The 56,659-nt window shown below is 58.4% G+C and carries 55 protein-coding genes and 1 pseudogene (1 of these 56 cut by a window edge); 47 read left to right on the top strand and 9 right to left on the bottom strand.

All coding sequences use genetic code 11. The features are described from left to right. The 8 genes from ACQ4MY_RS17795 to ACQ4MY_RS17760 form a co-directional block, all read left to right on the top strand. Window positions 1–947, top strand: partial view of an MFS transporter gene (locus ACQ4MY_RS17795; RefSeq protein ID WP_008078773.1) — the 3' portion only. 352 nt of this gene lie to the left of the window's left edge; the window shows 947 of its 1,299 coding nt (coding positions 353–1,299); its start codon lies beyond the left edge, outside the window; the stop codon is at window positions 945–947. A 240-nt stretch (window positions 948–1,187) separates the two neighbouring features. Further along, on the top strand, window positions 1,188–2,189 hold the full coding sequence (locus ACQ4MY_RS17790; protein WP_008078772.1) for a phosphate ABC transporter substrate-binding protein PstS: 1,002 nt from the start codon (window positions 1,188–1,190) through the stop codon (window positions 2,187–2,189). 537 nt (window positions 2,190–2,726) lie between these two features. Then, entirely contained in the window at window positions 2,727–4,760 is a 2,034-nt protein-coding gene (locus ACQ4MY_RS17785; RefSeq protein ID WP_177323298.1) for an ABC transporter permease subunit, read from the top strand. A 16-nt stretch (window positions 4,761–4,776) separates the two neighbouring features. Then, complete coding sequence (gene pstA / locus ACQ4MY_RS17780; protein ID WP_008078768.1) at window positions 4,777–6,447, top strand: phosphate ABC transporter permease PstA; 1,671 nt, start codon at window positions 4,777–4,779, stop codon at window positions 6,445–6,447. Between the two features lie 184 nt (window positions 6,448–6,631). Beyond that, the gene (gene pstB, locus ACQ4MY_RS17775) at window positions 6,632–7,465 is read left to right on the top strand and encodes a phosphate ABC transporter ATP-binding protein PstB (RefSeq protein ID WP_064116474.1); all 834 of its coding nucleotides are present in this window, start codon (window positions 6,632–6,634) and stop codon (window positions 7,463–7,465) included. Between the two features lie 125 nt (window positions 7,466–7,590). Next, entirely contained in the window at window positions 7,591–8,352 is a 762-nt protein-coding gene (phoU, locus tag ACQ4MY_RS17770) for a phosphate signaling complex protein PhoU (protein ID WP_007954334.1), read from the top strand. A 177-nt stretch (window positions 8,353–8,529) separates the two neighbouring features. Continuing rightward, window positions 8,530–9,483: a response regulator gene (locus ACQ4MY_RS17765; RefSeq protein WP_440095991.1), complete on the top strand. Its 954-nt coding sequence runs from the start codon at window positions 8,530–8,532 to the stop codon at window positions 9,481–9,483. 186 nt (window positions 9,484–9,669) lie between these two features. Continuing rightward, a complete protein-coding gene (locus ACQ4MY_RS17760; RefSeq protein WP_440095990.1) occupies window positions 9,670–10,566 on the top strand; it encodes a peptidoglycan DD-metalloendopeptidase family protein in 897 nt (298 codons plus the stop codon). 110 nt (window positions 10,567–10,676) lie between these two features. Here the strand turns inward: ACQ4MY_RS17760 and ACQ4MY_RS17755 are convergent, their stop codons facing one another. The 3 genes from ACQ4MY_RS17755 to phoB all read right to left on the bottom strand — a co-directional run bounded on the left by ACQ4MY_RS17755 (window position 10,677) and on the right by phoB (window position 14,244). Further along, window positions 10,677–12,017 carry a hemolysin family protein gene (locus tag ACQ4MY_RS17755; RefSeq protein ID WP_008078763.1) on the bottom strand — a complete coding sequence of 447 codons (1,341 nt, stop codon included), beginning with the start codon at window positions 12,015–12,017 and terminating at the stop codon, window positions 10,677–10,679. A gap of 110 nt (window positions 12,018–12,127) precedes the next feature. Beyond that, window positions 12,128–13,414, bottom strand: a complete 1,287-nt coding sequence (gene phoR, locus ACQ4MY_RS17750) for a phosphate regulon sensor histidine kinase PhoR (protein WP_238552685.1) — start codon at window positions 13,412–13,414, stop codon at window positions 12,128–12,130. Window positions 13,415–13,554: 140 nt separating this feature from the next. Beyond that, window positions 13,555–14,244, bottom strand: coding sequence for a phosphate regulon transcriptional regulator PhoB (gene phoB / locus ACQ4MY_RS17745; protein ID WP_007896474.1), 690 nt, complete (start codon window positions 14,242–14,244; stop codon window positions 13,555–13,557). Window positions 14,245–14,395: 151 nt separating this feature from the next. Here phoB and ACQ4MY_RS17740 point away from each other — a divergent pair, with 151 nt between their 5' ends. Continuing rightward, complete coding sequence (locus tag ACQ4MY_RS17740) at window positions 14,396–14,779, top strand: COG4315 family predicted lipoprotein (protein ID WP_008078761.1); 384 nt, start codon at window positions 14,396–14,398, stop codon at window positions 14,777–14,779. A gap of 83 nt (window positions 14,780–14,862) precedes the next feature. On the opposite strand, the gene ubiA is transcribed toward ACQ4MY_RS17740, so the two are convergent. Both ubiA and ACQ4MY_RS17730 read right to left on the bottom strand, forming a co-directional pair. Beyond that, on the bottom strand, window positions 14,863–15,753 hold the full coding sequence (gene ubiA, locus ACQ4MY_RS17735) for a 4-hydroxybenzoate octaprenyltransferase (RefSeq protein WP_440095989.1): 891 nt from the start codon (window positions 15,751–15,753) through the stop codon (window positions 14,863–14,865). Continuing rightward, entirely contained in the window at window positions 15,753–16,313 is a 561-nt protein-coding gene (locus ACQ4MY_RS17730; RefSeq protein WP_440095988.1) for a chorismate--pyruvate lyase family protein, read from the bottom strand. Before ACQ4MY_RS17730 ends, ubiA begins: the two co-directional genes overlap by 1 nt. A gap of 201 nt (window positions 16,314–16,514) precedes the next feature. On the opposite strand from ACQ4MY_RS17730, the gene ACQ4MY_RS17725 reads away from it, so the two are divergent. The 3 genes from ACQ4MY_RS17725 (at window position 16,515) to ACQ4MY_RS17715 (ending at window position 18,318) form a co-directional block, all read left to right on the top strand. Then, the gene (locus ACQ4MY_RS17725) at window positions 16,515–16,682 is read left to right on the top strand and encodes a rubredoxin (protein ID WP_007954349.1); all 168 of its coding nucleotides are present in this window, start codon (window positions 16,515–16,517) and stop codon (window positions 16,680–16,682) included. Window positions 16,683–16,703: 21 nt separating this feature from the next. Beyond that, complete coding sequence (locus ACQ4MY_RS17720; RefSeq protein ID WP_440095987.1) at window positions 16,704–17,852, top strand: NAD(P)/FAD-dependent oxidoreductase; 1,149 nt, start codon at window positions 16,704–16,706, stop codon at window positions 17,850–17,852. A 190-nt stretch (window positions 17,853–18,042) separates the two neighbouring features. Beyond that, on the top strand, window positions 18,043–18,318 hold the full coding sequence (locus ACQ4MY_RS17715; protein ID WP_003213368.1) for an HU family DNA-binding protein: 276 nt from the start codon (window positions 18,043–18,045) through the stop codon (window positions 18,316–18,318). 102 nt (window positions 18,319–18,420) lie between these two features. Here the strand turns inward: ACQ4MY_RS17715 and ACQ4MY_RS17710 are convergent, their stop codons facing one another. From ACQ4MY_RS17710 to ACQ4MY_RS17700, 3 genes are read right to left on the bottom strand one after another with little or no spacing between them, the layout of a single operon-like run. Next, a complete protein-coding gene (locus ACQ4MY_RS17710; RefSeq protein WP_008078757.1) occupies window positions 18,421–19,365 on the bottom strand; it encodes a phosphatidate cytidylyltransferase in 945 nt (314 codons plus the stop codon). After that, window positions 19,362–19,961: a lysophospholipid acyltransferase family protein gene (locus ACQ4MY_RS17705; RefSeq protein ID WP_008078756.1), complete on the bottom strand. Its 600-nt coding sequence runs from the start codon at window positions 19,959–19,961 to the stop codon at window positions 19,362–19,364. Before ACQ4MY_RS17705 ends, ACQ4MY_RS17710 begins: the two co-directional genes overlap by 4 nt. Then, window positions 19,948–20,580, bottom strand: coding sequence for a CDP-alcohol phosphatidyltransferase family protein (locus tag ACQ4MY_RS17700; RefSeq protein ID WP_440095986.1), 633 nt, complete (start codon window positions 20,578–20,580; stop codon window positions 19,948–19,950). The genes ACQ4MY_RS17705 and ACQ4MY_RS17700 overlap by 14 nt, the downstream gene beginning before the upstream one ends. Before the next feature lie 672 nt (window positions 20,581–21,252). Here ACQ4MY_RS17700 and tssA point away from each other — a divergent pair. From tssA to ACQ4MY_RS17530, 34 genes and pseudogenes are all read left to right on the top strand, one after another. Then, window positions 21,253–22,815 (top strand): type VI secretion system protein TssA, encoded by a 1,563-nt coding sequence (tssA, locus tag ACQ4MY_RS17695; protein WP_008078749.1) that lies wholly within the window; start codon window positions 21,253–21,255, stop codon window positions 22,813–22,815. A 32-nt stretch (window positions 22,816–22,847) separates the two neighbouring features. Beyond that, on the top strand, window positions 22,848–23,351 hold the full coding sequence (tssB, locus tag ACQ4MY_RS17690) for a type VI secretion system contractile sheath small subunit (RefSeq protein ID WP_003229587.1): 504 nt from the start codon (window positions 22,848–22,850) through the stop codon (window positions 23,349–23,351). A 25-nt stretch (window positions 23,352–23,376) separates the two neighbouring features. Further along, window positions 23,377–24,852, top strand: a complete 1,476-nt coding sequence (gene tssC, locus ACQ4MY_RS17685; protein ID WP_440095985.1) for a type VI secretion system contractile sheath large subunit — start codon at window positions 23,377–23,379, stop codon at window positions 24,850–24,852. Window positions 24,853–24,861: 9 nt separating this feature from the next. Beyond that, window positions 24,862–25,269, top strand: a complete 408-nt coding sequence (gene tssE, locus ACQ4MY_RS17680; protein WP_008078744.1) for a type VI secretion system baseplate subunit TssE — start codon at window positions 24,862–24,864, stop codon at window positions 25,267–25,269. A gap of 11 nt (window positions 25,270–25,280) precedes the next feature. Further along, a complete protein-coding gene (locus ACQ4MY_RS17675; RefSeq protein WP_008078743.1) occupies window positions 25,281–25,679 on the top strand; it encodes a hypothetical protein in 399 nt (132 codons plus the stop codon). Then, window positions 25,670–26,056: a hypothetical protein gene (locus ACQ4MY_RS17670; protein ID WP_440095983.1), complete on the top strand. Its 387-nt coding sequence runs from the start codon at window positions 25,670–25,672 to the stop codon at window positions 26,054–26,056. Before ACQ4MY_RS17675 ends, ACQ4MY_RS17670 begins: the two co-directional genes overlap by 10 nt. Further along, the gene (locus tag ACQ4MY_RS17665) at window positions 26,053–26,451 is read left to right on the top strand and encodes a hypothetical protein (RefSeq protein WP_440095982.1); all 399 of its coding nucleotides are present in this window, start codon (window positions 26,053–26,055) and stop codon (window positions 26,449–26,451) included. Before ACQ4MY_RS17670 ends, ACQ4MY_RS17665 begins: the two co-directional genes overlap by 4 nt. Window positions 26,452–26,494: 43 nt before the next feature. Next, window positions 26,495–26,563, top strand: a pseudogene (locus ACQ4MY_RS17660) (PAAR domain-containing protein); the annotation flags it as partial. Between the two features lie 118 nt (window positions 26,564–26,681). Then, a complete protein-coding gene (locus tag ACQ4MY_RS17655) occupies window positions 26,682–27,116 on the top strand; it encodes a hypothetical protein (RefSeq protein WP_008078740.1) in 435 nt (144 codons plus the stop codon). Window positions 27,117–27,159: 43 nt separating this feature from the next. Further along, complete coding sequence (locus ACQ4MY_RS17650) at window positions 27,160–27,585, top strand: hypothetical protein (RefSeq protein ID WP_440095981.1); 426 nt, start codon at window positions 27,160–27,162, stop codon at window positions 27,583–27,585. A gap of 75 nt (window positions 27,586–27,660) precedes the next feature. After that, window positions 27,661–28,236: a hypothetical protein gene (locus tag ACQ4MY_RS17645; RefSeq protein WP_440095980.1), complete on the top strand. Its 576-nt coding sequence runs from the start codon at window positions 27,661–27,663 to the stop codon at window positions 28,234–28,236. Continuing rightward, window positions 28,227–28,577, top strand: a complete 351-nt coding sequence (locus ACQ4MY_RS17640; protein ID WP_440095979.1) for a hypothetical protein — start codon at window positions 28,227–28,229, stop codon at window positions 28,575–28,577. The genes ACQ4MY_RS17645 and ACQ4MY_RS17640 overlap by 10 nt, the downstream gene beginning before the upstream one ends. Further along, entirely contained in the window at window positions 28,574–28,957 is a 384-nt protein-coding gene (locus tag ACQ4MY_RS17635; protein WP_008078734.1) for a hypothetical protein, read from the top strand. The genes ACQ4MY_RS17640 and ACQ4MY_RS17635 overlap by 4 nt, the downstream gene beginning before the upstream one ends. Further along, the gene (locus ACQ4MY_RS17630; RefSeq protein WP_440095978.1) at window positions 28,954–29,349 is read left to right on the top strand and encodes a hypothetical protein; all 396 of its coding nucleotides are present in this window, start codon (window positions 28,954–28,956) and stop codon (window positions 29,347–29,349) included. Before ACQ4MY_RS17635 ends, ACQ4MY_RS17630 begins: the two co-directional genes overlap by 4 nt. Then, on the top strand, window positions 29,346–29,567 hold the full coding sequence (locus ACQ4MY_RS17625) for a hypothetical protein (RefSeq protein WP_440095977.1): 222 nt from the start codon (window positions 29,346–29,348) through the stop codon (window positions 29,565–29,567). The genes ACQ4MY_RS17630 and ACQ4MY_RS17625 overlap by 4 nt, the downstream gene beginning before the upstream one ends. After that, window positions 29,564–30,007, top strand: coding sequence for a hypothetical protein (locus ACQ4MY_RS17620; RefSeq protein ID WP_008078728.1), 444 nt, complete (start codon window positions 29,564–29,566; stop codon window positions 30,005–30,007). The genes ACQ4MY_RS17625 and ACQ4MY_RS17620 overlap by 4 nt, the downstream gene beginning before the upstream one ends. A gap of 27 nt (window positions 30,008–30,034) precedes the next feature. Continuing rightward, window positions 30,035–31,822 (top strand): type VI secretion system baseplate subunit TssF, encoded by a 1,788-nt coding sequence (tssF, locus tag ACQ4MY_RS17615; protein WP_158836355.1) that lies wholly within the window; start codon window positions 30,035–30,037, stop codon window positions 31,820–31,822. After that, entirely contained in the window at window positions 31,786–32,793 is a 1,008-nt protein-coding gene (tssG, locus tag ACQ4MY_RS17610) for a type VI secretion system baseplate subunit TssG (protein ID WP_158836357.1), read from the top strand. The genes tssF and tssG overlap by 37 nt, the downstream gene beginning before the upstream one ends. An 11-nt stretch (window positions 32,794–32,804) precedes the next feature. Beyond that, on the top strand, window positions 32,805–35,462 hold the full coding sequence (gene tssH / locus ACQ4MY_RS17605) for a type VI secretion system ATPase TssH (protein ID WP_440095976.1): 2,658 nt from the start codon (window positions 32,805–32,807) through the stop codon (window positions 35,460–35,462). Between the two features lie 10 nt (window positions 35,463–35,472). Then, window positions 35,473–36,993, top strand: coding sequence for a sigma-54 interaction domain-containing protein (locus ACQ4MY_RS17600; RefSeq protein ID WP_440095975.1), 1,521 nt, complete (start codon window positions 35,473–35,475; stop codon window positions 36,991–36,993). Window positions 36,994–37,341: 348 nt separating this feature from the next. Beyond that, window positions 37,342–37,482: a hypothetical protein gene (locus ACQ4MY_RS17595; RefSeq protein WP_008078714.1), complete on the top strand. Its 141-nt coding sequence runs from the start codon at window positions 37,342–37,344 to the stop codon at window positions 37,480–37,482. An 18-nt stretch (window positions 37,483–37,500) separates the two neighbouring features. Next, on the top strand, window positions 37,501–38,697 hold the full coding sequence (gene tagH, locus ACQ4MY_RS17590) for a type VI secretion system-associated FHA domain protein TagH (protein ID WP_008078713.1): 1,197 nt from the start codon (window positions 37,501–37,503) through the stop codon (window positions 38,695–38,697). A gap of 5 nt (window positions 38,698–38,702) precedes the next feature. After that, complete coding sequence (gene tssJ / locus ACQ4MY_RS17585) at window positions 38,703–39,203, top strand: type VI secretion system lipoprotein TssJ (RefSeq protein ID WP_008078712.1); 501 nt, start codon at window positions 38,703–38,705, stop codon at window positions 39,201–39,203. Between the two features lie 2 nt (window positions 39,204–39,205). Further along, entirely contained in the window at window positions 39,206–40,537 is a 1,332-nt protein-coding gene (gene tssK, locus ACQ4MY_RS17580) for a type VI secretion system baseplate subunit TssK (RefSeq protein ID WP_008078710.1), read from the top strand. Window positions 40,538–40,542: 5 nt separating this feature from the next. Next, window positions 40,543–41,418, top strand: a complete 876-nt coding sequence (icmH, locus tag ACQ4MY_RS17575; protein ID WP_440095973.1) for a type IVB secretion system protein IcmH/DotU — start codon at window positions 40,543–40,545, stop codon at window positions 41,416–41,418. Window positions 41,419–41,431: 13 nt separating this feature from the next. Continuing rightward, entirely contained in the window at window positions 41,432–44,971 is a 3,540-nt protein-coding gene (tssM, locus tag ACQ4MY_RS17570; protein ID WP_008078707.1) for a type VI secretion system membrane subunit TssM, read from the top strand. Next, entirely contained in the window at window positions 44,971–45,699 is a 729-nt protein-coding gene (locus ACQ4MY_RS17565) for a PP2C family protein-serine/threonine phosphatase (RefSeq protein WP_440095971.1), read from the top strand. The genes tssM and ACQ4MY_RS17565 overlap by 1 nt, the downstream gene beginning before the upstream one ends. Next, on the top strand, window positions 45,696–46,697 hold the full coding sequence (locus ACQ4MY_RS17560; protein ID WP_440095969.1) for a serine/threonine-protein kinase: 1,002 nt from the start codon (window positions 45,696–45,698) through the stop codon (window positions 46,695–46,697). Before ACQ4MY_RS17565 ends, ACQ4MY_RS17560 begins: the two co-directional genes overlap by 4 nt. A gap of 28 nt (window positions 46,698–46,725) precedes the next feature. Further along, the gene (locus ACQ4MY_RS17555; RefSeq protein ID WP_440095968.1) at window positions 46,726–48,780 is read left to right on the top strand and encodes a type VI secretion system Vgr family protein; all 2,055 of its coding nucleotides are present in this window, start codon (window positions 46,726–46,728) and stop codon (window positions 48,778–48,780) included. Between the two features lie 51 nt (window positions 48,781–48,831). Then, the gene (locus ACQ4MY_RS17550) at window positions 48,832–51,615 is read left to right on the top strand and encodes a glycoside hydrolase family 19 protein (protein WP_440095967.1); all 2,784 of its coding nucleotides are present in this window, start codon (window positions 48,832–48,834) and stop codon (window positions 51,613–51,615) included. Then, a complete protein-coding gene (locus ACQ4MY_RS17545) occupies window positions 51,615–52,538 on the top strand; it encodes a tetratricopeptide repeat protein (protein ID WP_440095966.1) in 924 nt (307 codons plus the stop codon). The genes ACQ4MY_RS17550 and ACQ4MY_RS17545 overlap by 1 nt, the downstream gene beginning before the upstream one ends. A 485-nt stretch (window positions 52,539–53,023) precedes the next feature. Beyond that, on the top strand, window positions 53,024–53,881 hold the full coding sequence (locus ACQ4MY_RS17540) for a tetratricopeptide repeat protein (protein WP_440095965.1): 858 nt from the start codon (window positions 53,024–53,026) through the stop codon (window positions 53,879–53,881). Window positions 53,882–53,935: 54 nt separating this feature from the next. Beyond that, entirely contained in the window at window positions 53,936–54,358 is a 423-nt protein-coding gene (locus tag ACQ4MY_RS17535) for a hypothetical protein (RefSeq protein WP_440095964.1), read from the top strand. Between the two features lie 30 nt (window positions 54,359–54,388). Continuing rightward, a complete protein-coding gene (locus ACQ4MY_RS17530) occupies window positions 54,389–55,483 on the top strand; it encodes a tetratricopeptide repeat protein (RefSeq protein ID WP_440095963.1) in 1,095 nt (364 codons plus the stop codon). 79 nt (window positions 55,484–55,562) lie between these two features. Here the strand turns inward: ACQ4MY_RS17530 and ACQ4MY_RS17525 are convergent, their stop codons facing one another. Next, the gene (locus ACQ4MY_RS17525; protein WP_440095962.1) at window positions 55,563–55,949 is read right to left on the bottom strand and encodes a DUF6124 family protein; all 387 of its coding nucleotides are present in this window, start codon (window positions 55,947–55,949) and stop codon (window positions 55,563–55,565) included. Between the two features lie 315 nt (window positions 55,950–56,264). On the opposite strand from ACQ4MY_RS17525, the gene ACQ4MY_RS17520 reads away from it, so the two are divergent. Beyond that, window positions 56,265–56,659 (top strand): hypothetical protein (locus ACQ4MY_RS17520; RefSeq protein ID WP_440095961.1); only part of this gene is annotated, 395 nt, incomplete at its 3' end.

The raw sequence follows: 56,659 nt of genomic DNA, 5'->3' as shown, positions 1-56,659 counted from the left end.
CTTACGCACAGATCGGCATGTGGGCGCCGATCCTGCTGCTGGTGATGCGCGTGATTCAGGGCGCGGCGATTGGCGGGGAAGTGCCGGGCGCGTGGGTCTTCGTTTCCGAACACGTGCCGCAAAAACACATGGGTTACGCCTGCGGCACACTCACCAGCGGCCTGACCGCCGGCATCCTGCTCGGCTCGCTGGTCGCAACCGCGATCAACAGCATTTATACGCCTGCCGAAGTGTCCGATTACGCATGGCGGATCCCTTTCCTGCTCGGCGGCGTATTTGGTCTGTTCTCGGTCTATCTGCGTCGCTGGCTGCATGAGACGCCGGTGTTCGCCGAGCTGCAACAGCGTAAAGCCCTGGCTGAAGAAGTGCCGCTGCGGGCGGTGCTGCGTGATCATCGCGGCGCGATTGCGATTTCGATGCTGCTGACCTGGTTGCTCTCTGCTGGCATCGTTGTGGTGATCCTGATGACCCCGACCGTGCTGCAAACGGTCTATCACTTCACGCCGACGCAATCGCTGCAATCGAACAGTCTGGCGATCGTGTTCCTGAGCATCGGCTGCATCATTTCCGGTGCGCTGGCGGACCGCTTCGGTGCCGGTCGGGTGTTTGTGTTCGGTTGCCTGGGCTTGCTGATCAGCTCGTGGACCTTCTATCACAGCCTCGCCGCGCACCCGAACTGGCTGTTCCCGCTGTACGCGCTGACCGGTTTCCTGGTCGGCACCATCGGTGCGGTGCCGTATGTGATGGTCAAAGCGTTTCCGCCGGTGGTGCGCTTCAGCGGGTTGTCGTTCTCGTACAACGTGGCTTACGCGATCTTTGGTGGGTTGACGCCGATGGTGGTGAGTCTGTTGCTGAAAGAAAGCGCGATGGGGCCGGCCTACTATGTGGCGGTGCTGTGCGCGATGGGGATGCTGGTGGGGGCGTGGCTCTGGAAGAAGGGGCGCTGATCCAGACTTTGCACTGATCGTTCCCACGCTCCGCGTGGGAATGCATCCCGTGACGCTCCGCGTCACCTCTCAAATGCGGACGCAGAGCGTCCATGGCGGCGTTCCCACGCAGAGCGTGGGAACGATCTGTCGCGACATGCTGGCCTTTCATCCAATTGTCATATTTCAGCCATAGAGTGTTCACACGGCCTGCTGATACTTGGCCCCGACTTAACACACCCTATCTGCTAGGAGTAAGGCATGAAACTGAAGCGTTTGATGGCGGCAATGACTTTTGTCGCTGCTGGCGTTGCGACTGCCAACGCGTTCGCCGCTGTTGACCCTGCTATCCCGAGCTACACCAAGACCACTGGTGTGTCGGGCAACCTGTCCAGCGTCGGCTCCGATACCCTGGCCAACCTCATGACCCTCTGGGCTGAGAACTACAAAAAAGAATACCCGAACGTAAACATCCAGATTCAGGCCGCTGGCTCCGCCACTGCGCCACCTGCGCTGACTGAAGGCACCTCCAACCTGGGCCCGATGAGCCGCAAGATGAAGGACACCGAACTGGCTGCCTTCGAGCAGAAGTACGGTTACAAGCCAACCGCTATCCCGGTTGCCGTGGATGCCCTGGCCGTGTTCGTGCACAAGGACAACCCGATCCAGCACCTGACCATGGAACAGGTTGACGCAATCTTCTCGTCGACCCGTCTGTGCGGCGCCAAAGCCGACGTGAAAACCTGGGGCGACCTGGGCGTGACCGGCGACCTGGCCAACAAGCCAGTGCAACTGTTCGGTCGTAACTCGGTATCGGGCACCTACGGCTACTTCAAAGAAGAAGCCCTGTGCAAAGGCGACTACAAACCAAACGTTAACGAACAACCAGGTTCGGCGTCGGTTGTGCAGTCGATCAGCTCCTCGCTGAACGGCATCGGTTACTCGGGCATCGGCTACAAAACCGCTAGCGTGAAAACCGTTGCGCTGGCCAAGAAGGGCGGCACTGACTTCATCGAAGACACCGAAGAAAACGCCCTGAACGGCAAGTACCCGCTGTCGCGTTTCCTCTACGTGTACGTCAACAAAGCCCCGAACAAGCCTCTGGCTCCGCTGGAAGCTGAGTTCGTGAAACTGGTGCTGTCGAAACAGGGCCAGGAAGTTGTGGTGAAAGACGGCTACATCCCGTTGCCAGCCAAGGTTGCTGCAAAAGCACTGGCTGACCTCGGTCTGCAAGAAGGCGGCGCTGAAGTCGCAAAGAAGTAACCCCGTAGATCCGGGCTAACCCCCGGATCTGCCGGAACCCCTGTAGGAGCTGTCGAGTGAAACGAGGCTGCGATCTTTTGATCTGGCCTTTGACTGCAAGATCAAAAGATCGCAGCCTCGGTTCCCTCGTCAGCGCCTACACAGGTTTCAAACGGTTCCGTACAGGTCCCACGGACACCGCGAACCTTCGAATTCTTTGATCCTCCTCCAGTACCCGCTGGCGGTGGATTTGGTGCGTCACTGCATTGTCATCTTTCTGTCATACAGGATCGCTAGGGTGTGCGCATGAATGATCTGGCCAATTCCCCAATGACTACGACTTCCCCTCCCAAGCGCATTGATTTCAATACGCCTGAGCTGCAACGCAAGCGCCGCATTCGCGCGCTCAAGGATCGCTTCACCCGCTGGTACGTCCTCGTTGGCGGTCTCGCGGTGCTGGCGGCCATCACCCTGATCTTCTTCTTTCTCGCCTACGTAGTTGCGCCGCTGTTCCAGGGTGCCGACCTGACCGCGAAAGACTCGATCACCCCAGCCTGGATGCAGGACGCTGGCAAGCCGCTGATGATTTCGCTCGAAGAGCAGAATCAGGTGGCTATGCGCGTGTCGGACAAAGGCCAGGCGCTGTTCTTCGATATCGACAGTGGCGCTGAACTGAAGCGCGTCGATCTGCCGGTGCCGGCCGGTGCCACCGTGACCTCCATTGGTGAAGACCAGCCGGGCCAACCGCTGGTGGCCGTGGGCCTGTCCAACGGTCAGGCACTGGTGTTCCGTCACACCTACAAAGTCAGCTACCCCGATGGCAAGAAAACCATCACCCCGGCGATTGAATACCCGTACGGCGAGACGCCGATCGCGCTGAACGAAGCCGGCGGTGCGCTTGAGCATGTCAGCCTGAATGCCACCGACACCACCCTGATATTGGTCGGCTCGACCGGTTCGCAACTCAACGTCCTGTCGCTGTCCAGCGAAGAAAACATGATGACCGGCGAAGTCACCAACGAGCAGAAGCGTATCGATCTGCCGCAGATGACCGAGCCGGTGAAAAACATCTTCGTCGACCCGCGCCAGCAATGGCTGTACGTGGTCAACGGTCGTGCCCAGGCCGATGTGTTCAGCCTGCGCGACAAGAGCCTCAACGGTCGCTACAAACTGCTGGAAAACGCTGACGCCGAAGTCACCGCAACCACGCAACTGGTCGGTGGCATCTCGCTGATCGTCGGTGATTCCAAGGGCGGTCTGGCCCAGTGGTTCATGGCCCGCGACACCGACGGCGAGCTGCGCCTGAAGCAGATCCGCACCTTCCAGATGGGCACCACGCCGATCGTTGAAATCACCGCTGAAGAACGTCGCAAAGGCTTCCTCGCGCTGGATGCCAGCGGCAAGCTCGGCGTGTTCCACAGCACCGCGCACCGCACGCTGCTGGTTGATCAAGTGGTCGATGGCCAAGGTGTATTCGGTCTGTCGCCGCGCGCCAACCGCGTGATCGTCGAAGCCGGCGGCAAGCTGCAACCGCTGCTGCTCGACAACCCGCACCCGGAAGTCTCGTGGAGCGCGCTGTGGAGCAAGGTCTGGTACGAGAACTACGACGAGCCTAAATACGTCTGGCAATCGACCGCGGCCAACACCGATTTCGAACCGAAACTGAGCCTGTCGCCACTGACTTTCGGCACCCTGAAAGCCGCGTTCTACGCGATGCTGCTGGCGGCCCCGCTGGCGGTTGCTGCTGCAATCTACACCGCGTACTTCATGGCCCCGGGCATGCGCCGCAAGGTCAAACCGGTGATCGAGCTGATGGAAGCGATGCCGACGGTGATCCTCGGTTTCTTCGCCGGCCTGTTTCTCGCGCCGTATGTAGAAGGGCACTTGCCGGGCATCTTCAGCCTGCTGATGTTGTTGCCGATCGGCATTCTGGTCGCCGGTTTCACCTTCAGTCGCTTGCCTGAATCGATCCGCCTGAAAGTCCCGGACGGTTGGGAAAGTGCGTTGCTGATTCCAGTGATCCTGTTTGTGGGCTGGCTGTCGCTGTACATGAGTCCATTCATGGAGAACTGGTTCTTCGGCGGTGACATGCGCATGTGGATCTCCCACGACCTCGGCATCACCTACGACCAGCGCAACGCTCTGGTGGTCGGTCTGGCCATGGGTTTTGCGGTGATCCCGAACATCTACTCGATTGCTGAAGACGCCGTGTTCAGCGTGCCGCGCGGCCTGACTCTCGGCTCGCTGGCCCTCGGTGCCACGCCGTGGCAGACCATGACCCGCGTGGTGATCCTGACCGCCAGCCCGGGGATTTTCTCGGCGCTGATGATCGGCATGGGCCGTGCGGTCGGCGAAACCATGATCGTACTGATGGCCACCGGCAACACCCCGGTCATGGAAATGAACCTGTTCGAAGGCCTGCGCACCCTGGCCGCCAACGTCGCGGTGGAAATGCCCGAGTCGGAAGTCGGCGGCAGCCACTACCGCGTGCTGTTCCTCTCGGCGCTGGTGCTGCTGTTGTTCACCTTCGTCATGAACACCCTGGCAGAACTGATTCGTCAGCGTCTGCGCAAGAAATACTCGTCGCTTTAAGCAAAGGTAGAAGTCTGTGAAACAGAACTCCCTGAAAGGATGGTTCAAGAGCGGCGCCCCCGGCGTCTGGATCAGCGGTGGCGCGGTGTCCATCGCGGTCATCATGACCATTGGCCTGTTGGCAGTGATTGCCGTGCGCGGTCTGGGTCACTTCTGGCCGGCGGATTTGATCCACGCCAACTACGACGTTCCGGGCCAGGCCAATCACCTGGTCGTCGGTGAAGTGGTACAGAAAGAAGAAGTGCCGCGTGCACGTCTGAAGAGCGCCGGTTTGCCGGTGCCTGACGTTGGCCCGGAATTCATGACCCGCGAGCTGATCAAGGTCGGCAACCGTGATTTGAACGGCAACGACTTCACCTGGATCGTCGGCGAGTGGCTGACCAACCAGACCACGCCGCCGGAGTTGATGGCGATCGAACGTCGCGAGTGGGGCAATTTCTACGGCTACCTGGTCAACGTCAAACAGGACGGCAAGGTCATCGCCGAGGGCGAAGCTGCCTGGCCTGAGCTGCAAGCGCGGATCAACCGTGTGAACGGTCTGGCGGCACAGCTGAAGTCGCTGGAAAAAACCGACATCGGTGCGATCAACGCAGGGCTGGAACGCATCCGTCTGCACAGTCGCAAACTGGAACTGGAAGGCAAGCTCGACGCCACCGCGCAAGCGGACATGGAATCCGAGCGCGCCGAGCTGAACGCGCGTTATCAGGACATCGAAGCACGTCTGGCCGATCTGCATGCGCAGTTCAACCGTGATGCGCTGACCGCTCGCGATGCTAACGGCAAAGAGATCGAAATCGGTCTGGGCAAAGTGGTTCACGCCTACCAGCCGAACGCTATGAGCACCTTCACCAAGGTTGGTTTCTACTTCAGCAAGATCTGGGAATTCCTTTCGGATGACCCGCGTGAAGCGAACACCGAAGGCGGGATTTTCCCGGCGATCTTCGGCACCGTGATGATGACGTTGATCATGGCGATGATCGTCACCCCGTTCGGCGTGCTGGCAGCGGTGTACCTGCGTGAATACGCCAAACAGAACACCCTGACGCGGATCATCCGTATCGCGGTGAACAACCTCGCCGGCGTTCCGGCGATCGTTTACGGCGTGTTCGGTCTGGGCTTCTTCGTTTACGTGCTCGGTGGTTCGGTCGACCGTTTGTTCTTCCCGGAAGCACTGCCGGCACCGACCTTCGGTACACCGGGTTTGCTCTGGGCCTCGTTGACCCTGGCGCTGCTGGCGGTGCCGGTGGTGATCGTGGCGACGGAAGAAGGTCTGGCGCGTATTCCGCGTACCGTGCGTGAAGGCTCGTTGGCCCTCGGCGCGACCAAGGCTGAGACCTTGTGGAAGATCGTGATCCCGATGGCCAGCCCGGCGATGATGACCGGCATGATCCTCGCCGTGGCTCGCGCCGCCGGTGAAGTGGCGCCGCTGATGCTGGTGGGTGTGGTGAAACTGGCGCCGTCGCTGCCGGTGGACGGCAACTACCCGTACCTGCACCTCGATCAGAAGATTATGCACCTGGGCTTCCACATTTATGACGTCGGCTTCCAGAGCCCGAACGTCGAAGCAGCCCGTCCGCTGGTGTACGCCACGGCGCTGTTGCTGGTGCTGGTGATCGCCACGTTGAACCTGTCGGCGGTGTATATCCGCAACCACCTGCGCGAAAAATACAAAGCTTTGGACAGTTAACACAAATCCTGTGGGAGCTGGCTTGCCAGCGATGCAGGCGACTCGGTCAGCCAGTAACACCGCGGTGATGCCATCGCTGGCAAGCCAGCTCCCACAAGGATTGGCGCAAGCCACAGATTTTCTGTAACCCATTGGCAAGGCCAGTGGTTCAACGAACCGAATTTGTTAGCACAGGGAGCCTCCCATGCAGCACGAAGCACATACCCACGGCATCAACATGTCCGCCCTGGGTCGCGACAAGCAGAGCCTGAACCTCGAACAGGAAACCGTGGCCATCGAAGTACCCGGCCTGAGCCTGTACTACGGTGAGAAACAAGCCCTGTTCGACGTCAGCATGAACATTCCGAAACAGCGCGTGACCGCGTTCATCGGCCCGTCCGGCTGCGGTAAATCGACGCTGCTGCGCACTTTCAACCGCATGAATGATCTGGTTGACGGCTGCCGCGTAGAAGGCGCGATCAACCTGTACGGCAACAACATCTATCGTAAGGGCGAAGACGTTGCCGAACTGCGTCGCCGCGTCGGCATGGTGTTCCAGAAGCCCAACCCGTTCCCGAAAACCATCTACGAAAACGTCGTGTACGGCCTGCGCATTCAGGGCATCAACAAGAAGCGCATCCTCGACGAAGCGGTCGAGTGGGCATTGAAAGGCGCGGCACTGTGGGACGAAGTCAAAGACCGTCTGCACGAATCGGCACTCGGTCTTTCCGGTGGTCAGCAACAACGTCTGGTGATCGCCCGTACCATCGCGGTTGAGCCGGAAGTGCTGCTGCTCGACGAACCGTGCTCGGCCCTCGACCCGATCTCGACGCTGAAAGTCGAAGAGCTGATCTACGAGCTGAAATCCAAGTTCACCATCGTCATCGTTACGCACAACATGCAGCAGGCTGCGCGGGTTTCGGACTACACGGCGTTCATGTACATGGGCAAACTGGTGGAATTCGGCGACACCGATACGCTGTTCACCAATCCGGCGAAGAAGCAGACCGAAGACTACATCACCGGTCGTTATGGCTGATTGAAGCGGCTGCGAGCGGCAAGCTTCAAGCGGCAAGTTAGAAGCGAAGCGGCATGGATCACCACATAACAGCTTGCAGCTTGTAGCTTGCAGCTCTTGGTTAAACGCTTTTTCGGAGCGAATGCATGATTTCCAAAGAAGGCCTCACTCATCACATCTCTGCGCAGTTCAACGCTGAGCTTGAGGAAGTGCGCAGCCACCTCCTGGCCATGGGCGGGCTGGTCGAGAAGCAGGTCAACGACGCGGTGACCGCGCTGATCGAGGCCGACTCCGGTCTGGCTCAGCAGGTGCGCGAGATCGATGACCAGATCAACCAGATGGAACGCAACATCGACGAAGAATGCCTGCGCATTCTCGCCCGTCGTCAGCCGGCGGCGTCCGACTTGCGTCTGATCATCAGCATCTCCAAGTCGGTGATCGACCTTGAGCGCATCGGTGATGAAGCGACCAAGATTGCCCGTCGCGCGATTCAGTTGTGCGAAGAAGGCGAAGCGCCGCGCGGTTACGTCGAGGTTCGTCACATTGGCGACCAGGTACGCAATATGGTCCGTGATGCGCTGGACGCATTTGCCCGTTTCGACGCCGATCTGGCGTTGTCGGTGGCGCAGTACGACAAGATCATCGACCGCGAATACAAAACCGCCCTGCGTGAGCTGGCGACCTACATGATGGAAGATCCGCGCTCTATCTCGCGGGTCTTGAGCATCATCTGGGTGCTGCGTTCGCTGGAACGCATCGGTGACCACGCACGCAACATCTCCGAATTGGTCATCTACCTGGTGCGCGGCACTGACGTGCGCCACATGGGCCTCAAGCGCATGAAGGAAGAAGTTGAGGGCACAAGCGGCGAAACCGCTAATGTTCCGGGCGATGCTGACGATAAGTAAGATTGCCTGAGAAAAGCGCCCGGCCCTTTGGCCGGGCGTTTTTGTTTCTGCTTTTCACAAGGCAGATCGAATTAAAAAGCAGCACCCGCGAACGAAAAGTCCCGGCGTGACTGAAGAGTTTTGGCAATGTGCCATCAGCCAGCGTTATGCTTGCCGGGATTTTAATAGGGGTGTTGGATGAGCAAGATCAGTGTGTTGGTCGTGGACGATGCTTCGTTCATTCGTGACCTGGTGAAAAAGTGCCTGCGTAATTACTTCCCGGGGATCCGCACCGAGGACGCCGTCAACGGTAAAAAGGCTCAGGCCATGCTGGCCAAAGAGGCGTTCGACCTGGTCCTGTGCGACTGGGAAATGCCGGAAATGTCCGGTCTTGAACTGCTGACCTGGTGCCGCGAGCAAGACAATCTCAAGACCATGCCGTTCGTCATGGTCACCAGCCGTGGCGACAAGGAAAACGTCGTGCAGGCGATTCAGGCCGGCGTTTCCGGCTACGTCAGCAAGCCGTTCACCAACGAGCAACTGCTGACCAAGGTCAAACAGGCGCTGAACAAGGTCGGCAAGCTCGACACCCTGATGAACAGCGCGCCGACCAAGATGAACTCGGCGTTCGGCAACGATTCGCTGAGCGCGTTGACCGGTGGCAAGCCTGCTGTGGTCGGCGGCGCACCGGCAGCCGCGGCGGTCAACCCGTTTGCCAAACCGGCTGCCGCTGCGCCAGCAGCTGCAGCGCCGTCGCGTGGTTTGCTCAACAGCCCACCGGTGCAGGCCCCCGCAGCGTCGAAAGCGCCGGCCGGTGGTCGTGGTCAGGGTCAACTGCGTCTGCCGAGCGGCACCCAGCAATGCGTGATCAAGGCGTTGAGCATCAAGGAAGCGCTGCTGGTGATCAAACGCACCGACACCCTGCCGCAGATCCTCGACAGCGCCGTGCTCGACCTGGAGCAGGGCGACAACGCTGAAATCGCCCGCCTCAACGGTTACCTGCACGCCATCGTCGCGCATGAGCAGAAAGCCGACAGCGACTGGCTGCAACTGACCTTCCGTTTTGTCGACCAGGATGCGCAGAAGCTCGACTACATCTCCCGCCTGATCGCTCGCGGCACGGCGCAGAAGCACTTCGTTCCCGGCGCGTAATCGAGGCGCCAGAAAAGATCGCAGCCTGCGGCAGCTCCTACATGGGAATGCATTTCCCTGTAGGTGCTGCCGCAGGCTGCGATCTTTTGCTGTGTGCGCTGGGCAAATTGAAACATCTGTCGACTAGCCTGGTCTGTCACAACTGCTAGGCTCACTCCCAGGCCTTACTTCGACAGACTCTTGCCCATGCTCGCGCGCCTGCTGTTTCTCTGTGGTCTCTTCATGGCCTCCACCTCGGCTGTGGCCATGACCATTTACAAATCCACCGATGCCAACGGCGTGGTCTCCTACAGTGACCGGCCGAGCAAAGGCGCGCAGGTGTTCGTCTTTCAGGACCGGATGGTCGAGCGCCTGGAGCGTCAGGTATACCTCGACATCAAAAAGCAGAAAGGCGCCGACGTGGTCTTCGTGCGCAACGATCTGTACGCGCCGGTCGAGGTGGCGCTGGCGTTTGCCGGGATGAGCAACGTGCGTGGTGCACCGGCGCAAACCATCCGCCGGGTGCTGCCGGCGCGCAGCAACACGCGGTTGGCGTTGCTGACGGCGGTGTCCGGCAAGCAGCCGCTGGTGTACACGCCGCAATTTCACTATTCCCTCGGTGACCCTGCCGGCACCGCGCAGGGCTATCGTTATCCGCTGCCATGGCGCGGTGGGCCGTTCCGCCTGAGCCAGGGCGCCAACGGCCAATACAGCCACTACGGGCCGAAGAACAAATACGCGATGGACATCGCCATGCCGGTCGGCACGCCGATCATTGCCGCGCGGGCAGGGGTGGTGGTGAAAACCGAAAACTCGCAGAGCGGGCGCGGCAACGATGCGTCCGGCAATTTTGTGCGGGTGCTGCACGACGACGGCACGATGGGCGTGTACCTGCACCTCAAGCAAGGTTCGGTGAGCGTGCGCGAAGGGCAGAGGGTGACGGTGGGCAGTCCGTTGGCGCTGTCGGGCAACACCGGCAACAGCAGCGGCCCACACCTGCACTTTGTGGTGCAGCGCAACAGCGGGGCGGGGCTGGTGTCGATTCCCTACCAGTTCAACCAGCCGCTGGGGGCATTGCCCAACTTTGCGTTGGGCAAACAGTAAAAAGCAAAAGATCGCAGCCTTCGGCAGCTCCTACATGGAAATGCGATCCCTGTAGGAGCTGCCGAAGGCTGCGATCTTTTAAGCAGGCAATGCGGTCACCCGCATTGCACTCAATCGAGCATCAACACCTTCGCCAGCACAATCTTCGGCCCTTTCATCTTCTTGATGATGATCCGCAGGCCTTCGACTTCCAGCACTTCTTCCTCTTCCGGCACCCGTTTCAGGGTTTCGTAGACCAGCCCGGCGAGGGTTTCCGCTTCGATGTGGTCGAGGTCGATGCCCAGCAGGCGTTCCACCTTGAACAGCGGCGTGTCGCCACGCACCAGCAACTTGCCCGGCTGATACGCGAGGATCCCGCGCTCAGCCTTGCGGTGTTCGTCCTGAATGTCGCCGACCAGTACTTCCAGCACGTCTTCCATGGTCAGGTAGCCGATGATGTTGCCATCAGCTTCCTCGACCACGGCGAAGTGCGAGCCGCCCTTGCGGAACTGCTCCAGCAACTGCGACAGCGGCATATGCCGCGACACGCGTTCCAGCGGACGGGTCAGTTCGGCCAGGTTGAACGACTCGGGAATATGGTCCAGCGCCGCCAGTTCCAGCAGTAGATCCTTGATGTGCAGCAGGCCGACGAACTCTTGGCGCTCACTGTCGTACACCGGATAACGGCTGAACTTGTGGCGACGGAACATCGCGAGGATTTCTTTCAGCGGCGCGTTGAATTCCAGCGTGATCAGGTCTTCGCGGGAGTTGGCCCAGTCGACCACTTCCAGCTCGCCCATTTCCACCGCCGACGCCAGAACACGCATGCCTTGATCGCTCGGGTCCTGGCCACGGCTGGAGTGCAGGATCAATTTCAGTTCTTCGCGGCTGTAATGGTGTTCATGGTGCGGGCCTGGCTCACCTTGACCGGCGATGCGCAGAATCGCGTTGGCGCTGGCGTTGAGCAGGTAGATCGCCGGGTACATCGCCCAGTAGAACAGGTACAGCGGCACCGCCGTCCACAGCGACAGCAGCTCGGGTTTGCGGATCGCCCACGATTTCGGGGCCAGCTCGCCGACGACGATGTGCAGGTACGAAATGATGAAGAACGCGGTGAAGAACGACACGCCTTTGACGATTTCCGGCGACTGCACGCCGACCGCGCTCAGCAGCGGCTCGAGAATGTGCGCAAAGGCCGGCTCACCGACCCAACCCAGGCCAAGGGAGGCGAGGGTAATACCGAGCTGACACGCCGAGAGGTACGCATCGAGCTGACTGTGTACGGTGCGCAGGATATGCCCGCGCCAGCCGTTTTTGTCGGCGATGGCCTCGACCCGGGTCGAGCGCAGTTTGACCATGGCGAATTCCGCCGCAACGAAAAAACCGTTGAGCAAAACCAGGATCAGAGCAAAAAGGATCATGCCGAAATCGGCGAATATTGTTGCGAGGGACAAGCCAGGGGAAGGGTCCATGATGGAGTTTTGCGGGTTCCGTGTGATTCAAGAGAGGTAAAAGTCGCGCCTGAAAGGCAGGCACAAGTCAGCCAATGTAGCGGCTGACCTGGCGATTGCCTAGTGCGACATTACTCAGCGGCGCTGATCGCCCGTGCGCTGGCCACTTGCGCCGGGGCGAAATGGCAGGTGAAGGTGCTGCCATGACCGGGCACGCTGCTGATCTCCATGCGTGCGCGGTGGCGCAGCAATACGTGTTTGACGATGGCCAGACCCAGCCCGGTGCCGCCGGTGTTGGAGTTGCGGCTGGAGTCGACGCGGTAGAAACGTTCGGTCAGGCGCGGCAGGTGTTTGCTGTCGATGCCGATCCCGGAATCCTGCACGCTGAGGTGCGCGCCCTGATCGTCGCCCCACCAGCGAATGCGGATGTTGCCCTCGGCCGGGGTGTACTTCACGGCGTTGAACACCAGATTGGAGAACGCACTGCGCAACTCCGCTTCGCTGCCCTTGAGCAGCAGGCCGGCGTCGGCTTCGAGGCTGATGCGCTGATTCTTTGAACCGGACAACTGCTGCGCATCACCCTTGATCGATTGCAGCAGGGCGTCGACCTGCACCGGCTGGTTGTCCGACGGGTAATCAGTGGCTTCCAGTTTCGCCAGCAGCAACAAATCGTTGAGCAGCGTCTGCATGCGTCCGCCCTGTTGCTGCATCTGCTGCAGGGCGCGGCTCCAGCGCGGGTTCACTTCCTCGACGTTGTCGAGCAGGGTTTCCAGATAGCCGCAGATCACCGTCAGCGGCGTGCGCAATTCGTGGGAGACGTTGGCGATGAAGTCTTTGCGCATCTGTTCCAGCTGATGGATGCGCGTGACGTCGCGCACCAGCATCAGGTGTTCGTTGTTGCCGTAGCGGGTCAGGTACAGCTGAATGCGTACGCGATCATTGGTCGGCGAAGGGATTTCCAGCGGCTCGGCGTAGCTGTCCTGCTCGAAGTATTCCTTGAAGCGCGGATGCCGCACCAGGTTGGTCACCGGCTGGCCACTGTCCTGCGGGGTCTTCAGACCGAGCAGGGTTTCGGCGGCGCGGTTCCACCATTCCAGGTTGCCGTCGCTGTCGAGCATGATCACCGCGTCTTTCAGCGCGGCAGTGGACTCCTGCACCCGGTCGATCACCGCTTGCAGACGCCCGCGCACGCGTTGGTCGCGGCGTTGCAGGTGATAGATGCTGTCGAACACTTCGCCCCACAGACCATAGCCATCGGGCGGTGCTTCGTCCGGTTGATGCTGGCGCAGCCACTCGTGCAGCCGCAGCAATTGCTTGAGCGTCCAGCCCAGATAAATGCCCAGACCTGCCGCCAGGCTCCAGCCGTAATAGCCGGTGATCAGGCCGATCACCAGGCAGGCGGTGACCAGCAACAGCATGTGGCGAATCAGGGTGCCATGCCAGTTTTGATTCACGGGGGCGTCCTTAGCCGCAGCTTCAAGTTTCAAGCCACAAGCTTCAAGCTAAAGCGGATCGGCTTCAACTTGCCGCTTGTAGCTAGACGCTTGCAGCTGCTTTTTTATGCTTTTGTGGAAAACCGGTAGCCGGTGCCGCGCACGGTTTGTACCAGATTTTCGTAGGCGTCGCCGAGGGCCTTGCGCAGGCGGCGGATATGCACGTCGACGGTGCGTTCTTCAACGTAGACGTTGCCGCCCCAGACCTGATCCAGCAACTGGCCACGGGTGTAGGCGCGTTCCTGGTGGGTCATGAAGAATTGCAGCAGACGGTATTCGGTCGGGCCCATCTCGGCCGGTTTGCCGTCGATGGTCACGCGGTGGCTGATCGGGTCGAGCAGCAGGCCACCGACTTCGATTGGCGCTTCGCCATCGGTCGGGCCGGCGCGACGCAGCACGGCTTTCAGGCGTGCAACCAGTTCGCGCGGGGAAAAAGGTTTGGTGATGTAGTCGTCGGCGCCGACTTCCAGGCCCTGAATCTTGTTGTCCTCTTCGCCCTTGGCGGTGAGCATGATGATCGGGATGTCCCCGGTCAGCTCGTCACGCTTGAGGCGGCGGGCCAGCTCGATACCGGAGGTGCCGGGCAGCATCCAGTCGAGCAGGATCAGGTCCGGCTTGCGGTCAACGATGATGGCGTGCGCCTGCTGCGAGTTCTCTGCCTCGAGGCAGTCATAGCCGGCCATTTCCAACGCAACGGCGATCATTTCGCGAATGGGCGCTTCGTCGTCGACGATCAGAATGCTCCTGCCAACCATGCCTTAATCCTCATGTCATTTAACTGTCTTGCGCCGCATTAGATAACGGAATTATTGCAGTCGTGTGACAGTATTTTAGTCGCCCGGCGTTTCGCGTGATCCTGAACTAAGCTCTAAGTCCGAATCCTGACAACCACAAAAGAAGGTTTCCATGACTCAAATGACTGTTTCTTTCAAAGCCCTGCTGATGGCTGCTGCCCTGACGCTGCCTGGATTTGCGATGGCTGCAGATCCTGCGATGGAGAAGGACGGCATGTACACCGACCACAAAGGCATGACCCTGTACACCTTCGCCAAGGACTCGGGCGGCAAGTCGATGTGCAACGACAAGTGCGCAACCAACTGGCCGCCGTTGATGGCGACGGCGGGTGACAAGTCGATGGGTGACTGGACTGTCATCAAACGCGACGACGGCAAGATGCAGTGGGCCTACCAAGGCATGCCGCTGTACACCTTCGTGATGGACAAGAAGGCCGGTGACATGACCGGTGACGGCAAAATGGACGGCGCCTGGAAAGTCGCCAAAGCCAAGTAACGCAAAAGATCGCAGCCTTCGGCAGCTCCTACATTGGAATGTGTACGCCCTGTAGGAGCTGCCGCAGGCTGCGATCTTTTCAGTCAGCGCAGTGCGTAATCCAGCACGATCCCGACAAATATCGCCAACCCGGCCCAGTGGTTGTGCAAAAAGGCTTTGAAGCAGCGCATGCGGTCACGATCGCGGGTGTACCAGAACTCCCATGCATAACACCCGGCAGCCACCAGCAAGCCGAGATGGAACCAGACGCCCAGCTCGAACTTCGATCCCGCCAGCAACAGGCAGCCCAGCGACAACGCCTGCAAACTGAGGATGATCACCCGATCCGCTTCACCAAACAGAATCGCCGTCGACTTCACGCCGATCTTCAAATCGTCATCGCGGTCGGTCATCGCGTAATAGGTGTCGTAACCCACCGTCCACAACAGGTTGGCGATCCACAGCAACCACGCCGCCGTCGGCAGTTCGCCGGTTTCGGCGGTGAACGCCATCGGCATGCCCCACGAGAACGCCGCGCCCAGCACTACTTGCGGGTAATAGGTGTAGCGCTTCATGAACGGATAGGTGAAGGCCAGCGCCAGACCGCCCAGCGACAACCAAATGGTCGGCGCGTTGGTGCATAGCACCAGCAAAAAACTCACGCCCATCAACAGCGCGAAAAACACCAGCGCTTCTTTCGAACTGATCCTGCCCGCAGCCAATGGCCGTTGCGCGGTGCGTTTGACGTGGCCGTCGACCTTGCGATCGGCCCAGTCGTTGATCACGCAGCCGCCGGCGCGGGTCAGCACCACGCCGAGGACGAAAATCACCACGTTGGCCAGCGACGGCGAACCTTTACCGGCAATCCATAGCGCCCACAGCGTTGGCCACAGCAGCAGGTAAATACCGATCGGCTTGTCCATCCGGGTCAGCTGAATGAAATCCCAGGCGCGCGGGTTCAAACGGTTCAGGGACTTGAGCAGGCTCTGATACATCAGCAATTCTCCGGATGGGCGCGGGCGGTGCGCCACAGGCTCGGCAGGAAGATTTCCGCGACCAGCACGCTCAGCGCGCCACGGTCGAAACGCGAACGACGGCCCCACAGTGCAGGCGCTTTCGCGGCGATCGGCAGCCATTCTTCAGGGTAGTGACAGACTTCGAGGGCGCGGCGCTGGAAGGCCTGATCACTGAACAGCAATTCGCCCAGCGAGCGACTGCCGAGTTCGTCCATGTGCAAACCGTCGCCCTGCAACGCGGCGCGCGAGGCGACGCTGCGGGCAAACACCCAAGCCTCGCCGTGGCCACGCAAATACACCTCGCGCACCCAGCCTTCGCTGCCTTCGGCCAGATCCAGCGCCGTACATTCATCGGCGCGCAGGGTGTCCCAGCCTTCGAACAATGGCGTCACGCTGAAGCCATCGTTGGACAAACGTGTGAGTCGGCGGGTCAGCGAGCCTTCGTCGAACAGCCAGTCGAGGGTCAACGAATCGGGGAGGGGCGTCAGTCGGCTTTGAGTCAGCCAGAGCGGGGCCGGGGCGGGATTAGTCTGTTGCACAATGAGTCATTATTGGCCGCAAATGAGGCGGCGAGCTTACCATGGCAGGCTGCGATATTGAGCGATCCGGGGCGCCGTTGCGCCGAACAGGCTTGCATCTGCCCGGCTCCATCAGTACAAAACGCCCTGAGCCGGATGGCAGCGCACTACCCATCGACCGTCCGCGCCGGCAATAAGCCTGAACCCTGAGGAAGTACCTGAATGAAAAAGTGGCAATGTGTGGTCTGCGGCCTGATCTACAACGAAGCCGACGGCTGGCCGGATGACGGCATTGCGCCGGGCACCCTGTGGCAGGACGTGCCGGAAGACTGGCTGTGCCCGGACTGCGGCGTCGGCAAGATGGACTTCGAAATGATCGAAATCAACTAAGTAAATCCAAAGGAGTAAGGCATGAGCGCACCTGTCGTCATCATCGGCACCGGCCTGGCGGGCTATAACCTGGCCCGCGAGTTTCGCAAACTCGACAGCGAAACCCCGCTGCTGTTGATCACTGCCGATGACGGTCGCTCTTACTCCAAGCCGATGCTCTCCACCGGCTTCGGCAAGAACAAGGACGCCGACGGCCTGAGCATGGCTGAACCCGGCGCCATGGCCGAGCAGTTGAAGGCCGAAGTGCGTACCCACACGCGCATCAGCGGCATCGACGCCGGCCACAAGCGCCTGTGGATTGGCGAAGAAGCCGTGCCCTATCGCGACCTGATTCTTGCCTGGGGCGCGGAAACCGTGCGCGTACCGATCGAGGGCGACGGCAGCGATCTGGTGTTCCCGATCAACGATCTCGAAGACTACGCACGCTTCCGCACTGCCGCGGCCGGCAAGCGCCGGGTGTTGCTGCTCGGTGCCGGTTTGATTGGCTGCGAGTTTGCCAACGACCTGATCCTCGGCGGCTACGAAGTGCAATTGGTCGCACCCTGCGAGCAGGTCATGCCGACCTTGCTGCACCCGGCTGCGGCGGCAGCGGTACAGGCCGGACTGGAAAGCCTCGGGGCGAAATTCCACCTCGGTCCGGTGCTGACCCGTCTGCAGAAAGTCGCCGATGGTCTCGAAGCACACCTCTCCGATGGCCAGGTCATTGCCTGCGATGTGGTGGTCTCGGCGATCGGCCTGCGTCCGCGCATCGATCTGGCGGCCGCGGCTGGTGTACAGGTCAATCGCGGCGTCGTGGTTGATCGTCATTTGAAGACTTCCCACGCCAATATCTACGCCCTGGGCGATTGCGCCGAGGTCGATGGGCTGAATCTGCTGTACGTGATGCCCCTCATGAGCTGTGCGCGAGCACTGGCACAAACCCTGGCAGGCAACCCGACTGCGGTGAACTACGGCCCGATGCCGATCACCGTGAAAACCCCGGTGTGCCCACTGGTGGTTTCGCCGCCGCCACGCGGTAGCGAAGGCGTCTGGAGCGTTGAAGGGCAGGGCGCCGACATCAAGGCGCTGTGCCACGGCGCCGACGGCCAGTTGCTCGGTTACGCACTGACCGGGGCGGCGGTGATGGAAAAACTTGCCCTGAACAAACAGCTTCCGGCCTTGCTGGCGTAAATACCGGTCGTTCTGTCGGAATCACCCCGCTTTTGCCCCCACAAAGGTCGTAGTGAGACTGGCGCAGGCCTTGTCCGCGTGCCATTCTCACTCCCGTCTGCCGCAGAGTAGAGCCTGCGGCGCCTTGGGCGCTGTTCCAACGAGAACAGCACGGACATAACAACAAAAAACCGTCAAAGGGGCTTCACTAATGCGTAAACCAGAACTCGCCGCTGCAATCGCTGAAAAAGCAGATCTGACCAAAGAGCAGGCCAACCGCGTGCTCAACGCCGTTCTCGAAGAAATCACCGGCGCTCTGCACCGCAAGGACAGCGTGACGCTGGTAGGCTTCGGCACCTTCCTGCAACGCCACCGCGGCGCCCGTACCGGCAAAAACCCGCAAACCGGCGAGCCGGTGAAAATCAAGGCCAGCAACACCGTTGCGTTCAAGCCAGGCAAATCGTTGAAAGACAGCGTCAATCCATAAGGGCGGCGATCGCCCCCGAGTAGCGGGGCGCGCGGCATAAAAAAATGGGCATACCGATTGCGGTCGGATGCCCATTTTTTATGCCTGATGATCTTGCTCGGGTCAGGCCGAGAAGAAGTACCGGGTCAGGTGGAAGAAGATCGGTGCGGCGAAGCAGATCGAGTCCATCCGATCCAGCATGCCGCCGTGGCCCTTGATCATCGTGCCCCAGTCTTTCGCGCTCAGGCTGCGCTTGATGGCCGACATCACCAGGCCGCCGAGGAAGCCCATCACCACGATCACCAGCGACATCAGCAATGACTGCCAGAAGTTGAACGGCGTCATCCAGAACATGCAGCCGCCGATCAGCGTAGCGCTCAAGCCGCCGCCGACCAGACCCTCGACGGTTTTCGACGGGCTCACCAGCGGTGCGACTTTGTGTTTGCCGAACAGCTTGCCGAACACGTACTGCAGCACGTCGCTCATCTGCACCACAAACACCAGATAGAACAGCAGCAAGGCGTTCTGGCCCTGGAACCCTCGCAGGTCCAGCAGCAACAGCGCCGGGGCGTGGCTGATGCAGTAGAGGCAGATCATCACGCCCCACTGAATCTTCGCCGTACGCTCAAGGAAACTCTCGGTGTCCTGGCTCAGCACGGCAATCGCCGGCAGCAACAGGAAGGCATACACCGGCACCAGCAGGGTGAACATCGAGTACCAGTGCATACCGATCAGCAGGTATTGCAGCGGGATCAGGATGAAGAACGCCGAAAACAGCGCGTTGTGGTCACCGCGTGCGGTGGGCGCCAGGGTAATGAACTCACGCAGCGCGAACAGCGAGATAAACGCAAACAGCACTACCGTTGCGTTAGGTCCCAGCAGCCACGAGACGAAGAAGATGATGACCATCCCCCACCAGGCATTCACCCGTTGGTTGAGGTTCTCGATGGTCGCTATCGAACTCTCGCTTTTTGCCCGTCGGGCCAGCACGTAACCGATCGACGAAGCGATCGCCAGCAACCCGGCGATGGCGGCGAAGAACCAGAGGAATTTGGTTTCCAGACTCATTTAGACAACCTCACGATGGCGTCACGCGCCCGTTCCAGAAACACTTGTTTTTCTTCTCCGGCAATTCTTGGCAGCGGGTCGCCGATGCGGATCGTACAAATGATCGGCAGCGGTACGTGTTTGCCTTTAGGCATCGAGCGGTGCAGGTTTTCCAGGTAGATCGGCACCAGATCGACGTCAGGGAATGACTCGGCCAAACGAAACAGGCCGGATTTGAATTCAGCGGGCAGCGCTTGGGTAGAGCGGGTGCCCTCGGGGAAAATAATGATCGAATGGCCCGCGCGGACCACGTCGAAAATCGGTTCCAGCACGTTGACGCCCGGGGCCGGGTTACGCTCGATCAACACGGCGTTCAGGCCTTTTTGCGAGATGTACCGGAGAAAGCGGTTCTTGCCCCAGTAATCGGCGGCGGCCACCGGTTTTACGTCGATTCGCGCCTCCGGTGGCAGTGCGGCAATGATCGCCAGGGTGTCCATATGGCTGGTGTGGTTGGCGAAGTAGATGCGCTGGCGCGACAGATCCGGTGGACTCTCCCAGCGCGCGGTCACGCCGATCAAGAAGCGCAGCAGCGAAATCAGCGCATTACTGATCCACATGGTGATTCCCCTTCAATTGCCTGGCGATGGCCAGCGTGCGCGTAACGCACGTGGCGACGGAACCGATGGCGATAATGATCAGCGCGATCAGCAGGATGTAATGCGTGGCATAAAGGCTGGCTTCGACGGCGTTCAACAGCAAACTCAGGGTCATCACTGCCATTCGATGCTGTTTGGCCATCGGCCCGATGAAACTCTGCGCCAGCCCCAGCGAACCGCCGAACACCCGGACATAAGCGGTCAGCGCAGCGGCCAGCGCGGCAAACCAGCCGAGATCGGACTGGCCGATGGCGTAACCGAGCCCGACGATCAGCAGGCTGTCCGCGAGCCGATCCGGGAACTCGTTGTAGAGACTGCCGATGGCGGATTGTTTGCCACCTTCAATGGCCACCATGCCGTCGAACAGATTGCACAACAGGCGCAATTGAATCGCCACCGCGCAACAGATCGCACCCGCCGCGCCATTGTCGATGTTGAGCGCTATGGCGCCGAACAAGGCAAAAACGATGCTGACCACGGAGATCTGGTTGGGGGAGATGTCGCTGTTGACCAATCGTTGAGTGATGTACTGCGCCCAGCCCGCCGACCGCGTCTTGATGGGCCTTCTGTTGTCGTCCATGTGCAATGTCCATATCAATGATGAGTGCCATCAGTTGATGATGGCGGGTGACAATATAATGACTTTCCCTGACGGCGACGCTATTGGCGTGGAAACAAATTGAAGTAAGAACATTCCCCGACAGCTGTCAGAGAAAACTTTCAAAGAAGTTTTGCGGATAATCGCAACAGTTCGCCGTTTATTACCGGGTGGAAACAAAAGTTTAGCGAAAAACAAAAATGCTATCAAATTGATGGCACTTTTGCTTTTGCCTGTTGTCACCGGCAACGGGTTGATAGATGACCAGCATTTCTAGGAAAATTCCTACTTCTATTTCCTGCAAGTGCAGGCATGCTTTCACACATGTTTTGGTACGGATGTTCGAAGTGCCCCGACCTCCCTCATCGGGCCGCTCTAGCTCAATGGTTACGGCCGAGCGTAGCGATCAGGGCAAATATAAATCGATATCAGGGATTCCCCTGTCACATATAGGGCGATCTCCTACAAGCAGCAATGAACACTTCGTCTTGTTGTTTAACCAGATGCTTGCTAGTGGCCATCATAGTGATTACGATGCGCGCACTTGATAGAGCACACACTCAATTGGATGAGTCGCGTCACTGCTCTTCGATACTGTCCCGCGCCGCTGAAACTCCAATAGGCGCACGACTGTAATCCAATTAAAGGCCATGGATGTCCTACTCAAGCAAACTTTCCGCCCATTACCTCGAACTCGCCAAAGTCTCTGTTTCCAAAGAGAATTTTGCGGGCGAAGACGTACGCTTTTCGAGCGAATTCGAGGCCCTGGAAAGTGAGCTGGCCAAAGCCTCGTCGATGCACGAAAGCGGGCAGATCGACTGGCTGAAAATCCGCGAAAACAGCGAAAATCTGCTGCGTACCCAATCCAAGGATCTGCGTGTCGGCGCCTGGCTGACGTGGTCGCTGTACCAGCGCGAATCCTTCCCCGGGCTGCTGGCCGGTCTCGGTCTGCTGCACCATCTGTCGGAAAACAACTGGGCCGACGTTCATCCGCTCAAAGCCCGCACCCGTGCCGCCGCCATTGGCTGGCTGGTGCCGCGTCTCGAGCAGGTCATCACCGAAAACATTGCGATCAAAGAGCAGTTGCCGATGTTCCGGCAGCTCTCCGAGCACCTGTCCGGCCTCGAAGCCGCGTGTGCCGAGCACTTGGGCGATGATTCGCCGCTGCTGCTGCCGATCTCCCGTCGCCTGAAAACCATGATCCAGCGCGCGGCCGACAACCAGCCGGCCCCCGGTGTGGTGGGCGCGGCGGTGGCGCAGGTCAAGCAGGCCGCCAGCCAGTTGCTCGCGCCCGGCGCACCGATCGACAACGAGCGCGAGGCGCACAAAGCCCTGCGCGCCCAGCAGGACAGCGCCCGGCCACTGTGCGCCTGGTGGCTCAAACAGAAGGCCACCGACCTGCGCGCCCTGCGCCTGAACCGCACGCTGCTGTGGATGACCATCGACGCCGTGCCTGAGCGCAACGCCGAGCAAATCACCGTGTTGCGCGGCCTGCCGCTGGAAAAGCTCAAGCTCTACCAGGACCGTTTCGATCAGGGCAAATACGCCGACCTGCTGGTGGAACTGGAGGCGAGCCTGGCGAAGGCGCCGTTCTGGTTCGATGGCCAGAGGATGGTCTGGGAATGTCTCCAGAACCTCAACGCCGAGCTGGCCATGCGCGAAGTGGAAATCCACTTCGCGCTTTTGATTCAGCGCCTGCCCGGCATTGTCGAGTTGCGCTTCCATGACGGCGCGCCGTTTGCCGATCCGTCCACCCGGGCGTGGATCGCCGCCAACGTCATGCCGCACCTGCAAAGCGCCAGTGCGCCGCGCAAGGTCGAAAGCGAAAACGTCGAAACCCAGCCGGCCTGGGAAAAGGCCCTCGAAGAAGTTCTGCCGCTGCTGCGCAAGGAAGGCCTGAAGCCGGCCGTGCAGACGCTCAAGCAAGGCTTGCAGTCGGCCCATGGCGGCCGCGAACGCTTCTTCTGGCAGTTCGCCCTCGCGCGCCTGTGCTTCATGGCCAAGAAATACGAACTGGCCAAGAACCAGCTGGAAACCCTCGATCAGACATTACTGGACTCAGGCCTGCACGCCTGGGAGCCCGATCTTGCATTGGAAGTGCTGCACCTGCTGCACAGTTGCTGCGAGTTGTTGCCGCAGAACCATGCCGTACGTGAACGCAAGGAAGAGATTTATCGCAGGCTGTGCCACCTCGATCTCGAAGTGGTACTCGAATAGGCCCCAGGGCCACAACCGCAAGGAGAAAAGCCATGGCCAAAGAAGGCTCGGTAGCCCCCAAGGAACGCATCAACGTCACCTTCAAACCCGCCACCGGCGGTGCTCAGGAAGAGATTGAACTGCCGCTGAAGCTGCTGGCAATCGGTGACTACACCCACCGCAAGGACGATCGCAAAATCGAAGATCGCAAGCCGATCAGCATCGACAAGATGACCTTCGACGAAGTGTTGGCCAAGCAAGAATTGGGTCTGACGCTGAGCGTGCCGAACCGTCTGCAGGAAGATGGCGAGGCCGACGAGCTGGCTGTGCAACTGCGCGTCAATTCGATGAAGGACTTCAACCCGGCCAGCCTGGTCGAGCAAGTGCCTGAGCTGAAAAAACTGATGGAACTGCGCGATGCGCTGGTGGCCCTCAAAGGCCCGCTGGGTAACGCACCTGCGTTCCGTAAAGCGATCGAAGGCGTGCTCGCCGACGACGAATCCCGCGGTCGCGTACTCGGTGAGCTGGGCCTGAACGCCGCAGCCCCGGACGCCTGAGACTCCAGCCAAGGAAGCCAACACAATGAGCACTAGCGCAGCACAAGAGAAGAGCGCCGAAAACGGCGAGTACAGCATTCTCGACAGCATCATCGCCGAAACCCGTCTGACCCCGGACGACGAAGCCTACGACATCGCCAAGCGCGGTGTGTCGGCGTTCATCGAAGAACTGCTCAAGCCGCAGAACAACGGTGAGCCGGTCAAGAAAGCCATGGTTGACCGCATGATCGCCGAGATCGATGCCAAGCTCAGCCGCCAGATGGACGAGATCCTGCACCACCCGGATTTCCAGGCCCTGGAATCCTCGTGGCGTGGTCTGCAGTTGCTGGTCGACCGCACCAACTTCCGCGAAAACATCAAAATCGAAATCCTCAACGTCTCGAAAGAAGACCTGCTGGACGATTTCGAAGATTCGCCGGAAGTCATGCAGTCGGGCCTGTACAAGCACATCTACACCGCTGAATACGGCCAGTTCGGTGGTCAGCCTGTGGGCGCGATCATCGCCAACTACTACATGTCGCCGAGCTCGCCAGACGTCAAGCTGATGCAGTACGTGGCCAGCGTTTCGTGCATGTCCCACGCGCCGTTCATCGCGGCTGCCGGCCCGAAATTCTTCGGTCTGGAAAGCTTCACCGGCCTGCCGGATCTGAAAGATCTGAAAGACCACTTCGAAGGCCCGCAATTCGCCAAATGGCAGAGCTTCCGTACCTCGGAAGACTCCCGTTACGTTGGCCTGACCGTGCCACGTTTCCTGCTGCGTAACCCGTACGATCCGGAAGAAAACCCGGTCAAATCGTTCGTGTACAAGGAAACCGTTGCCAACAGCCACGAGCACTACCTGTGGGGCAACACCGCTTACGCGTTCGGCACCAAGCTGACCGACAGCTTCGCCAAATTCCGCTGGTGCCCGAACATCATCGGCCCGCAGAGCGGTGGCGCGGTTGAAGACCTGCCGTTGCACCACTTCGAAAGCATGGGCGAAATCGAAACCAAGATCCCTACTGAAGTTCTGGTTTCCGACCGTCGTGAATACGAACTGGCCGAGGAAGGCTTCATCTCCCTGACCATGCGTAAAGGCTCCGACAACGCGGCGTTCTTCTCCGCCAGCTCGGTGCAGAAGCCGAAGTTCTTCGGCATCAGCGCAGAAGGCAAGGCGGCAGAGCTGAACTACAAGCTCGGCACCCAACTGCCGTACATGATGATCGTCAACCGCCTGGCTCACTACTTGAAAGTGCTGCAGCGCGAGCAACTCGGTTCGTGGAAAGAACGTACCGACCTCGAGCTGGAACTCAACAAGTGGATCCGTCAGTACGTCGCCGACCAGGAAAACCCGAGCGCCGAAGTGCGTGGCCGTCGTCCGCTGCGCGCTGCGCAAATCATCGTCAGCGACGTTGAAGGCGAGCCAGGCTGGTACCGCGTGAGCTTGAACGTGCGTCCGCACTTCAAGTACATGGGTGCCGATTTCACCCTGTCGCTGGTTGGCAAGCTGGACAAAGAGTAAGAGCGACTCATGGACGGATACGGCAGCCTGTTCGAACGCCTCAACGGCGACGCGCAACTACGCAAGGGCAACAGCCTTGAGGCTTGTGCCATGGCGTCAGTGGCTGCCCATCTGGCCAAAATGCTCAGCACCCGGGCCGGCAGCGTGCAAACGCTGGCCGACTACGGGTTGCCCGATCTCAATGACATGCGCCTGAGCCTGCACGACTCCTTGAGTCAGGCCCGCCTGGCCATCGAAAGCTTCATCGAAGCCTACGAGCCGCGCCTGAGCAACGTGCGTGTCATTTCCCTGCCGCGTGATCACGACCAACTGCGCCTGGCCTTCAGCATCGAAGGCCTGCTGGAAGTTGAAGGATTCAAGCGTCAGGTCAGTTTTTCCGCGCGCCTGGATGGCAGCGGTCAAGTGAAAGTCAACTAAGGAGAACCCCGATGTCTGGCAAGCCTGCTGCACGCTCCACCAGAACATCCGCGCGCGTTCTCCTGATGGCAGTGCCGTTGTGTCTGCTGACGTTCATCGTGTTGAAAGTGTTCAGTTCGCTGACGGCCAAGCCACTGAAAATCTATGACAGTGAATCGGCTAAATGCCATATCTCCCGATATGCAGCTGATTACGCATTCCTGGGTGTGGTGGGCAGTATTTTCGAGCTGTTCAGCAGTCGGTCTTTCTACCGTGTTTACGCAACAGATGGACAACTGTTGAAAACGTCTGAGTGGTATCTGTGGATGAGGGAAGGCAATCCAGGTGTTGCCCCGGAGTTTCACGGCGAGATGATTCTATATCCGGGCTCTGAGGGCTGGGAAAGCTGGATCATTCCAGAATGCCGTTGAGAAAAGTCATTGCAGGTCTGTCGGTCTACCTGCTGGTCGGTGCGCTGTACGTGGTCGTCCATGATTTTGCTGTTGTTTTTTATAAAGCGCACATGGGTGGTTTTACGGATCGAGGTGTCGGGATTGGCGTCACGGCCGAGCTGACGTTTTATTTTTTTATTGTGGTCAATGCGGCTGTTTTTTTTATTCCCGGGCTTTCGGCAAAGCTTGTGTTGATCGCGTTGATGGTGAGCGTGATCCTGCTTTATTTCCTGCCGGACAACCCGGTAAGAGCCATGGCTTACAGCGCCCTGACCAGTGTCATGAGTCTGTTGGCCTTGAGCGTTCGCTGGATGGTCGAACGGCAGATCTCGCGACGTTGGCAGGAAGCGTCGTGAGTTTCTCTTCGGTGGTGAAGTGGGGGCGTAGGGCGTTGCTGTTGCTTGCCGCGGCTGTTGTTGCCTTGGTGGCAGCCGCCTGTTACGTGAAAACGGCGGCCGCGCGGCTTGCTCACGAGTACTCCACGGACTGGAACGACGCCGGGACTTGCTACATCCAGTCCTACATTCCGCAGTATTCGGCGCTTGGCGTCGCGGGAAGCATTGCGAAGATGTTCACCAGCGAAGCGTTTTTCCGGGTGTATGCCAAAGACGGCACCTTGTTGAAGTCGTCGGAATGGCTGCTCTGGCAGAACGAATTCACCACGGATGAACGCTCGCAGTGGGCAGGGTCTCACGCGATCTATCCGACGGTGTCAGGTTACGAGGGCTGGAATATTCCAGCGTGTGGTTAATCAATGAACAGTCATCACGCCAAGGCCCATTAAGGAGAGCTCAATGTCAGGAAAACCCGCCGCACGCGTATCCGACCCCACTGCTTGCCCGCTCCCCGGCCACGGCACCCACTGGGACTGTTTCCGAAGTTTCGCAACAATAGAATTCATCAAGTGCTGAATTTTCTGTGTGTGATGGCTATCCCGCTGATGTTTGCCGTCGGGGTGTATTACATGATGAGTTCAGGGGTGTGACCTTGGCGTCGGTGGCGGGTCGTTCGGCGGCGAAGCTGTCGCGGGTTTTTCTTGCGCTCGTAGTAAGCGTGGCTATCGGCTTTTTTGTTCTGGTCGCCGATGTGTTTGATCGTGAAGCATATGTATCGAATGTCAGCAAGTCTGGTAGCTATAAAGTCGACGTGGTCAGAGCGGGTCCGATACTGGTGTCGTCCAATCTGATCTATCTCCGATTTATCGATCTTAAGCAGCCCGGGCATATATACCGTACACCCCTGATGTCAAAAACCTCATTGGACATGCGGCCTTATGAGGATGAAAAAGTCGTGGGGATTACCTGGGTTGACTTCGATAAGTCTCGCCGAGTTTTCGTATTGTCCCTTCCAAACTGGAAAGAAAGTTGGGCGAATTTTTTCGTCAGTAACACAGCCTATGAAGTGATACCTAACTAATGGTGCTTTTGTCTCTGATTTTCTCTGGGAACATGAACTCGGAATGAACACCTACGTCCGCGTTGCCATGTGCCTGGTTTTCCACGTCGCAGGATGTGTTGCATACACGTTCCTGAACGACGCTGTGGTCGATGCCTATAAAGCCTTCAATGGCGGCTTTACCACGCGTGGCGTGGGCATCGGTATCGCGCATTACACGTTCATTTATATTTTTTTCGGGGTGAATGTATTGGCCGCCGTTCTCCCCGGCCTGTGGGCCAAGCTCGGTTTGCTCGCGCTGATGGTTACCTGGATTTTGTTCATGATGGTGCCCCACAACCCGTTGCGTGCGCTGTTCTACACCGTGGCCCAAGGTGGCGTCACGTTGCTGGCGATTCTGCTCACGCAGGTCATTGAACTGCGTTGGCAAAACCGCTTGCTGACGCGGCGCACGTTGCCTGCCGGTCCTGTGCAGGAGGGGGTGGCATGACCCGATCCGGTCGCCTCGCACACCTTCAGCAAACGCAGATTCTGCGTGCCGATAAAGCCATGGCCGGGGTTGCGCATGAATAGCCGTCGAGTCATCGGTCTGGCCGTGCATGCGTTGGCCTGCGTGATTTATATCCTCATGAACGGCTATGCCGTGGCTGCCTACAAACAGCTGGTCGGCGGGTTGACTTCGCGTGGCGTCGCCATCGGCATGGCGATGTACCTGATTTACTACTTTTTCGTTGCTGTGAATTTGATTCTGGTCTTCATCCGGCGCCAGGCCCTCCAGTTTGGCCTGGTGATTTTCATGATGCTGGCGATTTTGTTTTACCTGCTGCCGCAGTATCCCGTCCGCGGCCTGGCGTATTGCGTACTCACCGGTGGCCTGACGATTGCCGCCATTTTGCTGACCGGTGCCATCGACAAGGCCTACGCGCGCTTGCGCGGGCAGGCGCAGGTGAAATCGCCAGCGATCCACAGCCGTCGGGCAACGCCGCTTCTGCTGCTGATCACGGCGTTGATCGGCGTGTGCGTATGCACCGTTTTGCTGGCGCTGGGGATTTATGCGGCTGCCACAAAGGCCAATGATTCGGCCGTGTCGTATCGCGACACTCAAGGTCACGACGACGGCGGGGTACAGCAATGCGCCTGATGACCCGTTTGAACACGTTGCTCGCCTTCGCCAAGCGCCGACTTTTTCTCGGGCTGACGGCGCTGCTATTGGTGCTGGCGATGTTTGCCACTCCGTTGGTTTCCAACGCCGTGATGTTGCTGATGGAGCGGAGCAACTTCATCCCGGCGCAGTCGTCGATCTGGACCTTTGAACCTTACGAAATCAATCAAGGTTCCTCGTCTTACTGGCTCTACGGTGAGGATCGGGTAAATTACTACTCCTTCACCTACACCCCTGAAACCGCTTACCGCTCGATCGCCAAAAACAATCAGTGTGCGGGCTTCGACAAGCGCGACGTGCGCACATGGTGCACACCATGATCGCGTGGTTGCGGGTATGGAAATGGCTCAATCATCTGCTGAGCCTGATCGGTGCGTTGGCCGTCATCGCCGCCGTGATGTTCTGGGTCGGGTCGAGTCGTGATAATGCGAAGCCGGTGTTGCCCGCGTACCCCGATGCGGTATGGCGCGGTGCGGAGGACGGTGGCTACTTCATCGAGATCACCCGCTCGACACCGCCGGACTATTTCGTCCAGGTGCGTGCAGAGGGCGGCAGTCTGGTCACCGAAGGCTGGACGCGCTTCGCTACCCCTGACGGCAAGCCGTTGACGATGAATCGTGTCGGCGGTGCGGACAGCGAATACCTCTTCATCGATTCGTACGTGCCGATTACCCCGAGCAAAGGAGGGCTCGTCCAATGAAGTTTCTCGTTTGCATGATGTCGCTGACCGCCCTGGCCGGCCTGTTGTTGACGGGCTGCACGACGCAGCTGGTTTATATGAACGACATTTATCTGGTCAACAGCTGCGGCGTACCGCTGCAAGTGCAATCACAGAATTCGACCAACTGGCTGCCGCCGATCGAGCCGCACATGGTTGCACCGGGCGAGCGCGTCAGCGTGGCCAGCTACCGGTCGTACGGTGAAGACGTCGATGGGCAAGTCAACTGCCGCTATTCGCTCAGCATCAAAGGGCCTGAACGCACGCGTCTGGTCACTGCCGATGAAATGCGCCAGGCCTTGCACTCCGTCAAACGTGAGAGCGATGGCTTGCAGCGCAGCTGGACCCTCAAGGACGGAGTGTTTTGCCCATGATTGCCGTGTCTGACGAGATGCGCATGTACCTGGCCTTCATCGCCGACAGCGATCTGTTCGGCGGCATCGCGATCTTGAGTTTGCTGCTGATTGTCACGGCGATCAGCAAGCGCCTGCGTCAGTCATGGCTGCATCGGGCGTTGATGTTCATGGTCCTGATTTCGCTGGTTGCCATCGAAATTAGCGGCGGTTACTACGCCTCGTTGCCTCCAGCATGACGGCGCCACAGAACGTGCTCAGTCGCGCGCAACTGGGTTTTTTCATGGGGGCCTTGTGGTGGCCAACGTTGGCAGTGCTGGCGATTTCTTCCTATGACCTGTGGACTGGCGCTTATTCGACGCACGACTCAGCCCAGACCTATTGGCAGTACCCGTTGTGGTGGGGCATTCCCGGGCTGTTGGGGTTTTCGCTGTGGATGTCGCGTGGCGCCAAGCGTCGAACCGAGCAACAAGCAGTGCGGATGGTTTGGATGGCACCTTTGAAATTCGTGCTTTTTTACGGCGTGCCATGGGTGATTTATGGCCTGTGCAGTCTGATCGCCGGGCCGTTTTCGGATGCTTACATGTCCTTCGCCTGGATCATGCTCATACCGTACGTGCTAATCGCCGGTTATTTCTGCGCCGGCGTAACGGTCGCGCTCTACAGGATATTTTTTTGATGAGTTCCATTACCAGGCAGGTAACCCGTGTCGTTTAACCATTACTACCAAAGCGAACTCACCGCTCTGCGCCAACTCGGTCGCCGTTTCGCCGAGCGTAGTCCTGCGTTGGCGCCGTATCTGGGGCAGGCCGGGCGCGATCCGGACGTCGAGCGCTTGCTCGAAGGCTTTGCCTTCCTCACCGGGCGGCTGCGCCAGAAGCTCGATGACGAACTGCCTGAGCTCAGCCATTCGCTGATGCAACTGCTGTGGCCGAACTACATGCGCCCGCTGCCGGCGTTCAGCATCTTGCAGTTCGACCCGCTCAAGCGTTCTGGTCCGGCGCTGAAAGTCGAGCGTGATACGCCGATTGAAAGCGTGCCGATCGAAGACGTGCGCTGCCGCTTCCGCACCTGCTACCCGACCGAAGTGTTGCCGCTGGATCTGGCCGCGCTCAACTACTCGGTGAAGGGCGACGGCTCGCTGCTCAGCCTGCGCCTGGAAATGAGCGCCGACGGCCACCTCGGCGAGCTTGAACTGAGCAAATTGCGCCTGCACTTTGCCGGTGAGCGTTACATCAGCCAGATGCTCTACCTGAGCCTGCTGCGCAACCTTGAAGGCATCGAATTGATCCCGCTCGACGGCGCCGGCAAGCCGATCGATGGCGTCAGCGGCAAGCCGATGGCGTTCAAGATTCCCGGTGACCGGGTCAAACCGGTGGGCTTTGCCGAAGAAGAAGCGCTGATCCCGTATCCGCTGAACACCTTCCGTGGCTATCGCTACCTGCAGGAATACTTCGCCTTCCAGGACAAGTTCCTGTTCGTCGACGTCAACGGCCTGGACATCCTCAAGGCACTGCCCGAAGACACGCTCAAGCAGATGCGCGGCCTCGAATTGCGCTTCGATATTCGCAAGAGCGGCATCATGCGCATGCGCCCGACCCTGGATAACGTGAAGCTGTTCTGCACGCCGATTGCCAACCTGTTCGCCCACGATGCATTGCCGATCCGCCTCGACGGCAAGCAGGACGAATACCTGCTGCTGCCGGCGGAATTCGATCTGGAAAACTGCGGCGTGTTCTCCGTGGAAACCGTGACCGGCTGGAAGCCCGGCGGCCTCGGTTATCAGGAATACGTGCCGTTCGAATCTTTCGAGCATGACCCGAGTTTCGACGTGCCCAACAGCCGTCCGCACTACAGCATTCGCCAGCGTTCGTCGCTGTTGCACGACGGCCTCGACACTTACCTGAGCTTCGGCATCCGCCACACCGAAGCCCACGAAACCCTGTCGATCGAGCTGATGTGTACCAACCAGAATCTGCCGCGCAAGCTCAAGCTTGGCGACATCTGCATGGCTTGCGAAGAGACGCCGGAGTTCTTGAGCTTCCGCAACATCACCCCGGCGACGTCCAGTTTCGCGCCACCGCTGAACCGTGACTTCCTGTGGAAGCTGATCAGCAACATGTCGCTTAACTATCTGTCGCTGGCCGACGTCAATGCGTTGAAGGTGATTCTGGAAACCTACGACTTGCCGCGCTACTACGACCAGCACGCAGAGAAGGTCAGCAAACGCCTGCTCGGTGGCCTCAAGCACATCAAGCATCACCACGTCGATCGGTTGCACCGTGGCCTGCCGGTACGCGGTTTGCGCACCGAGCTGACCATCGACCCGGAAGGGTACATCGGCGAGGGCGACCTGTTCGTCTTCGCTTCGGTTCTTAACGAGTTTTTCGCGCTTTACGCCAGTCTCAATTCATTCCATGAACTGCGCGTAAAAAGCACACAGGGAGAGGTGTACCAATGGACACCACGTATGGGCCTTCAGCCCCTGCTTTAAGCGGGCTGACCAAGGTAATACGCGAGTACTCGCTGTTTCAGGCCGTGCTGCTGGTGATCGACCGGCTGCGCGAAGCACACCCGCACCTGAGCGAAGACGATCTGTACGATCAGGTCGAGTTCCAGGCCAACCCGAGCCTGGGCTTTCCGCGCAGCGATGTCGATCGCGTGGAGTTTTTCGAAGAGCACGGGCAGATGCGCGCGCGCATACGTTTCAACCTGATCGGCCTGGTGGGCTCGGGTTCGCCGTTGCCGGCGTTCTACGGCGAACAAGCCCTGGGCGACAGCGAGGACGGCAACCCGACGCGCAACTTCCTCGACCTGTTCCACCATCGCCTGCAACGGCTGATGCTGCCGATCTGGCGCAAGTACCGCTATCGCGCGAGCTTCCAGAGTGGCGCGCTCGACCCGTTCTCGTCGCAGCTGTTTGCGCTGATCGGCCTGGGCGGCGACGAGATTCGCAAGGCCAAGGAACTCAACTGGAAACGCCTGCTGCCGTACCTCGGTCTGCTCAGCTTGCGGGCGCACTCGGCGGCGCTGATCGAAGCCGTGTTGCGTTACTACTTCAAGCACGAAGACCTGGTCATCGAGCAGTGCATCGAACGCCGCGTGGAGATTCTCCACGAGCAGCGCAATCGTTTGGGCCGCGCCAACAGCATGCTCGGCGAAGACCTGGTGCTCGGCGAGCACGTTCGCGACCGCAGCGGCAAATTCCGCATCCACATCACCCAGCTCGACTGGCAGCGATTCCATGAATTCCTGCCGATCGGTTTTGGTTACCAGCCGCTCTGCGCGCTGGTGCGGTTCACCCTGCGTGACCCGCTTGATTACGACATCCGCCTGGTCTTGCGCCAGGAAGAAATCCGCGAACTGCGCATCGGTGAGCAGAACGCCTGTCGCCTCGGCTGGACCAGTTGGCTGGGCCGCGAGAAGGCGGACGGCGTGGTGACCCTGGGCAGCAAAATTCATTAAGGACGTGAGCCATGATCAACGTAGACCTGCAACAACTCATCCAGGCGCTGGACGCCGAAACCCGTCGTGATCTGGAACGTTCGGCCGAGCGTTGCGTCGCCCGTGGCGGCAGCAAGATCCTCGTCGAAGACCTGATGCTCGGCCTGCTCGAGCGCCCGAACGGTTTGCTCACGCGCGCGTTGCAAGATGCCGACGTCGACGCCGGTGAACTCAGCGCCGCGCTGCAATCGCGGGTCGAGCACAGCGCTTCGCGCAACCCGGTGTTCGCCCCGGAACTGGTGCAGTGGCTGCAAGACGCGCTGCTGGTGGCCAACCTCGAACTGGGCCAGACCCAGGTCGAAGACGCCGCGCTGATTCTCGCGCTGCTGCGCAACCCGATGCGCTACGCCGGCAGCCGTTATCAGCCGCTGCTCGCCAAGCTGAACATCGATCGCCTGAAAGAATTTGCCCTGTCGCAAAAAGAGCAACCGGCGGCCAATGGCAAACCGGCCGCGCAGGGCGAATCGCTGTTGCAGCGCTTCACCCACAACCTGACCCAACAGGCCCGCGACGGCAAACTCGACCCGGTGCTGTGCCGTGACGGCGCGATCCGCCAGATGGTCGACATCCTCGCCCGTCGCCGCAAGAACAACCCGATCGTCGTCGGTGAAGCCGGTGTCGGTAAGACCGCGATCGTTGAAGGCCTGGCGTCGCGCATCGCTGCCGGTGAAGTGCCGCAAGTGCTCAAAGGCGTCGAGCTGCTGTCGCTGGACATGGGCCTGTTGCAGGCCGGCGCGAGCGTCAAAGGTGAGTTCGAGCGTCGCCTCAAAGGCGTGATCGACGAAGTCAAAGCCTCGCCGAAACCGATCATTCTGTTCATCGACGAAGCCCACACCCTGATCGGCGCGGGCGGCAATGCCGGCGGTTCCGACGCGGCCAACCTGCTGAAACCGGCACTGGCCCGGGGCGAGCTGCGCACCATCGCCGCCACCACGTGGGCCGAGTACAAGAAATACTTCGAGAAAGACCCGGCCCTGGCCCGTCGTTTCCAGCCAGTGCAATTGCACGAACCGACCGTCAGCGAAGCGGTGACCATCCTTCGTGGTCTGGCTCAGGTTTACGAGAAGAGCCATGGCATCTACCTGCGTGATGACGCGGTGGTTTCGGCGGCGGAACTGTCCGCGCGTTATCTGGCCGGTCGGCAGCTGCCGGACAAAGCCGTTGATGTGCTCGACACCGCTTGTGCCCGCGTGCGCATCAGCCTCGCCGCTGCTCCGGAAAGTCTTGAGCGCCTGCGTGGCGAACTGGCTGAAGGTGGCCGTCAGCGTCAGGCCCTGCGCCGCGATGCCGAAGCTGGCTTGCTGATCGACCACGAAGCACTCGATGCGCTGGAAGCGCGTCTCGACGAAGCCGAAGACGAAATGGTCGCACTGGAAACCCAGTGGACCGAACAGAAAGCCTTGGCCGAGCGCCTGCTGGAACTGCGTCAGCAACTGGCCAAGGCCCGCGAAGCGGCCGCTGTCGAGCCGGTGGTCACCGTTGAGGAAGACGCCGAAGGCACCGTGATCGAAACCGTCGCCGCTGAGGTTGAAGAAGGCCAGAGCGTCGAAGCGCTGGAAGCCCTGCTCAACGAAACCCACAGCGCACTGACCGCCGCGCAGGTCAAAGAGCGTCTGGTCAGCTTCGAAGTGTGCCCGCGTCTGGTTGCCGAAGTGATCAGCGCCTGGACCGGTGTGCCACTGGCGCAACTGGCCCGCGAACACAACGCCAAAGTCGCCAGTTTCGCCACCGATCTGCGCACGCGCATTCGTGGTCAGGAACAAGCCGTGCACGCACTGGATCGCTCGATGCGCGCCACCGCTGCCGGCCTGAACAAACCTGATGCGCCGGTTGGCGTGTTCCTGCTGGTCGGCCCGAGCGGCGTCGGTAAAACCGAAACCGCGCTGGCCCTCGCAGACCTGCTGTACGGCGGCGATCGTTTCATCACCACCATCAACATGTCCGAGTTCCAGGAGAAGCACACGGTTTCGCGCCTGATCGGTGCACCGCCAGGCTACGTCGGTTACGGCGAGGGCGGCATGCTCACCGAAGCCGTGCGCCAGAAGCCGTACTCGGTGGTGCTGCTCGATGAAGTCGAGAAGGCTGACCCTGACGTGCTCAACCTGTTCTACCAAATCTTCGACAAAGGCGTGGCCAACGACGGCGAAGGTCGCGAGATCGACTTCCGCAACACGTTGATCCTGATGACTTCGAACCTCGGCAGCGACCGCATCAGCGACCTCTGTGAAAACGGTGCGCGGCCAACCGCCGAAGTGCTCGAAGAAACCATTCGCCCGGTGCTCAGCAAACACTTCAAACCGGCGCTGCTGGCGCGGATGAAAGTGGTGCCGTACTACCCGGTCGGCGGCCCGGTGCTGCGCGAGCTGATCGAGATCAAACTCGGCCGTCTCGGCGAGCGCCTCAACCGTCGCCAGCTGGATTTCACTTGGTGCCAGAACCTCGTCGATCATTTGTCCGAGCGTTGCACGCAAAGCGAAAGCGGTGCGCGCCTGATCGATCACTTGCTCGATCAGCACGTGCTGCCGCTGGTAGCGGATCGTCTGCTCGACGCGATGGCCACCGGTGAAAGCCTCAAGCGTGTGCATGCCACGCTCGACGGCGACGCCAGCGTGACGTGCGAGTTCGCCTGAGGTGGGCGTGATGTTCACTCAAGTGCCGCAGCCGCTGGTCTATGCCGAAGCGTTGCTGGCGCAGTTCGCCAGTCTGTCGCGTGCGGCAGACGGCGCTGCGCTCTTGGGTGACTTCGTGCGTGGGCTGGCCGAGTTGAGCGGCTGCGAATTGACGCAGCTGTACCTGCTCGACGCCACCCACACCTGCCTGGGGATGAACGCCGAGTACCTCGATGGCGCCCTGCAACCGCGCGAAGCGGCGAGCCTGCCTGCCGATTACAACGGTGAGCAATTGCTGCAATTCGCCCTGTGCCAGAACCGCGTGGTGTGCCTCGACGACCTCGGCGGCAGCCTGCACGAAACCAGTTTCCTGCCGGCCGCCACGCGCGCCTGGCAATCGTTGCTGTGCGTGCCGCTGGTCAATCAGCACAAGGCGGTTGAAGGCTTGCTGCTGTGCGCCAGCCATCGCCGCGTCGATTTGCAGGGTTTCGCCGATTCGCTCGGGCAACTTGGCTCGTTCGTGCTGGGGCAGTTGCACTTGCTGCAACGCCTGCGTCAGCCGATGGATGTGGTCGCGCCGACGTCGCGCAGTGTGGCCAATGTCAGCGGTTATGGCCTGATCGGTAAAAGTGCGGCGATGCGCCAGACCTACTCGCTGATCAGCAAGGTCTTGCACAGCCCGTATACCGTGCTGCTGCGTGGTGAAACCGGCACCGGCAAGGAGGTTGTGGCGCGGGCGATTCACGATTGCGGCCCGCGTCGATCCCAGGCGTTCATCGTGCAGAACTGCGCGGCGTTCCCGGAAAACCTGCTGGAAAGCGAACTGTTCGGCTACCGCAAAGGCGCCTTCACCGGCGCCGATCGCGACCGTGCCGGGCTGTTCGACGCGGCCAATGGCGGCACGTTGTTGCTCGATGAGATCGGCGACATGCCGTTGTCGTTGCAGGCGAAATTGCTGCGCGTATTGCAAGAAGGCGAGATTCGTCCGCTGGGTTCCAACGACACCCACAAGATCGATGTACGCATCATCGCCGCCACGCACCGTGATTTGTCGGTGCTGGTCAGCGAGGGCAAATTCCGCGAGGACTTGTACTACCGCCTCGCGCAATTCCCGATCGAGTTGCCGGCGCTGCGTCACCGTGAAAGCGACATTCTCGAACTGGCGCGGCATTTCGCCGAAAAGGCCTGTACGTTTTTGCAGCGCGACCCGGTGCGCTGGTCGGATGCGGCGCTGGAGCATCTGTCTGGCTACAACTTCCCCGGCAACGTCCGCGAACTCAAAGGCCTGGTCGAACGCGCGGTGTTGTTGTGCGAGGGCGGCGAGTTGCTGGACGAGCATTTTTCCCTGCGCATGGAGGCGATGGCCGACGACAACAGTGGCCTGAACCTGCGTGAACGCCTGGAGAAAGTCGAACGCAGCCTGCTGCTCGATTGCCTGCGCAAGAACGACGGCAACCAGACCCTCGCCGCCCGCGAACTGGGCCTGCCACGCCGCACGCTGCTGTATCGCCTCGGTCGCCTGAATATCAATTTGGGTGACTTTGATGGTTGAGCAGAAAGTGATCGCTGCATCCAACAATATCCCTGTGGGCAGTGAAACCCCTGTGATCAGTGAACCCCCTGTGGCGAGGGGATTTATCCCCGATCGGCTGCGCAGCAGTCGCAGTCCGGCAAACGCGGTTTCCCTGCAGAAACCGGGTCACAGGTTTTGGGGGCGCTGCGCACCCCAGCGGGGCGGTGCGACGTTTCGCCAAGTCCCCTCACCACAGAGGATCAACATTCCTCCAAAAAGTGGCTGGAGGCTGCGATCTAGAGCCTCCCAAGCCAACAAATTCGCTAATAATGGCGCCGCCCGCAAGGGTCGGCGCTTTGTGCTTTGTCTACCCCTGGAGACCCTCTGATGTCTGTTCGTCACTGGCACGCTGTCCTGCTGACCCTTGTCGTTCTATGCGGCCTTGCAGGCTGTAGCGGCAATTACAAATTCAACGACACCGACTATCGCCCGTTGGGTGATCCGCAAGCGGTCAATCGCGGCAAGTGACCGCAAGGAGCATCAAACATGGAATTGGTTTTCGAAATGCTGAACACCAAGCAGTTCGTGCCCACCGAGCTGTGCCAGCGGACCTTCAAACAGGCCGGTGGCGTGATCGGGCGGGGCGAGGACTGCGACTGGATCATTCCTGACCGCAAGCGTCACCTGTCCAACCACCACGCGATTGTCAGCTTTCGCGAAGGCGTGTTTTTCCTCACGGACACCAGCAGCAACGGTGTTCAGGACGGTGAGAGCGGCGCACGTCTGAGCAAGGGCGAGCCAGTGCGCATCGAACACGGCAGCACCTACGTGCTGGGCGACTTCGAGATCCGTGCACGGCTGGTGCGTGACCCGGCGGCGTTCGACGGTGAAGCCGGGCGTCCGCGCGCGGCCGGCAGCATCATCCCCGATGACGCCTTCCTCGACCTCGACCCGCTCAATGCGCTCGAACAGCAAGAACGCGTCTACTCGGAAATCGACGAGTTGCTGGCGCCGAACACCGCTCCCGAGGACAGCCGTCAGCGCGCCGACTACGCGCGCATCGACATGGAAAGCCTGATGGTGCCGGAGCTGATCAGCGCCCCCGTCGAGCCTGAGCCTGCGCCGGCGCCGAAAGCCGTTGAGCGCCAGAGCGAAGGTTTCTGGGAGCACTTCGGTGCCGCACTGGGGGTCGACGTCAAAGGCCTCAGCCACGACGAGCGCGAAGCCCTGGCGTTGAACGCTGCGCGCTTGCTGCGTCAGAGCGTCGGCGGTTTGCAGCAGAGTCTGCGCACCCGTTCGGAGCTTAAAAACGAACTGCGTCTGGCCCAGACCACCGTGCAAGGCACCAACAAGAACCCGCTGAAATTCGCCGTTGATCCGAGCGAAGCCCTGCAGATTCTGTTGCAGCCAAGCAAGCCTGGCCACCTGCCGGCCGAGCAAGCCATCTCCCGCGCATTCCGCGATTTGCAGGCGCACCAGGTGGCCTTGCTGACCGCCAGCCGCGCCGCCGTGCGCGGCACACTGGAGCACTTTTCGCCGGAGCAGTTGACCCTGCGTTTCGAGCGCGACAACAAGCCGTTGATCGCCACGTCGGGCGGGCGCTGGAGAGCGTTCGGCCGTTACCACCAGGCGCTGCGCCAGGACGATGACTGGAGCGAACGCCTGTTGGCCCGCGACTTCGCCCAGGCCTACGAAGAACAGATCCGCCTGATCTCCACCCTCCACACCGACCACCAAGGATGATGCGCATGTCTCGCCGCTCGACCGCTTTTTTCAAGACGCTGACTGCGCTCACCGTGCTGGTGTTGCTCGCCGGTTGCTCGTCGCTGTCGCCGTACTCGAAAGTGACCAAGATCAACCTGAAACTGACCGGCAGCGATCAGTTGAACCCGGACCTCAACGGGCGGCCATCGCCGATCGTCGTGCGCCTGTTCGAACTCAAGCACCCGGTGACCTTCGAGAACGCTGACTTCTTCAGCCTCTACGAACGCGCCAAGGAATCCCTCAACCCGGATCTGGTGGCCAGCGAAGAACTCGAACTGCGCCCGGGCGAAACCGTGGAACTGAAACTCAAGGTGGAAGAGGGCAGCAGTTATGTCGGCGTTCTCGCCGCTTACCGCGATTTGCCGGAAACCCAATGGCGCCACACGGTGCAGATCACGCCACTGGAAGTCACCGAAGTCGATCTGACCCTGGACCAGACCGGCATCCGTAACACTAATCAAGTGCTCGCCAAGGCGGATGACTGACCATGAATACCCACAAAGTCATTTGGCAGGAAGGCATGCTGCTGCGTCCGCAGCACTTCCAGCACAACGATCGCTATTACGATCACCAGATGAAAACCCGCACCCAGTTGCTGGGTGGTTACACCTGGGGTTTCCTCAATCTGGAGATCGACCTGCAGTTCCTCAACATGGGCAAACTGGTGATCAGTGCCGCCTCGGGGATTCTGCCGGACGGCAGCCTGTTCGAACTCGGTGGCAACACCGAACCGCTGGCGCTGGACGTGCCGCCGAACACCGGCAACACGCCGATCTACCTGGCGCTGCCGCTGGTCACCGGTAACCACATCGAGTCGCGCCGTCCGGAGCAGTCCGACGTGCTCGCGCGCTACACCGCGTACGACGCCGAAGTGGCCGACTCCAACGCCGGCGACGATTCCGCCAGCCAGGTCAGCTGTGGTCGCCCGGACTTCAAACTGTTGCTCGGCGAGCAGCAGAGCGATCAGGCCTACGTGAAACTGAAGATCTGCGACGTGCTCGACACCACGCCCGACGGCGTGATCAGCCTCGATCCGGATTTCGTCCCGACCTACATTCAGGCCCATGCCTCCAGCTACCTGCTGTCGTGCCTGAAAGAAGTCATCAGCATGCTCAACCACCGTGGTGACACGATTGCCGAGCGGATTCGTTCCAACGGCAAGGTCGGCGGTGCCGAAGTCGGCGACTTCATGATGCTGCAACTGATCAACCGTACCGAGCTGCTGCTGCGTCACTATCTGGGGTTGGAGCAGGTTCACCCGGAAGAGTTGTACCGCACGCTGCTGACCATGCTCGGCGACCTGGCGACCTTCTCCGGCGACAGCAAACGTCCGCGTCTGGACAGCCGCTACTCGCACGCCGACCAGGGCGCGAGCTTCCGCAAACTGATGGACGCGATTCGTCAGGTGCTGTCGATGGTGCTGGAACAGCACGCCATCGAGCTGATCCTTCAAGCGCGCCAGTACGGCATCATCGTGTCGCCGTTGCACGACCACAAACTGCTCGGCTCGGCTTCGTTCGTGCTGGCGGCCAGTGCCAACTGCGACTCCGAAGAACTGCGCCACCGCTTGCCGGCGCACCTCAAGGTCGGCCCGGTGGAGCGTATCCGCCAACTGGTCAACCTGCACCTGCCGGGGATCAAGGTCAAACCGTTGCCCGTGGCCCCACGGCAGATCGCGTTCCACTCGAACAAAACCTATTTCATCCTCGAACTCAGTTCCGAAGACCTGGCGCAACTCGAGCGCTCCGGCGGCTTCGCGTTCCACGTGTCCGGCGAATTCGCCGAGCTTGAACTGAAATTCTGGGCCATCAGGAACTGACCGACATGATCAAGGACATGGAACACAACCAGGATGACAAAACCGTCCTGCTCGACCGTCAGGGCCACGGCCCGGCGTCGAGTCCGCTGACCGATTTCGCCGCGCCGCCGCGTTTCGAGCAACTGGAAGAACGGATGATCTACGCCGCGCGCCTGCGCCCGGCCGAAGCGTTCAACATCAGCCTCAATTCGCTGGTGGCGGCGTCCTCCGAACTGCTCTCGGAAGTGGTGCGCCTCAAGCACAGCGAAACCCGCGAAGATTTGTACGCGCTCAACGAGCGCCTGACCGCCGGGCTCAAGCTGTTTGAAGTGCGCGCCCTGCACAACGGCGCCGAAAGCAGCCAGGTGATGGCCGCGCGTTACGTGCTTTGCACCGTGGTCGACGAAGCCGTCGTGACCACGCCGGGGGGCAACGAAAGCGAATGGTCGCAGATGAGCCTTTTGAGCAGCTTCCACAACGAAACCTTCGGTGGCGAGAAGTTCTTCCAGTTGCTCGATCGGCTGTCGAAGAACCCGGTCAAGCACCTGCCGATGCTCGAGCTGATGTACCTGTGCCTGTCCCTCGGTTTCGAGGGCAAGTACCGCGTACAGGCACGCGGCATGCTCGAACTCGAAGGCATCCGCGACGCCTTGTACCGGCAGATCCGTCAGTTGCGTGGCGACGTGCCGCGCGAGTTGTCGCCGCATTGGGAAGGCTTGAACGATCAGCGCCGCAACCTGGTGCGCATCGTGCCGGCGTGGATGGTGGTGTTGTTCACCTTCGTCTGCCTGGTGGTGATGTATTCGGGCTTCGCCTGGGTCTTGGGCGAGCAGCGCGACACCGTTCTGCAACCATATCAGCCGCTTGATCCGGCCGCGGTCCAGCCGCAGTCGCAGCCGTAAACAGGGACGTGTGATGAAAAAGTTTTTCAAGAAAGTCGGCGCCTTCCTGCGCCAGACCTGGGTCTGGACCCTGCTGCTGGTGCTGTTCGTGGCGCTGCTGGTGTGGTTCGTCGGCCCGTTGTTGGCGGTTGATGACTACAAGTTCTGGGAAGGTTCGACCTCCCGTCTGTTGACCATCAGCGTGCTGTTCCTGATCTGGGGCCTGACCATGGTCTTCGTCAGCTGGCGCGCGGGCATCCGCAAGAAAGCCGATGAAGAATCCGAGGACGGTCAGGATCGCATCCGCCGCGAAGAGCAGATCGACGAAGAACAGAAAGAGTTGAAGGCGCGCTTCAAGGACGCGCTGAAAACCCTGAAGACCTCGAGCCTGTATCGCGGCCGCAGCGAACGCTGGCGCAGCGACTTGCCGTGGTACCTGTTGATCGGCCCACAGGCCTCGGGCAAGACCAGCCTGCTGGACTTTTCCGGTCTGGAATTCCCGATCAACAAGATCGACCGCAAGCTGACCCGCGACACCCTCGGCACTCGTCATTGCGACTGGTACTTCGCCGATCACGGTGTGCTGATCGACACCGCCGGCCGTTACCTGACGCAGCCTGACGCCGAAGTCGACGGCAGCGCCTGGACCACCTTGCTGGAACTGTTGCGCAAGCGTCGTCGTGGCCGTCCATTGAACGGCGTGCTGGTGACCATTCCGGTGGAAACCCTGCTCGGCGGCAGCGAACAAGACATCGACACCCTGGCGCGCCAGGTGCGTGCCCGTCTGCAAGACGTGCATCAGAAACTGCACGTCGACGTGCCGGTGTATCTGGTGCTGAGCAAGGCTGACAAGCTGCTGGGCTTCGACGAGTTCTTCGATCAACTGACCCGCGAAGAAAGCGATCAGGTGCTCGGTACCAGTTTCCGCAAGGATCAGGTCGGCACCGACGTGGCCGTGCTGCGCAACGAGTTCGAAGAACTGCTGCGTCGCCTCAACAGCCAAGTGATCATGCGCATGCACTCCGAGCGTGACACGCAGCGCCGTGGCCGCATCCTCGACTTCCCGCATCAACTGGGGCAGATCGGCGAGCGCATGTGCCTGTTCGTCGACATGGCGTTCACCGGCAACCGTTATCAGCGTGCTACGCAACTGCGCGGTTTCTACCTGACCAGTGCACCGCACTTGACCCAGGAAATGGATGCGAGCACCGCCGGCATCGGCGCCAACCTCGGCATCAGTGCCGGCGTGTTGCCGACCCTGCGCAGCGGCCGTTCGCGGTTCATTCATCACCTGCTCAGCCGGGTGATTTTCCCTGAAGCCGATCTGGCCGGTCTCGACAAGCGCGAGCGCAGCCGCATCCATTGGGGGCAACGTGCGTTGTACGTCGGCGCACTGGCGGCACTGGCGTTGTTCGGCATGCTCTGGGCCGGCGGTTTCTCGGCCAACTACGAGCGTCTGGAAAACCTGCGCAACCTCGCGCAGAACTGGACGCAGCAGCGCTCGGCCTTGTCGCCGCGCGATGATGCGATGGGCGCGCTGAAAACCCTCGACACCAGCTATGCCGCGACCCAGGCTTTCCCGAAAAAGGGTGATGTCTCCTACCTTGAGCGTGGCGGTCTGTATCAGGGTGAAACGGTTAATCCGGTGGTCAAAGAAGCTTACGAGCGTGAGCTTGAGAAGCAACTGCTGCCACGCGTCGCGACCATGCTTGAAGGGCAGATTCGCGCCAACATGAAGGACCGCGAAAAGCTGCTCAACAGCCTGCGCGCGTACCTGATGCTGAACATGAAAGACCGTCGTGACGCCGCATGGCTGAAGGACTGGGTCGCCACTGACTGGTCGACGCGCTACACCGGCAACACCGCGGTGCAGAACGGTCTGAACACTCACCTCGAACGCCTGCTGAAGCTGCCGTTTATCTACCCGCTGAACGACCAGTTGGTCACGCAGGCGCGTCAGGTATTGCGCAGCGAATCGCTGGCCACCGTGGTTTATCGCATGCTCCGCGAGCAGGCGCGTAACTTGCCGGAATACCGTTTCAGCCAACACCTCGGCCCGCAAGGCTCGCTGTTTATCGGTACCGAATACGTGATCCCGGGCTTCTACACGCAAACTGGTTATCAGCAGTACTTCTCGGTGCAGGGTTCGGCGCTGGTCACCGACATCCTGCGTGACAACTGGGTGCTGGGCGAAGGTGCGGGCATCAGCGACATGGACCTGCGTCGCCTGATGGTCGAACTGGAGCAGCTGTATTTCCGCGACTACGCCAACTACTGGAGCGAAGCCGTTGGCCAGGTGGCGTTGCCGCCGATCAGCGACGCCGGTGAAGGCGCCGAGCAACTGGCGGGCCTGACTTCGGCCAACTCGCCGGTGCTCGCATTGCTCACCGAAGTGCGTGAAAACACCCGCTTCCCGGCCGCTGCCGATCCGGTCGATGAAGCCGGTGATGCCGCCGATGCACTGGCGGGGCAGAAGGGCAAACTGGGTAAAGTCGGCAAACTGGCGTCTGCCGTGGCGGACAAGGCTTCGGCCCTGAACGTCGCCAAGAGCCTGCCGGACACCGCGAAGAAGTCGCTGCAACGTCGCTTCGAACCGCTGCATCGTTTGCTCGATGACAACAACGGTCCGGGCGCCGACCTGACGCCGGCTTTCAACGCGCTCAACGACCTGCAACTGCAACTGTCCGGTCTGGCCCGTTCCAGCACGCCGGAACAAGCCGCGTTCGAACTGGCGAAAACCCGCATGAGCGGCCAGCGTGATGCGCTGACCAACCTGCGCACCGCTTCCGGTCGCCTGCCGCGTCCACTGAGCGTGTGGTTCAACGTGCTGGCCGAAGACTCCTGGCGTCTGGTGCTCAACGATGCTTACCAATACCTCAACGGTCGTTATCAGAACGAGCTGTACAGCGTGTATGGCAAGACCATCAGCAAGCGTTATCCGTTCAGCGCCAGCAGCACCAGCGACGTGGCGATCAGCGACTTCCGCGAGTTCTTCAAGGCGCAAGGCACCGTTGACCGCTTCTTCGACAGCTACATGCGTCCGTTCGTCAGCGGCGATCCGGGCAACTACCGCATGCGCAGCATCGACGGTCACAGCCTGCCGGTGTCCAAGGTCTACCTCGATCAGATGGCGGCGGCGCTGACGATTCGTCAGAGCTTCTTCTCGATCAACCCGGCCGAACCGACCGTGCAGTTCAAACTGGAGCCGTACACCCTCGACCCGGCCGTCAGCCGTTCCGAGTTCAAGTTCGGCGACAAGACCATGGAATACCGTCACGGCCCGATCCTGCCAATGTCGTTCAAGTGGCCGACCGAGGCTGAAGACGGTCGCACCAGCCTGGTCATGGACAAAATGGCCGGCCGCCCGATCGGTATCGAGAAGAACTCCGGCCCATGGTCGCTGTTCCGTCTGTTCGACCTGATGCAGACCGAGTACCTGACCGGTCGCGACGTGCTGGTGCTGAAAGCTGACGTAGGCGGCCTGCGCGCCAACTACCTGCTGACCAGCCAGCGCACGCCGAACCCGTTCGACATGGGCGTGCTGCGCACCTTCCGTATGCCGGTGCAGCTCTGATGCTGGTGGCCAGTCCCTGGCGCAGCGCGGCGCGTACCGACCCGGGCAAGGTGCGGGCGCGCAACGAAGATGCCTTCCTCGACCATCCGCAGCAGGGGCTGTGGGTGGTCGCGGACGGCATGGGCGGTCATCAGGGTGGCGACGTCGCCAGCCAGTTGATCGTCGCCAGCCTGGCTGAACTGCCGGCACACGACGAGTTCGACGAACGCCTCAAAGCCATTCGCCAGTGCCTGCACTGGCTGAACCGGCGCCTGGGGCAGGAGTTGACCGTCACTGCCGGCCGTCACGACAGCATCATGGGCAGCACCGTCGTGGCGCTGCTGGTGGAAGGCAATCGCGCGGCCTGCATCTGGGCCGGCGACAGCCGCTGCTACCTGTGGCGCGGCCAGCGTCTGTATCAACTGTCCAAAGACCATTCGCTGCAACAGCAACTGATCGACGAGCAACAAATGAGCGTCGAACAGGCCGCAGCGCACCCGTCGGCTCAGGCGTTGACCCGAGCCGTCGGCGCCGCCGAACAACTGACCCTGGATGTCCTCGAACTCGAGGTCTATCCGGGCGATGCGTTTTTGCTCTGCAGCGATGGTTTGTATCAAGGCCTGAGCAGCGATGCCCTCGGCAACGCCCTCAGCCTCACCGCGCCGCACGTGGCGCTGGAACGTTTGTTCGACGGTGCCCTGCGGGGCGCCGCTCGGGACAATTTGACTGCCGTGGTAATCCGCCAATGAGTGAAATCGAATCACCCATCGATGATGTGCTGATGAGCGAAGAACAGGCCAACAACCTGACCTACTTCGCCTTCGCCAAAGCCCATAACGCGGAACCCGCGCTGGCCCCGACCAAGGCCAGCATCGGCGCGTTGCCGGACGTGCTGGCCGGCCGTTATCGCCTCGAGCGCCTGCTCGGGGCTGGCGGCATGGGCGCTGTATACCGGGCGAGGGATCTGCTGCACGAACAGTTCGGCGATCCCGACCCTTACATCGCGCTGAAAATCCTCAGCGAAGAATTTGCCGAATCGCCGGACGCCAGTGCCTTGCTATACAGCGAGTTCGCCCTGACCCGACGCCTGCGCCACGACAACGTTGTGCGCGCGCACACCTTTGAAGTCGACACCGATTGCCAGCGGGCCTTCATCACCATGGAATACATGCGTGGCCTGACCCTGGACAAATTGCTCTGCGAGCGGCCCCTCGGCCTGCCGTGGAAAGAACTGCGTGACATCGTCCTGCCGCTGCTCGACACGCTGGCCTACGCCCACCGTCGCGGCGTGCTGCACGGCGACATGAAACCGAGCAACGTCATGCTCAGCGAAGACGGCTTGCGCCTGTTCGACTTCGGTCTCGGCCAGGCAGAAGAGGGCACCTTGCCCGGCCTGCCGCACCTGAGCCGCGAGCGCTTCAACGCCTGGACGCCAGGCTACGCCGCCCCCGAACTGCTTGAAGGCCAACCGTTGTCGGCCAGCGCAGACGTCTACGGCGTGGCCTGTGTGATCTATGAACTGGCGGGCGGCAAACACCCGTTCCGCCGCTTGCCCTCGACCCAGGCCCGCGACGAGCACCTGGAGCGCGAGGTGCAAGCTCCGGCAAACCTGCCGAAACACTGCTGGCCTGCGCTGCAAACAGCGCTGAGCTTCCACGCGGCAGAACGCACCATCACTGCCACTCAATTGCGTGACGCCATGGGCGCCACCTCGTCCTGGCTGCAACGTCTGCGACTTCGGGCATAACGGATGACATTCGAACAGGGAACACACAATGTTCAACTCAGCTAACGAGACCCACTTCAGCCTGACGGTCGAAGACTATGTCGGCGACCTGCAAGTGCTGTCGTTCACCGGCACCGAAGGCATCAGCCAGCCGTTTCGCTTCGACCTCGAACTGGTCAGCGAAAACCCGGATCTGGACCTGGAAAAGCTCCTGCACAAACAGGCCTTCCTCGCCTTCGATCCGCAGGGCTCCGGCATTCACGGGCAGATCTATCGCGTCGCCCAAGGCGATGCCGGCAAGCGCCTGACCCGCTACAAAGTGTCGCTGGTGCCGCAACTGCAGTACCTGCATCACCGCACCAACCAGCGCATCTACCAGCAGATGTCGGCGCCGAAAATCATCGCGCTGATCCTCGAAGAACACGGCATCAAAGGCAACGCCTACAACTTCCAGTTGAGCCAGCCGTGCCCGGATCGCGACTACTGCGTGCAGTACGACGAAACCGACCTGCATTTCGTCCAGCGTCTGTGCGAAGAGGAAGGCATCCACTACCACTTCCAGCACACCCCTAAAGGCCACCTGCTGGTGTTCGGCGACGACCAGACCGTGTTCCCCAAACTCGGCCAGCCGACCGCTTACATTCAGGGCAGCGGCATGGTGGCTGACGAGCCGGTGATCAAAGGCTTCCGCCTGCGCCTGGAGACCCGCACCAGCCGCGTCACCCGCCGCGACTACGACTTCGAAAAACCGCGTCTGCAAATGGAAGCGGCCTACAAACCGGACGCCGCTCCCGATAGCCAAAGCGCCGAACCGGATCTGGAAGACTACGACTACCCCGGCCGCTTCATCGACCGCGCGCGCGGCAAGTTCCTCAGCCAGCGCGCCCTCGAACGCCACCGCGCCGACTACCGTCAGGCCGAAGGGCGTGGCGACCAGACCCGTCTGGTCAGCGGCCACTTCATGGAACTGTCCGACCACCCGCGCACCGAGTGGAACGACCTGTGGCTGCTCACCGAAATCTTCCACGAAGGCAAACAACCGCAAGTCCTCGAAGAAGGCGTGACCAGCGACACCACCGACAACAAAGACGACTTCCACCAGGGCTACCGCAACACCTTCCTCGGCACCCCGTGGGACGTGTTCTACCGCCCGGCCCTCGAACACCCGAAACCGCGCGTACTCGGCAGCCAGACCGCCCACGTCACCGGCCCCGCCGGTGAAGAAATCCACTGCGACCAATACGGCCGTATCAAAGTGCAATTCCACTGGGACCGCGAAGGCCAGGCCGACGACAAAACCAGCTGCTGGCTGCGCGTCTCCAGCTCCTGGGCCGGCGACCGCTACGGCGCCATCAGCATCCCGCGCGTCGGCATGGAAGTCCTCGTCACCTTCCTCGAAGGCGACCCCGACCAACCCCTCGTCACCGGCTGCCTGTACCACAAGGAAAACCCGGTGCCCTACGCCTTGCCGGCGAACAAGACGCGCAGTGTGTTCAAAACGCTCAGCTCACCGGGTGGCGGCGGGTACAACGAACTGCGCATCGAAGACAAGAAAGGCGCGGAGCAAATCTACATCCACGCCCAGCGCGACTGGGATGAAAACGTTGAGCGCGACCAGAAGATTCGGGTCGGCAACGAACGCCACGACACCGTTGAGAAAAACACCTACACCGAGCTCAAGGCTGAAGAACACCGCACCACGGTGTCCGACCGCAAGGTTGAAACGCGAATCGATGATCACCTGACAGTTGGACAGAACCAGCACATCAAACTGGGCACTGCGCAACTGACCAGCGCGGGGAAAGAGATTCATCTCAAGGCTGGGGACAAGATCGTTATTGAAGCGGGGACGGAGCTGACCATTCTTGGGGGTGGGAGCTTTATCAAGCTCGATGGCGGTGGTGTGACGGTGGTTGGGCCGGTGGTGAAGATTAATGCCGGTGGGGCGCCTGGGAATGGGACCGGGATCGGGATTAAACCGCCGGTGCTGCCGGGGGCGGCGGATAAGGATAAGGCGGGGAGTTTGATGGATCAGGCGTTGGGTAATTCGCCTGAGGAAAAGATCAAACAAAAGCCAAAGCGCATGCTCAATTTTTCTGGGTAACACATCGACGGCAATCCATGCCACCAGGGATCAGAATTCAGGTAATTGGTAATGACAGAGACAACGAACAAAATTCAAAAATGGTCGTATCCCCTGAAAGTGGGTACCGGCGAAGCGACCGATCCGCAGCAATTCTATAAGGCGTTAGCCAAAGCCAAAGATGGTTACTACCCGTTGGGGGCCAACGGTCTTTGGCATGGTGGTGTTCATTTCGATGAGGCTTCGGGATTGGTCAACGATCTGACAGAGGTCAGGTGCATCGCTGATGGAGAGGTCGTCGCGTACCGTATCGACGAAAAGTACCCGACATCTGATTTTGGCTCGACGCACTCGGTTTATTCGACGGGGTTTGTGTTGGTGAAGCATCGACTTGAGCTTCCTGCACCTTCTACGCCGGCTCCTGCTACCGGTGCGGCTGCTGCGCTTGGGCCGAGCCTGACGTTCTTCAGTCTCTATATGCACCTGCTTGATTGGGAAACCTATAAAGCGAATCCTTCACTTAAGCCACCGGGTTTTTGGGGGAAAGGCCTCTATCAAGTAAAGGAAAATCTTCAAACCAAATCATTGGGGCTAAGGGTTCGTGAAGGCAATTCGTCTCAAACACCTATATTGGCCGTACTACCCCGTGGCACTAAGGTTCTTACCAAACCCGCACCGTCCAACCAAAGCTGGCTTGCGGTAGTAAGCGTGACGCCTGAGTTCCCCAGCTTGGCTGTCAACACTGGATGGGTATTTAAAGGGCAAATGAAACATCTGGGGGGGGAGAGCTACTTGGTAGGGGAGGAAGCACAAGACGCTCCTCCAGACCAGAAGAGCGGCGCCAACGTTCGCGATGTGACCCGCAGTGGGCAACCTATCGCGTTTTTACCGGCGGGTACACAGATCAGGATTAGCGACGAACAAGCCGCAAGACAGTACCGTAAGCTAGCGGAGATCATAAGCGGTCAGCCTATTCCAGCTCTCAACGTAGGTGATGACGGTAAATTGCCTGGATTTGTCTGGCTTGAAGATTTGGAGGCCAAGAACGAGCCCCATGCTCCTATTGGGCAGGTAATTCCACTTGCTGAGTCCTTCAAAGTTAAGGCCGGTGAGGTGTTGGGGCATGTTGGCAAATATCAGACCCATGCAGATTCCGCGCCGAAGAATTTATTACACCTCGAAGTTTTCAGCTGTGAGGACGTGGAAGCTTTTACTAATAAAAGTAAAGAGAAGGCTATCGGCCTGCCCGCTGCTGAAAAGTCATTAGTAAAGATACCAGCAGATACGTGGTTAGTTACTCATGCGCCACACATGAACTCCGCAACACCTCCTAAGGCAGCAGACCCAGGTAATAAAGTGGGGTATGACTTCTATATTCCTGTTGGACTCCTTGAAGCATTACCCGCGGAGAAGAAAATCAAAGAGTCTGTAGTGATGGGTACATCGACTTCCACTACCTATTGGTGGCGCCTGGATGGTTTGTTAGGTGACAAAAATGGTAATGGAATTGATGGATGGTTTGCCGAACCCGATACAGTGCTCTCGAGGCACTCTCCGTTTGAGTGGAATGGATTTACCTTTATTAACGAAACTACAAGCAATGTCGATCACTTAGCAGCTTTTCTGCATGCTCAAGAGAGTCTTGATGAACAAGAGCGAGAGTCGTATCTGCCTAATGTAGAGACCGCCCTAGCTGGTTCTGTTAATGAGACGTTGTACAAAATTCTCGATAGGAATGGAGATAAGAAAATCGCGCCGTCTGAAATTGCTGAGGCGTTGGGCAAACCATGGTTCTCTCAGCCTATATCGCAGATGGTGACGCGTTATGAGAATGAATGGGAGTACAAAAAAGAAAAATGGGATGCGTTGGATGAAATTATCGGCCATAGCGATTCTGACCCTCACAAAGCGTGGGTAGAGGAGAAGGCGCGAATTGAACGCCTCAGTTGGTGGGAAAAACTAATTGGGCAGCACGGAATTACTAACGAGTCCCGTGTGCAGCATATTAATCCCGTTGGTCTCATTTCATCTTTCGTACACAGCGCTGGGTGTAATTGTTCTGAAACTATTACGAAAGAGCAAATGAAGCTGATCGCACCATTAGCAACACAGGCTAATATTAATAAATATACAGATTTGCTTACTGAAATGTATGCAACGGCAGGTATTGTCACTTGTATTAGTAAAGCGCATGTTCTTGCTCAAATGTTGCACGAAAGTGGCAGTCTTCGACTTACGGTTGAAGGCGTTAATGGTACTCCGGCTTATGCGCCATATATCGGTCGCGGGCTCATTCAGATTACCTATGAGGAAAACTATAAAGCTTATGGGCTTTTTATAAATGAAAATTTCCTTGGGGCGCCCAATTACCACAAGATGGCGCAATTGCCACATAGTGTTGTTTCGGTTGGATGGTTTTGGGCTAACTATAAAGGCCTGACTTCAAGCTCTGATATAGATGACTTTATTTACTGCACAGCGAAAGTAAATGGTGGGTTCAATGGCTATGACGATCGACTGCAGTTCTTGAATCTCGCACTGAAGACGTTAAATATACAGGGCTGCGCTAAGCTGAATAGGTCAGGTGCTTATGAATTGGCTGAAAGTAAAGCATACAAAGATGCTAAGTTTTCATTTGCTTGGGGGCTTTGGAGCGATCCCGCAGGAGGGACTTCCGGCAAAGCATCAGACCCTGCCCAAGCGATAATAGGATATAAGCGCTTTATTGAGTTGTACAACACAAATTCTTCAGTGAGCGGCAATACAACAAAGAAATATTATGCCCCAGGTAGAACTGCGTCTGTTGCGAAGCAGCATGCTGAAGCCCGAATAATTGCGCTTGGAGGAACCCTTTGATGAAATTTTTATTTGTTTTGATTTTTTTGTTCGTAACCAGTGCCGCGCAAGCAGAGCCTAACTGTGAAGTCGATCTGAATGCCGACGGGATATGTGATAGCTACTCCGTATCACTACCTGTTGATGATCTCGATTTTTCGAATATAACAATAAGCATTGGCGGCACGGATGAAAAAAGAACTGGTTCCTTTGAACTTGGTAACGGTGGTCTTTCCAGCGGATACATACCAGGTGATTTTTCGCTGCTCATTGATTATCAAATACACAACACTTTAATAACAAAGTACGATTTCAGGTGGAATTTGAGTGTTAACGATTGGGTGCTATACAAAATGTCACAGTGGGAGGAGCCTTTCAGGGATGAGAAATACTCCATCGGTGGCGAGGAAGTCCCAAGTGAGGCTAAGTTTCCTCAGCGATTTGACGTGCGGCGCATTGATTGCTGTGTAACATTTTCTCAATTTTCTGGCAATGGTCCGGTTGTCAAAAATGCCGCGGAAAATAATAAAATAATGGAAATACATAATGACTTTAAGTTTATATTAAAAAAACTGACTGAAGGCGAAAATAGTTCTCTGTTCTTTAAGGCCGGTGCCGCTGGGGAGCGAATCAGTATTCCGAAAGATCTAATATACGAGTTAACTTTGATTGTTGGTGACGATAATGTCGTGGCGGTCAATGACTATGCCTATTATCTATATCGAAATAAAGAACCTATCTTGGCAGCGATGCTCTTGAAGGTCATTAATCAAAAATATCCTAAGAGGGTTGTTGCTGTCTTAAATCTGGCAGATGCGTACTGGGATATAGGCATGAAAAAAGATGCGTGCCTGCTCTATAAGGATTACGCAAATAAAATGAATGAGCAGGGAAAGTCATCGCGTATACCGGCATCGGTAAAATCTAAGTTTAATTGCAGATAATATTAGAGGTGTAAAGTTCGGTGGAATTGGGGGGTAAGCCATTCTTACGTCATAATTAAGAGTGAAAAGGATGATGTGTTTGTCCTGTTTAAATATTATCGTATCCTAGATACTTATTTATTCGAGGGTGCTTAAGTGTGGGTTGGCGAATTTACCTATATATATTTCCTCCGTGAAGTCGACTTTCATAAGAAATAAACATTAAAGAAGATTTTTTTTGGGTGTCCAGTCTTCGCCCGCTAATAGCCCAGAGTGCATTGGTCGGCGATTCACTTTGCTTCATGAAAAGGGGTTGGATTTATATGTTTCATTTAAATATATCCCTGCCCTTATTTGTTGTTCCCCATCTTTCTTTTTATTTAAATGCTGAATCAATCATGAAGATTTACGGGGCGACGGTGAGTGCCAATTCATCGATTGTGCCATTTATCACTTTTTATGAGCAGTGACCTGACTTGATATCCTTGTTTGGAGAGTTTTGCTGAATGTCTGACAAATACTTTTTATTCGTGATTTTATGTTTTGTATCCATACATACTGCGAATGCGGACATAGAAAACATTGAAATTCGCGGGGTGGGCGGTACCTCGCTCAAGGCCCGGAGCTTCAATGAAAAATATGGTGGCTGGCGCGACATAGAGTATAGCGGTGCAGGTGCGTCTTTTAAGATATATGCCGTTCCTAGTGGTATGGATACCTCGGCGGAAGGAGTTGTAGCATATCCCAGTGCGGATTCGCTTTCTCCGGATAAAAGGTATTTGCTGATCCAGCGTACCAATGCTGGAGAAGTAATAGATGACGAGGGTAATAGCTTCATTTCCTCTCAGGCATACTGTGATCTGATTTCAATGGATACCGGCTGTACCGTAAATGTTGGCTCTGTGTTTCAGTGTGATGGTGCGTGGCAAGGTGAACAGTGGAAGATGGCGAATGGGGATGTTTTTGACATTTCTTCAGCGGGTGTGCCGCCAAAATCATTGCTCGCTAAGATGGCTGGTTTGGTTGAGAAAGAGTCTCACGCTAGTATACTGAGAGATTATGTTTTTATGGGTATGCCTTCATACATGGCATGTTACCCACCTGAACAATATATTCATGACTATAACGATGTTGCGTTCTACTTTGCACAAGGTGGTGAGTATCTTTTGGCTATGCAGATTTATGAAAGAATATTGCCTTTAGCGCCACTCAGAGTGCCGCTAAAGCTTAACGTGGCTGACTCTTTATGGGCCCTTGGAAAGCATGACCAGGCGAGGCGGTATTATGCTGAGTACCGCGAGGCAATGAAGAGAAAAGACATGGTAAGTAAGGTACCTGAAAGGGTTGGTGAGCGGTTGAATTAGTTTGGTTGTGGACCAAGCAGGGTGAGGCGGATTTGATTTCAGTGAGCTATATAAATGAAAAAATTTCTAGCGGTATTGTTATTCTGTTTTCCAGTTCATGCCTATTGTGAGATTAAATCAGAGTCGCTCTGTTTCGTGTCTGTACCTGATGGAAAAATAAAATACGAACTACGAACTTATTCTGATGATCCTACTGATTGGCACGGAGGGTTTGTTAAATGTAAACAATCAAAGCAGCCGATATCACTGGTGTTGAGTAATATTGAACGTGAAGTGTTGGATCCTCAAGCAGCGGTGCAGTTGACGCGGACATGGTCCGAAGTGTTAGACGGTAAAATAACCGGTAAGTATGAAATGGTTAGTCAGGGTGGAATAATAGTTTCAATGGAATATAGAAAAACGAATGGTAAGGAGTACTCGTTTAGGTTTGATCCAACAGTCGACGCTTCCGAAGATGGCGGGTGTGGTTGGAAATAATTTTACCTTCATATATCGGGAGATTGGGCAGTGAGCAGTCTATGTCAAAAAATCAGATTTCTTAATATTCTATTTTTTGTATTTGCGAACTCTATGGTATGGGCGTCTCAATCTACAGATTCGGCTTCGGAGGTTGTAAAGGAATTTCATATAAAATTAATACCGGATTTTGTCGGGCAAAAGCTGTTGATTTTTAAAGAAGAAGGCGTTGTTGGAAAGTCGTTGAGTATTGTGGCAGATAAAGATGGTAAGCAATCCGTAATAAGCAAAGCATCCTTTGCGCTACCCGATATAAGAAATGAATATTCTCCGGCAAGTTATGATGGGTTTGCTGTGGCTGTGCTAAGCGGTCAAGAAAAAATAGTAAGTGTTTCGGGGGGGCAGGGCGAGGATTTACTTTATAAATATGCATCCTCTAGGGCAGGCGATATAATTAATTTGACTACAAGGGAGGACGGTAATACTGAGTCTGTCTTTAATGTGCAGTTCCAGTATGACGCGTCAGTCAAAAAAATTGTGGTGAGTAAAGTTCTACTTGTAAGCAGCAATAGTGAGTGTGACAGGTCGATATTGAGCGTTTATGCGCTGCCTTCAAATGACTTAATGTCTATTCCATTTGAAGAGTTCGATGGTGCGAAAGCGTTTGAGTACTTAAAAAAACTCCGCTCGGATTTCCTGGCTAAAAAAATAGGTAGTGAAAAGCTTTTTTCGGTTTCCGTGACTTCAAATTTTGAAAAGGCGTTGGCAGCTTTTAAAATTGGCGATAAAGCAAAGCTAAAAGAATTAATGGGGAATATGTTGGTTGATGGCGGTTCAAGTGATAGCTGTGCTCCGGACTCTTATGTGGTGGAGAAGTATTACTACCCCGGTATGGTGGGGTGGTCCAACGATGTTGGATTCTTATTTGCTGAAGCCGGGTACTATCAGGAAGCGATTGAGTTATTGAAAGTAGTTGTATCGGAGAATCCGGATAGGACAGTCGCCTATTTGAATCTGGCAGATGCTTACTGGGGATTAGGGCTCAAAGAACTTTCGGCTGAAAACTACAAAAAATACAGCCTGCTGATGCAGCAATCAGGAAAGTTCGCAAAAATCCCCAAAAGAGTGGGGGAGCGTATTAAGTAGAATTTTTCACTGCCTTTGGTTTATTCGATTATTGCTGATTGGGAAAGGGGGAAGTGCTTATCCCCCCTATCCGTTCCACTTAGGTCTTAGCTTCCTGCCTCGCCGCGATTAATTCTTCCAGGTGATCCAGCGCACGCTCCACCATGAGCTGCGCGCCATCGGCAATTCGGCTAAGGGCCAGTGCTACGGAGCGGTTAGAGCCTTCTACGTCGTCCGCTAATTTGGCGGCGATGGCGCTGATGGACAGCATGTCTTCGGAGGCGTTGGCCAGTAGGGCTTCCGGGTCAATGCCTGTTGAGATAGTGAAGAGTCCGCTTTTGCGGCGTTTGAACAGTTTGTCGACGGTAGGCGGAAAGTAGTGGGCGAAGGCGCGGTCGGCGGCTTCTCTGTCGAGCATTTCGGTGTCGAGGGGTTCTTCGGTTGGGGTGCCGGTGTTGTCTGGCGGGTTGGGCGTCACTTTGAACATGGGTGTATCTCCGTCTGTATGTGAGGAGCCACTACCGTTCGCTTGCACGCAAATAAGGTGGCAGCTGTGCGCAGGTGTGCAAGACCGGGCAGACGGACCCGGCAGATCATTCTCGAAAGAAGGATCTCCCGCGCACAGCCGCCATACAGTCGGTTGCGCGAGCAGGGAAATGCCCGATCAGCGACCAATGACGTTGCGCGTCGTCTTTTACCCGGACTTGCACGTCCGTGTCATCGTTTTTTGCGGTGACAAATCAAGGTTAGCGGTGAATGCAAGGGGTGGATAGTTCATGGATGGCTTGGCGTCCTGCGGGAAATGTCCGACGAACATGACATCCGGTTAGCAGAGGATCGTGAGTTCTGTTTAGGTGCCTACGCCAGAACGTGGATGGGTCTTACAGCAGGGCATCTACGTCTGATTCTGAAGGTTGAGTGGGTCAAATTCAGATCGGATGAATTTCAGGCTTTTATTGTTTTTCCAAGGAAACCAGGGAATGAAAATTTTCAGATTCGGCGTCGTTTTTATACTGTCCTTACTATCGTCCCTCGCCCAAGCGGAGGGCACGATGATTGCGACCGTGCTTCAGGCGGATTTTTCCAAAGATCCGGAGGTAAGGCTGCTCGTAAGGGTTGTTGTAGTGGTCTAATGAAACCGGACACCCATTTAGGCGAGAATGCTCGCCAGATCGAGGTGTCAGATGACCAAACAAC

This window comes from Pseudomonas sp. SM4, from assembly GCF_051913165.1.
GTDB lineage: Bacteria > Pseudomonadota > Gammaproteobacteria > Pseudomonadales > Pseudomonadaceae > Aquipseudomonas.
This window is presented reverse-complemented; position numbering and strand designations above follow the sequence as displayed.

Bases quoted from the DNA above. Each gene is read 5' to 3' on its own strand.
- ACQ4MY_RS17790 (WP_008078772.1), top strand. From the start codon at position 1,188: ATGAAACTGAAGCGTTTGATGGCGGCAATGACTTTTGTCGCTGCTGGC.
- ACQ4MY_RS17785 (WP_177323298.1), top strand. From the start codon at position 2,727: ATGCAGGACGCTGGCAAGCCGCTGATGATTTCGCTCGAAGAGCAGAAT.
- pstB (WP_064116474.1), top strand. From the start codon at position 6,632: ATGCAGCACGAAGCACATACCCACGGCATCAACATGTCCGCCCTGGGT.
- phoU (WP_007954334.1), top strand. From the start codon at position 7,591: ATGATTTCCAAAGAAGGCCTCACTCATCACATCTCTGCGCAGTTCAAC.
- ACQ4MY_RS17765 (WP_440095991.1), top strand. From the start codon at position 8,530: ATGAGCAAGATCAGTGTGTTGGTCGTGGACGATGCTTCGTTCATTCGT.
- ACQ4MY_RS17760 (WP_440095990.1), top strand. From the start codon at position 9,670: ATGCTCGCGCGCCTGCTGTTTCTCTGTGGTCTCTTCATGGCCTCCACC.
- ACQ4MY_RS17755 (WP_008078763.1), bottom strand. From the start codon at position 12,017: ATGGACCCTTCCCCTGGCTTGTCCCTCGCAACAATATTCGCCGATTTC.
- phoR (WP_238552685.1), bottom strand. From the start codon at position 13,414: ATGCTGTTGCTGGTCACCGCCTGCCTGGTGATCGGCCTGATCACCGGC.
- phoB (WP_007896474.1), bottom strand. From the start codon at position 14,244: ATGGTTGGCAGGAGCATTCTGATCGTCGACGACGAAGCGCCCATTCGC.
- ACQ4MY_RS17740 (WP_008078761.1), top strand. From the start codon at position 14,396: ATGACTCAAATGACTGTTTCTTTCAAAGCCCTGCTGATGGCTGCTGCC.
- ubiA (WP_440095989.1), bottom strand. From the start codon at position 15,753: ATGTATCAGAGCCTGCTCAAGTCCCTGAACCGTTTGAACCCGCGCGCC.
- ACQ4MY_RS17725 (WP_007954349.1), top strand. From the start codon at position 16,515: ATGAAAAAGTGGCAATGTGTGGTCTGCGGCCTGATCTACAACGAAGCC.
- ACQ4MY_RS17720 (WP_440095987.1), top strand. From the start codon at position 16,704: ATGAGCGCACCTGTCGTCATCATCGGCACCGGCCTGGCGGGCTATAAC.
- ACQ4MY_RS17715 (WP_003213368.1), top strand. From the start codon at position 18,043: ATGCGTAAACCAGAACTCGCCGCTGCAATCGCTGAAAAAGCAGATCTG.
- ACQ4MY_RS17710 (WP_008078757.1), bottom strand. From the start codon at position 19,365: ATGAGTCTGGAAACCAAATTCCTCTGGTTCTTCGCCGCCATCGCCGGG.
- ACQ4MY_RS17705 (WP_008078756.1), bottom strand. From the start codon at position 19,961: ATGTGGATCAGTAATGCGCTGATTTCGCTGCTGCGCTTCTTGATCGGC.
- ACQ4MY_RS17700 (WP_440095986.1), bottom strand. From the start codon at position 20,580: ATGGACGACAACAGAAGGCCCATCAAGACGCGGTCGGCGGGCTGGGCG.
- tssA (WP_008078749.1), top strand. From the start codon at position 21,253: ATGTCCTACTCAAGCAAACTTTCCGCCCATTACCTCGAACTCGCCAAA.
- tssB (WP_003229587.1), top strand. From the start codon at position 22,848: ATGGCCAAAGAAGGCTCGGTAGCCCCCAAGGAACGCATCAACGTCACC.
- tssC (WP_440095985.1), top strand. From the start codon at position 23,377: ATGAGCACTAGCGCAGCACAAGAGAAGAGCGCCGAAAACGGCGAGTAC.
- tssE (WP_008078744.1), top strand. From the start codon at position 24,862: ATGGACGGATACGGCAGCCTGTTCGAACGCCTCAACGGCGACGCGCAA.
- ACQ4MY_RS17675 (WP_008078743.1), top strand. From the start codon at position 25,281: ATGTCTGGCAAGCCTGCTGCACGCTCCACCAGAACATCCGCGCGCGTT.
- ACQ4MY_RS17670 (WP_440095983.1), top strand. From the start codon at position 25,670: ATGCCGTTGAGAAAAGTCATTGCAGGTCTGTCGGTCTACCTGCTGGTC.
- ACQ4MY_RS17650 (WP_440095981.1), top strand. From the start codon at position 27,160: ATGAACACCTACGTCCGCGTTGCCATGTGCCTGGTTTTCCACGTCGCA.
- ACQ4MY_RS17645 (WP_440095980.1), top strand. From the start codon at position 27,661: ATGAATAGCCGTCGAGTCATCGGTCTGGCCGTGCATGCGTTGGCCTGC.
- ACQ4MY_RS17640 (WP_440095979.1), top strand. From the start codon at position 28,227: ATGCGCCTGATGACCCGTTTGAACACGTTGCTCGCCTTCGCCAAGCGC.
- ACQ4MY_RS17635 (WP_008078734.1), top strand. From the start codon at position 28,574: ATGATCGCGTGGTTGCGGGTATGGAAATGGCTCAATCATCTGCTGAGC.
- ACQ4MY_RS17630 (WP_440095978.1), top strand. From the start codon at position 28,954: ATGAAGTTTCTCGTTTGCATGATGTCGCTGACCGCCCTGGCCGGCCTG.
- ACQ4MY_RS17625 (WP_440095977.1), top strand. From the start codon at position 29,346: ATGATTGCCGTGTCTGACGAGATGCGCATGTACCTGGCCTTCATCGCC.
- ACQ4MY_RS17620 (WP_008078728.1), top strand. From the start codon at position 29,564: ATGACGGCGCCACAGAACGTGCTCAGTCGCGCGCAACTGGGTTTTTTC.
- tssG (WP_158836357.1), top strand. From the start codon at position 31,786: ATGGACACCACGTATGGGCCTTCAGCCCCTGCTTTAAGCGGGCTGACC.
- tssH (WP_440095976.1), top strand. From the start codon at position 32,805: ATGATCAACGTAGACCTGCAACAACTCATCCAGGCGCTGGACGCCGAA.
- ACQ4MY_RS17600 (WP_440095975.1), top strand. From the start codon at position 35,473: ATGTTCACTCAAGTGCCGCAGCCGCTGGTCTATGCCGAAGCGTTGCTG.
- ACQ4MY_RS17595 (WP_008078714.1), top strand. From the start codon at position 37,342: ATGTCTGTTCGTCACTGGCACGCTGTCCTGCTGACCCTTGTCGTTCTA.
- tagH (WP_008078713.1), top strand. From the start codon at position 37,501: ATGGAATTGGTTTTCGAAATGCTGAACACCAAGCAGTTCGTGCCCACC.
- tssJ (WP_008078712.1), top strand. From the start codon at position 38,703: ATGTCTCGCCGCTCGACCGCTTTTTTCAAGACGCTGACTGCGCTCACC.
- tssK (WP_008078710.1), top strand. From the start codon at position 39,206: ATGAATACCCACAAAGTCATTTGGCAGGAAGGCATGCTGCTGCGTCCG.
- icmH (WP_440095973.1), top strand. From the start codon at position 40,543: ATGATCAAGGACATGGAACACAACCAGGATGACAAAACCGTCCTGCTC.
- tssM (WP_008078707.1), top strand. From the start codon at position 41,432: ATGAAAAAGTTTTTCAAGAAAGTCGGCGCCTTCCTGCGCCAGACCTGG.
- ACQ4MY_RS17565 (WP_440095971.1), top strand. From the start codon at position 44,971: ATGCTGGTGGCCAGTCCCTGGCGCAGCGCGGCGCGTACCGACCCGGGC.
- ACQ4MY_RS17560 (WP_440095969.1), top strand. From the start codon at position 45,696: ATGAGTGAAATCGAATCACCCATCGATGATGTGCTGATGAGCGAAGAA.
- ACQ4MY_RS17555 (WP_440095968.1), top strand. From the start codon at position 46,726: ATGTTCAACTCAGCTAACGAGACCCACTTCAGCCTGACGGTCGAAGAC.
- ACQ4MY_RS17550 (WP_440095967.1), top strand. From the start codon at position 48,832: ATGACAGAGACAACGAACAAAATTCAAAAATGGTCGTATCCCCTGAAA.
- ACQ4MY_RS17545 (WP_440095966.1), top strand. From the start codon at position 51,615: ATGAAATTTTTATTTGTTTTGATTTTTTTGTTCGTAACCAGTGCCGCG.
- ACQ4MY_RS17540 (WP_440095965.1), top strand. From the start codon at position 53,024: ATGTCTGACAAATACTTTTTATTCGTGATTTTATGTTTTGTATCCATA.
- ACQ4MY_RS17535 (WP_440095964.1), top strand. From the start codon at position 53,936: ATGAAAAAATTTCTAGCGGTATTGTTATTCTGTTTTCCAGTTCATGCC.
- ACQ4MY_RS17525 (WP_440095962.1), bottom strand. From the start codon at position 55,949: ATGTTCAAAGTGACGCCCAACCCGCCAGACAACACCGGCACCCCAACC.